This is a genomic window from Haloarcula sp. MBLA0163 (genome assembly GCF_055632435.1).
On record NZ_CM145745.1, the window covers coordinates 1091455 to 1149125 of the forward strand.

Annotated in this window: 55 protein-coding genes (2 of these 55 only partly in view); 32 read left to right on the forward strand and 23 right to left on the reverse strand. The window is 61.7% G+C overall.

Annotated elements, in window-relative coordinates; genetic code table 11:
• The 6 genes from ACV7GQ_RS05825 to ACV7GQ_RS05850 form a co-directional block, all read left to right on the forward strand.
• On the forward strand, positions 1–502 hold the 3' portion of the coding sequence (locus tag ACV7GQ_RS05825; protein ID WP_470312588.1) for an isopentenyl phosphate kinase. 239 nt of this gene lie to the left of the window's left edge; the window shows 502 of its 741 coding nt (coding positions 240–741); the start codon falls outside the window, past its left edge; the stop codon is at positions 500–502.
• 49 nt (positions 503–551) lie between these two features.
• A complete protein-coding gene (locus ACV7GQ_RS05830) occupies positions 552–2153 on the forward strand; it encodes a hypothetical protein (protein WP_470312589.1) in 1602 nt (533 codons plus the stop codon).
• Positions 2154–2418: 265 nt separating this feature from the next.
• On the forward strand, positions 2419–3765 hold the full coding sequence (locus tag ACV7GQ_RS05835) for an RNase J family beta-CASP ribonuclease (RefSeq protein WP_470312590.1): 1347 nt from the start codon (positions 2419–2421) through the stop codon (positions 3763–3765).
• Positions 3766–3769: 4 nt separating this feature from the next.
• Positions 3770–4810: a geranylfarnesyl diphosphate synthase gene (gene idsA3 / locus ACV7GQ_RS05840; RefSeq protein WP_470312591.1), complete on the forward strand. Its 1041-nt coding sequence runs from the start codon at positions 3770–3772 to the stop codon at positions 4808–4810.
• Between the two features lie 62 nt (positions 4811–4872).
• Positions 4873–5802, forward strand: a complete 930-nt coding sequence (locus tag ACV7GQ_RS05845) for an ArsA family ATPase (protein WP_470312592.1) — start codon at positions 4873–4875, stop codon at positions 5800–5802.
• 45 nt (positions 5803–5847) lie between these two features.
• Positions 5848–7581, forward strand: a complete 1734-nt coding sequence (locus ACV7GQ_RS05850) for a glutamate--tRNA ligase (RefSeq protein ID WP_470312593.1) — start codon at positions 5848–5850, stop codon at positions 7579–7581.
• On the opposite strand, the gene ACV7GQ_RS05855 is transcribed toward ACV7GQ_RS05850, so the two are convergent.
• Complete coding sequence (locus ACV7GQ_RS05855) at positions 7578–9953, reverse strand: PAS domain S-box protein (protein ID WP_470312594.1); 2376 nt, start codon at positions 9951–9953, stop codon at positions 7578–7580. The genes ACV7GQ_RS05850 and ACV7GQ_RS05855 overlap by 4 nt on opposite strands.
• Before the next feature lie 404 nt (positions 9954–10357).
• Here ACV7GQ_RS05855 and ACV7GQ_RS05860 point away from each other — a divergent pair, with 404 nt between their 5' ends.
• The 7 genes from ACV7GQ_RS05860 to ACV7GQ_RS05890 all read left to right on the forward strand — a co-directional run bounded on the left by ACV7GQ_RS05860 (position 10358) and on the right by ACV7GQ_RS05890 (position 17129).
• The gene (locus tag ACV7GQ_RS05860; protein WP_470312595.1) at positions 10358–11275 is read left to right on the forward strand and encodes an alpha/beta fold hydrolase; all 918 of its coding nucleotides are present in this window, start codon (positions 10358–10360) and stop codon (positions 11273–11275) included.
• Positions 11276–11325: 50 nt separating this feature from the next.
• A complete protein-coding gene (locus tag ACV7GQ_RS05865; RefSeq protein WP_220618549.1) occupies positions 11326–11655 on the forward strand; it encodes a 4Fe-4S dicluster domain-containing protein in 330 nt (109 codons plus the stop codon).
• 145 nt (positions 11656–11800) lie between these two features.
• Entirely contained in the window at positions 11801–12655 is an 855-nt protein-coding gene (locus tag ACV7GQ_RS05870) for an electron transfer flavoprotein subunit beta/FixA family protein (RefSeq protein WP_470312596.1), read from the forward strand.
• A gap of 2 nt (positions 12656–12657) precedes the next feature.
• Positions 12658–14310 carry an electron transfer flavoprotein subunit alpha/FixB family protein gene (locus ACV7GQ_RS05875; protein ID WP_470312597.1) on the forward strand — a complete coding sequence of 551 codons (1653 nt, stop codon included), beginning with the start codon at positions 12658–12660 and terminating at the stop codon, positions 14308–14310.
• Positions 14303–15961 carry an FAD-dependent monooxygenase gene (locus ACV7GQ_RS05880; RefSeq protein WP_470312598.1) on the forward strand — a complete coding sequence of 553 codons (1659 nt, stop codon included), beginning with the start codon at positions 14303–14305 and terminating at the stop codon, positions 15959–15961. The genes ACV7GQ_RS05875 and ACV7GQ_RS05880 overlap by 8 nt, the downstream gene beginning before the upstream one ends.
• A complete protein-coding gene (locus ACV7GQ_RS05885; RefSeq protein WP_470312599.1) occupies positions 15961–16320 on the forward strand; it encodes a DUF8055 family protein in 360 nt (119 codons plus the stop codon). The genes ACV7GQ_RS05880 and ACV7GQ_RS05885 overlap by 1 nt, the downstream gene beginning before the upstream one ends.
• Before the next feature lie 77 nt (positions 16321–16397).
• Positions 16398–17129, forward strand: coding sequence for a GNAT family N-acetyltransferase (locus ACV7GQ_RS05890; RefSeq protein WP_470312600.1), 732 nt, complete (start codon positions 16398–16400; stop codon positions 17127–17129).
• Here the strand turns inward: ACV7GQ_RS05890 and ACV7GQ_RS05895 are convergent.
• From ACV7GQ_RS05895 to tmcA, 3 genes are read right to left on the reverse strand one after another with little or no spacing between them, the layout of a single operon-like run.
• Positions 17126–17290, reverse strand: a complete 165-nt coding sequence (locus ACV7GQ_RS05895; RefSeq protein WP_470312601.1) for a DUF8014 family protein — start codon at positions 17288–17290, stop codon at positions 17126–17128. The genes ACV7GQ_RS05890 and ACV7GQ_RS05895 overlap by 4 nt on opposite strands.
• Positions 17287–17781: a DUF456 family protein gene (locus tag ACV7GQ_RS05900; RefSeq protein ID WP_470312602.1), complete on the reverse strand. Its 495-nt coding sequence runs from the start codon at positions 17779–17781 to the stop codon at positions 17287–17289. The genes ACV7GQ_RS05895 and ACV7GQ_RS05900 overlap by 4 nt, the downstream gene beginning before the upstream one ends.
• Positions 17778–20027 (reverse strand): tRNA(Met) cytidine acetyltransferase TmcA, encoded by a 2250-nt coding sequence (tmcA, locus tag ACV7GQ_RS05905; protein WP_470312603.1) that lies wholly within the window; start codon positions 20025–20027, stop codon positions 17778–17780. Before tmcA ends, ACV7GQ_RS05900 begins: the two co-directional genes overlap by 4 nt.
• A 282-nt stretch (positions 20028–20309) precedes the next feature.
• Between tmcA and rpl7ae the strand changes: the two genes are divergently transcribed.
• The 5 genes from rpl7ae to ACV7GQ_RS05930 are packed head-to-tail and all read left to right on the forward strand — an operon-like array spanning position 20310 to position 22020.
• A complete protein-coding gene (gene rpl7ae, locus ACV7GQ_RS05910) occupies positions 20310–20672 on the forward strand; it encodes a 50S ribosomal protein L7Ae (RefSeq protein WP_220618540.1) in 363 nt (120 codons plus the stop codon).
• An 11-nt stretch (positions 20673–20683) separates the two neighbouring features.
• Positions 20684–20911 (forward strand): 30S ribosomal protein S28e, encoded by a 228-nt coding sequence (locus ACV7GQ_RS05915; protein ID WP_166970787.1) that lies wholly within the window; start codon positions 20684–20686, stop codon positions 20909–20911.
• Between the two features lie 2 nt (positions 20912–20913).
• The gene (locus ACV7GQ_RS05920) at positions 20914–21258 is read left to right on the forward strand and encodes a 50S ribosomal protein L24e (protein ID WP_470312604.1); all 345 of its coding nucleotides are present in this window, start codon (positions 20914–20916) and stop codon (positions 21256–21258) included.
• Positions 21258–21722, forward strand: a complete 465-nt coding sequence (ndk, locus tag ACV7GQ_RS05925; protein ID WP_470312605.1) for a nucleoside-diphosphate kinase — start codon at positions 21258–21260, stop codon at positions 21720–21722. The genes ACV7GQ_RS05920 and ndk overlap by 1 nt, the downstream gene beginning before the upstream one ends.
• A 58-nt stretch (positions 21723–21780) precedes the next feature.
• The gene (locus tag ACV7GQ_RS05930; RefSeq protein WP_470312606.1) at positions 21781–22020 is read left to right on the forward strand and encodes a glutaredoxin family protein; all 240 of its coding nucleotides are present in this window, start codon (positions 21781–21783) and stop codon (positions 22018–22020) included.
• Here ACV7GQ_RS05930 and ACV7GQ_RS05935 read toward each other — a convergent pair.
• Positions 22011–22151 (reverse strand): hypothetical protein, encoded by a 141-nt coding sequence (locus ACV7GQ_RS05935; RefSeq protein ID WP_470312607.1) that lies wholly within the window; start codon positions 22149–22151, stop codon positions 22011–22013. The two genes, ACV7GQ_RS05930 and ACV7GQ_RS05935, sit on opposite strands and share 10 nt — an antisense overlap.
• A 38-nt stretch (positions 22152–22189) precedes the next feature.
• Positions 22190–22600, reverse strand: a complete 411-nt coding sequence (gene msrB / locus ACV7GQ_RS05940; protein WP_470312608.1) for a peptide-methionine (R)-S-oxide reductase MsrB — start codon at positions 22598–22600, stop codon at positions 22190–22192.
• A gap of 575 nt (positions 22601–23175) precedes the next feature.
• Between msrB and ACV7GQ_RS05945 the strand changes: the two genes are divergently transcribed.
• Positions 23176–24432 carry a tyrosine-type recombinase/integrase gene (locus ACV7GQ_RS05945; RefSeq protein WP_470312609.1) on the forward strand — a complete coding sequence of 419 codons (1257 nt, stop codon included), beginning with the start codon at positions 23176–23178 and terminating at the stop codon, positions 24430–24432.
• Here ACV7GQ_RS05945 and ACV7GQ_RS05950 read toward each other — a convergent pair.
• The 6 genes from ACV7GQ_RS05950 to ACV7GQ_RS05975 all read right to left on the reverse strand — a co-directional run bounded on the left by ACV7GQ_RS05950 (position 24429) and on the right by ACV7GQ_RS05975 (position 26909).
• Complete coding sequence (locus ACV7GQ_RS05950) at positions 24429–24635, reverse strand: hypothetical protein (RefSeq protein WP_470312610.1); 207 nt, start codon at positions 24633–24635, stop codon at positions 24429–24431. The genes ACV7GQ_RS05945 and ACV7GQ_RS05950 overlap by 4 nt on opposite strands.
• Positions 24636–24707: 72 nt before the next feature.
• Positions 24708–24953 carry a hypothetical protein gene (locus tag ACV7GQ_RS05955; RefSeq protein ID WP_470312611.1) on the reverse strand — a complete coding sequence of 82 codons (246 nt, stop codon included), beginning with the start codon at positions 24951–24953 and terminating at the stop codon, positions 24708–24710.
• Between the two features lie 177 nt (positions 24954–25130).
• Entirely contained in the window at positions 25131–25712 is a 582-nt protein-coding gene (locus tag ACV7GQ_RS05960; protein ID WP_470312612.1) for a DnaJ domain-containing protein, read from the reverse strand.
• Positions 25709–25861: a hypothetical protein gene (locus ACV7GQ_RS05965; RefSeq protein ID WP_470312613.1), complete on the reverse strand. Its 153-nt coding sequence runs from the start codon at positions 25859–25861 to the stop codon at positions 25709–25711. Before ACV7GQ_RS05965 ends, ACV7GQ_RS05960 begins: the two co-directional genes overlap by 4 nt.
• Entirely contained in the window at positions 25861–26694 is an 834-nt protein-coding gene (locus tag ACV7GQ_RS05970) for a hypothetical protein (protein WP_470312614.1), read from the reverse strand. Before ACV7GQ_RS05970 ends, ACV7GQ_RS05965 begins: the two co-directional genes overlap by 1 nt.
• The gene (locus tag ACV7GQ_RS05975; protein WP_470312615.1) at positions 26691–26909 is read right to left on the reverse strand and encodes a hypothetical protein; all 219 of its coding nucleotides are present in this window, start codon (positions 26907–26909) and stop codon (positions 26691–26693) included. The genes ACV7GQ_RS05970 and ACV7GQ_RS05975 overlap by 4 nt, the downstream gene beginning before the upstream one ends.
• Before the next feature lie 870 nt (positions 26910–27779).
• Between ACV7GQ_RS05975 and ACV7GQ_RS05980 the strand changes: the two genes are divergently transcribed.
• The 4 genes from ACV7GQ_RS05980 to tcmP all read left to right on the forward strand — a co-directional run bounded on the left by ACV7GQ_RS05980 (position 27780) and on the right by tcmP (position 29953).
• Positions 27780–28010, forward strand: coding sequence for a MarR family transcriptional regulator (locus ACV7GQ_RS05980; RefSeq protein WP_470312616.1), 231 nt, complete (start codon positions 27780–27782; stop codon positions 28008–28010).
• A gap of 363 nt (positions 28011–28373) precedes the next feature.
• Positions 28374–28664 (forward strand): hypothetical protein, encoded by a 291-nt coding sequence (locus tag ACV7GQ_RS05985; RefSeq protein WP_470312617.1) that lies wholly within the window; start codon positions 28374–28376, stop codon positions 28662–28664.
• Positions 28661–28834 carry a hypothetical protein gene (locus ACV7GQ_RS05990; RefSeq protein WP_470313184.1) on the forward strand — a complete coding sequence of 58 codons (174 nt, stop codon included), beginning with the start codon at positions 28661–28663 and terminating at the stop codon, positions 28832–28834. The genes ACV7GQ_RS05985 and ACV7GQ_RS05990 overlap by 4 nt, the downstream gene beginning before the upstream one ends.
• A gap of 174 nt (positions 28835–29008) precedes the next feature.
• A complete protein-coding gene (gene tcmP, locus ACV7GQ_RS05995) occupies positions 29009–29953 on the forward strand; it encodes a three-Cys-motif partner protein TcmP (RefSeq protein WP_470312618.1) in 945 nt (314 codons plus the stop codon).
• Positions 29954–30040: 87 nt separating this feature from the next.
• Here tcmP and ACV7GQ_RS06000 read toward each other — a convergent pair whose 3' ends face one another.
• Entirely contained in the window at positions 30041–31102 is a 1062-nt protein-coding gene (locus ACV7GQ_RS06000) for a radical SAM protein (protein WP_470312619.1), read from the reverse strand.
• 136 nt (positions 31103–31238) lie between these two features.
• On the opposite strand from ACV7GQ_RS06000, the gene ACV7GQ_RS06005 reads away from it, so the two are divergent.
• Positions 31239–32582: a radical SAM protein gene (locus ACV7GQ_RS06005; RefSeq protein ID WP_470313141.1), complete on the forward strand. Its 1344-nt coding sequence runs from the start codon at positions 31239–31241 to the stop codon at positions 32580–32582.
• A gap of 148 nt (positions 32583–32730) precedes the next feature.
• Complete coding sequence (locus ACV7GQ_RS06010; RefSeq protein WP_470312620.1) at positions 32731–33258, forward strand: hypothetical protein; 528 nt, start codon at positions 32731–32733, stop codon at positions 33256–33258.
• Positions 33259–33415: 157 nt separating this feature from the next.
• On the opposite strand, the gene ACV7GQ_RS06015 is transcribed toward ACV7GQ_RS06010, so the two are convergent.
• The 3 genes from ACV7GQ_RS06015 to ACV7GQ_RS06025 all read right to left on the reverse strand — a co-directional run bounded on the left by ACV7GQ_RS06015 (position 33416) and on the right by ACV7GQ_RS06025 (position 38550).
• Positions 33416–37561, reverse strand: coding sequence for an Eco57I restriction-modification methylase domain-containing protein (locus ACV7GQ_RS06015; RefSeq protein ID WP_470312621.1), 4146 nt, complete (start codon positions 37559–37561; stop codon positions 33416–33418).
• Between the two features lie 150 nt (positions 37562–37711).
• Entirely contained in the window at positions 37712–38218 is a 507-nt protein-coding gene (locus tag ACV7GQ_RS06020) for an OsmC family protein (protein WP_470312622.1), read from the reverse strand.
• Positions 38219–38376: 158 nt separating this feature from the next.
• Positions 38377–38550 carry a hypothetical protein gene (locus ACV7GQ_RS06025; protein WP_470312623.1) on the reverse strand — a complete coding sequence of 58 codons (174 nt, stop codon included), beginning with the start codon at positions 38548–38550 and terminating at the stop codon, positions 38377–38379.
• 505 nt (positions 38551–39055) lie between these two features.
• On the opposite strand from ACV7GQ_RS06025, the gene ACV7GQ_RS06030 reads away from it, so the two are divergent.
• Positions 39056–39682 carry a plastocyanin/azurin family copper-binding protein gene (locus tag ACV7GQ_RS06030; protein ID WP_470312624.1) on the forward strand — a complete coding sequence of 209 codons (627 nt, stop codon included), beginning with the start codon at positions 39056–39058 and terminating at the stop codon, positions 39680–39682.
• Positions 39683–39799: 117 nt separating this feature from the next.
• Here ACV7GQ_RS06030 and ACV7GQ_RS06035 read toward each other — a convergent pair whose 3' ends face one another.
• Positions 39800–40966, reverse strand: a complete 1167-nt coding sequence (locus ACV7GQ_RS06035; protein ID WP_470312625.1) for a right-handed parallel beta-helix repeat-containing protein — start codon at positions 40964–40966, stop codon at positions 39800–39802.
• A 365-nt stretch (positions 40967–41331) separates the two neighbouring features.
• Here ACV7GQ_RS06035 and ACV7GQ_RS06040 point away from each other — a divergent pair, with 365 nt between their 5' ends.
• From ACV7GQ_RS06040 to ACV7GQ_RS06050, 3 genes are all read left to right on the forward strand, one after another.
• Positions 41332–42933 carry an HD domain-containing protein gene (locus ACV7GQ_RS06040; RefSeq protein ID WP_470312626.1) on the forward strand — a complete coding sequence of 534 codons (1602 nt, stop codon included), beginning with the start codon at positions 41332–41334 and terminating at the stop codon, positions 42931–42933.
• 220 nt (positions 42934–43153) lie between these two features.
• On the forward strand, positions 43154–46342 hold the full coding sequence (locus ACV7GQ_RS06045; RefSeq protein WP_470312627.1) for an AAA family ATPase: 3189 nt from the start codon (positions 43154–43156) through the stop codon (positions 46340–46342).
• Entirely contained in the window at positions 46342–47712 is a 1371-nt protein-coding gene (locus ACV7GQ_RS06050; protein ID WP_470312628.1) for a hypothetical protein, read from the forward strand. Before ACV7GQ_RS06045 ends, ACV7GQ_RS06050 begins: the two co-directional genes overlap by 1 nt.
• A gap of 604 nt (positions 47713–48316) precedes the next feature.
• Here the strand turns inward: ACV7GQ_RS06050 and ACV7GQ_RS06055 are convergent.
• The 4 genes from ACV7GQ_RS06055 to ACV7GQ_RS06070 all read right to left on the reverse strand — a co-directional run bounded on the left by ACV7GQ_RS06055 (position 48317) and on the right by ACV7GQ_RS06070 (position 51041).
• Positions 48317–49138, reverse strand: coding sequence for an IS5 family transposase (locus ACV7GQ_RS06055; protein WP_470310795.1), 822 nt, complete (start codon positions 49136–49138; stop codon positions 48317–48319).
• 21 nt (positions 49139–49159) lie between these two features.
• Complete coding sequence (locus ACV7GQ_RS06060; protein WP_470312629.1) at positions 49160–49699, reverse strand: DNA adenine methylase; 540 nt, start codon at positions 49697–49699, stop codon at positions 49160–49162.
• Entirely contained in the window at positions 49700–49963 is a 264-nt protein-coding gene (locus tag ACV7GQ_RS06065) for a hypothetical protein (RefSeq protein ID WP_470312630.1), read from the reverse strand.
• Positions 49964–50435: 472 nt separating this feature from the next.
• A complete protein-coding gene (locus ACV7GQ_RS06070) occupies positions 50436–51041 on the reverse strand; it encodes a hypothetical protein (protein WP_470312631.1) in 606 nt (201 codons plus the stop codon).
• 41 nt (positions 51042–51082) lie between these two features.
• Here ACV7GQ_RS06070 and ACV7GQ_RS06075 point away from each other — a divergent pair, with 41 nt between their 5' ends.
• Positions 51083–53680 (forward strand): hypothetical protein, encoded by a 2598-nt coding sequence (locus ACV7GQ_RS06075; protein WP_470312632.1) that lies wholly within the window; start codon positions 51083–51085, stop codon positions 53678–53680.
• A 559-nt stretch (positions 53681–54239) separates the two neighbouring features.
• On the opposite strand, the gene ACV7GQ_RS06080 is transcribed toward ACV7GQ_RS06075, so the two are convergent.
• Both ACV7GQ_RS06080 and ACV7GQ_RS06085 read right to left on the reverse strand, forming a co-directional pair.
• Positions 54240–55124 carry an IS1595 family transposase gene (locus ACV7GQ_RS06080; RefSeq protein ID WP_470312633.1) on the reverse strand — a complete coding sequence of 295 codons (885 nt, stop codon included), beginning with the start codon at positions 55122–55124 and terminating at the stop codon, positions 54240–54242.
• Between the two features lie 66 nt (positions 55125–55190).
• Positions 55191–55907, reverse strand: coding sequence for a hypothetical protein (locus tag ACV7GQ_RS06085; protein WP_470312634.1), 717 nt, complete (start codon positions 55905–55907; stop codon positions 55191–55193).
• Positions 55908–56030: 123 nt separating this feature from the next.
• Between ACV7GQ_RS06085 and ACV7GQ_RS06090 the strand changes: the two genes are divergently transcribed.
• Positions 56031–56930 carry a DpnII family type II restriction endonuclease gene (locus ACV7GQ_RS06090; protein WP_470312635.1) on the forward strand — a complete coding sequence of 300 codons (900 nt, stop codon included), beginning with the start codon at positions 56031–56033 and terminating at the stop codon, positions 56928–56930.
• 73 nt (positions 56931–57003) lie between these two features.
• Positions 57004–57671, forward strand: partial view of a DNA adenine methylase gene (locus tag ACV7GQ_RS06095; RefSeq protein WP_470312636.1) — the 5' portion only. Its footprint extends 253 nt past the window's final position; only the first 668 of its 921 coding nucleotides appear in the window; its start codon is at positions 57004–57006; its stop codon lies off the right edge, out of view.

A 57671-nucleotide genomic window follows, 5' to 3' on the forward strand; every position in this document is an offset into this window, starting at 1 on the left:
ACTGAACGACGCCGTCGTCGCGGCGCTGACCGAGCGCGGCGTCCCCGCGGTCCCGGTCCACCCCTTCTCGGCGGCACACCGCGACGGCGACGGTGCGCTCACGCTCCCGACCGGCCAGGTCCGGACGCTCCTTGCAGAGGGGTTCGTGCCGGTGTTGCACGGTGACCTCGTCGCCCACGCGGGCGAAGGAGCGACGGTCCTCAGCGGCGACGAGCTGGTGGTCGAACTGGCGCCGGCCGTCGACGCCCACCGGGTCGGCGTCTGCTCGACGGTCCCCGGCGTGCTCGACGAGGACGGCGCGGTGATCGACCGCATCGAGGCCTTCGGGGACGTCGCGGCGGCGCTGGGCGGGAGCGACGCCACGGACGTCTCGGGCGGGATGGCCGCGAAGGTGCGCGCTCTCCTCGAGCTCGACAGCCCCGCCTCGGTGTTCGGGCCCGACGCCCTGTCTGCGTTCCTCGACGGCGAGGCGCCGGGGACGACTATCGGGCCCGAACAGTGAGTGTACCCCCGTCGTAACCTATTTCACCGCCGTTGCTGATTGTAAATTCATGTCTGCTGTTAGCTTGCCAGACGTCTACCGCTACGGCGCTCGGTACGTGGGGTACGTCCTCGTCGTCGCTATCGTCGGTGGGTTGTTCGTCGGTGTCGGCGTCGTCCTCGGAGCCTCGCCCAGCACGTCGCCCTCCGTCACGACGAACCGGGCCCTGCTCGGCGTCGCCGTCGCCGCCATCGGGGTCCTGCTCACGCTCTCGGGCGTGTTCGGGCTTCTGCACAAGCTCGTCGCCGACGCGACGATGGTCGGGACGGCCGCTGCCGTCGCGAAGACGGACGGGGAGACGGCGCCGGCCGGCCCCGAGACGTCCGACAGCGAGTCCCGCGGAGCGGGCGAGGCATCGACGGCCGCAGGCGCAGCGGCCGCCGGTGCGACAGCGGGTTCGGCGGCGGACTCGCGTGAGGACGACCCGGAGGAGGTGACCGACGGCGAGGCCGACGAGACGACGGACGACGACCCGCTCGAACCGGCGTCTACCGAGGAAGAACCGCCGGAACCGACGGCAGAGACGGCGACCCAGCCCGAGACGACGGACCGCGACCAAGGCGGTGCTGGGGTCGAGGCCGACGCGGTCGCCGAGGCGTCGCCCTCCGGGGACGTGGCGGAGACGGCGACGTCCGCCGACGACGCCTCGGAGCCAGACCCGACGGCGGACCAGCCAGCGGCGGCGGCCGGAGACGAGACGGCCCCAGACGACGGCGACCTGATCACGACCGACGACCCGTCGGCGGACGAGGACGCAGCGAGCGAAGGCGAGTCCGGACCCGAACCGGCCCCGGACCCAGCTTCCAGTTCGGAGCCCGACGGGGACGTCTTCGGGGGCCCGGCAGAGGGCCCAGCGGACCAGCCTGGGGCCGCCGAGGCCGGTGATTCCCGACAGACGGCCGACGAGCAGGGGTCCGCATCGGACGCGGAGTCGTCTCCGGACGAGATATTCGGTGGGCCGGCGGACGAGGCAGCGGCCCAGCCACCGTCGGAGGCCGCGGCGGACTCGACGGAGGCGGTGACCGAACCCGAGTCGACGGAGCACAGTCCACCGACGGAGGACACGTCGCCGGACGGGGCGGACATCTTCGGCGGTCCGGCCGACGACCAGCCCGACGACGCCGGGCCCGGGGCCTCGGCGGCGTCGGACCGACAGAGCGACGACGAGACACCGGCGACCGAACCGCAGGAGTGGTCGCCCCCGGACCCGTCTGAGTTCCAGGGCCCGGAGCCCGCCTCGTCGGAGGACGACCGGTCGGAGGCGGACGAGTCGACGACGGCCGACGAGCAGTCCACGACCGAGCCGCGGACCGACTGGGACGCGGCGTCCGAGGGGTCGGGCGGCGGCGACGACCGGGACGACGCCCCCGGACCGCGGACCGCCGACGACCTCTTCGGCGACGCGGGTGACGAGCAGAGCGACGAGGACCTGTTCGGGAGCATCGAGTCCCGGGAGACGCGTGTCGTCGACGAGGACGCCGACGAGACGGCGGCGTCCGGCACCGACGAGCTACAGGACGAGGACGACGCGACGCTGGCCGACGAGGGCGTCACCGGGTTCGACGTCGATTCGGACAGCGACCCCCTCTCGGACGCGCTCGACGACGAGTGAGCGCCACGGAACCCACATCGTTTTAAGAAGCGGGGTTGTAACTCAGCGTAACCGAGCGCACGGCCGCCCGCGGACCGCGGTTCGGCGGCCGGCAGACGACGGCCAGAGTCGTCGGGACGCGAGTCCCTTCCACTTCGGGCAGCGAGGCTACGGGTCACCCGGCCGGCCTCGCCGCCCACGGGAATCGAGACGCTGCTTCGGCAGTTACCGTCGTCGCCAGCACCGACCGCGGGCCAGCGGACGGCTTTCACTCGGACCTACAACCATGGAAGTCGAAATCGCAACAATCGGCGGATACGAGGCAGTTGGCCGACAGATGACGGCCGTCCGTGCAGGTGACGACGTCGTCATCTTCGACATGGGCCTGAACCTCTCGAAGGTACTGATTCACGACAACGTCGAGACCGAGCGCATGCACTCGCTCGACCTCATCGACATGGGCGCCATCCCGGACGACCGGGTCATGTCCGACCTCGAAGGTGACGTGAAGGCCATCGTGCCGACCCACGGCCACCTCGACCACATCGGCGCCATCTCGAAGCTCGCCCACCGCTACGACGCCCCCATCGTCGCGACGCCGTTCACCATCGAACTCGTCAAACAGCAAATAAAGGGCGAGGAGAAGTTCGGGGTCCAGAACGACCTCGTCAAGATGGAGGCCGGCGAGACGATGGACATCGGCGAGCGCAACGAGCTTGAGTTCGTCAACGTCACCCACTCCATCATCGACGCCATCAACCCGGTCCTCCACACGCCGGAGGGGTCGGTCGTCTACGGCCTCGACAAGCGGATGGACCACACGCCGGTCATCGGCGACCCCATCGACATGGAGCGGTTCCGCGAGATCGGCCGCGAGGGTAACGGCGTCCTCTGTTACATCGAGGACTGTACGAACGCCGGCCGGAAGGGCCGCACGCCCTCCGAGTCCGTCGCCCGCCGCCACCTCAAGGACGTCATGTACAGCGTCGAGGACTACGACGGCGGCATCGTCGCCACCACCTTCTCCTCGCACATCGCCCGCGTGAAGTCGCTGGTGGAGTTCGCCGACGACATCGGTCGCCAGCCGGTCCTGCTGGGCCGCTCGATGGAGAAGTACTCGGGCACCGCGGAACGGCTGGACTTCGTGGACTTCCCGGAGGACCTCGGGATGTACGGCCACCGCAAGTCCGTCGACCGCACGTTCAAGCGCATCATGAACGAGGGCAAGGAGAACTTCCTGCCCATCGTCACCGGCCACCAGGGCGAACCGCGCGCGATGCTCACCCGTATGGGCCGCGGCGAGACGCCCTACGAGCTGGACAACGGCGACAAGGTCATCTTCTCGGCCCGGGTCATCCCGGAGCCGACCAACGAGGGCCAGCGCTACCAGTCCGAGAAGCTGCTGGGCATGCAGGGCGCCCGCATCTACGACGATATCCACGTCTCCGGCCACCTGCGTCAGGAGGGCCACTACGAGATGCTCGACGCCCTCCAACCCCAGCACGTCATCCCGGCCCACCAGAGCCTCGAAGGGTTCGCGCCGTACGTGGACCTCGCCGAGGACATGGGCTACAAGGTCGGCCGCGACCTGCACGTCACGCGTAACGGCAACATGATCCAGCTCACGGAATAACCACATGTCCGAAGGTTATCAGCAGGTCGAAGAAGCCATCCTCGCCCGCCGGGAGCGGGTCAACGAGGCCCTCCCCGAGGAGCTTCCAGTGACGCGGCCCGAGCATCTCTACGAGGCGACCCGCTACCTGCTGGACGCCGGCGGCAAGCGACTCCGCCCGACCGTGCTGTTGCTGGTCGCGGAGTCCCTGCTGGACGTCGACCCGCTCTCGGCCGACTACCGCGACTTCCCGAGGCTCGACGGCGGGCGGGTCGACGTGCTCTCGGCGGCGCTGGCCATCGAGGTCATCCAGACGTTCACGCTCATCCACGACGACATCATGGACGACGACGACCTCCGCCGCGGGGTCCCGGCCGTCCACAAGGAGTACGACCTCTCGACGGCGATCCTCGCCGGCGACACGCTGTACTCGAAGGCCTTCGAGTTCCTGCTCGAAACCGGCGCCGCCCACGACCGGAGCGTCGCCGCCAACAAGCGGCTGGCGAAGACGTGTACGCGCATCTGCGAGGGGCAGTCCCTCGACATCGAGTTCGAACAGCGCGACGCGGTCACGCCCGACGAGTATCTGGAGATGGTCGAACTGAAGACGGCGGTGCTGTACGGCGCCGCCGCAGCCATCCCGGCGACGCTGCTGGGGGCCGACGAGGAGACGGTCGAGGCCCTCTACAACCACGGCCTGGACGTGGGCCGGGCCTTCCAGATTCAGGACGACCTGCTGGACCTGACGACGCCCTCGGAGAAACTGGGCAAGCAGCGCGGCTCGGACCTCGTCGAGAACAAGCAGACCCTCGTGACGCTGCACGCCCGCCAGCAGGGCGTCGACGTCGAGAACCTCGTCGACACCGACTCCGTCGACGAGGTGTCCGAGGCCGAGATAGACGAGGCGGTCGCGACGCTCCGCGAGGCGGGCTCCATCGAGTACGCCCGTGACCGAGCACAGGAGCTCGTCACGAGCGGGAAGCAGAACCTCGAGGTCCTCCCGGACAACGAGGCCCGCGACCTGCTGGACGGCATCGCGAACTACCTCGTCGAGCGCGAGTACTGAGCCCGCCGCGCTTTCCTCACCGGTACCCGAGCGTTAAGCCTGCCTGACGCCTACGTGGAGTCGTGACTGCGTTCGTCCTCTACGGCGGCAAAGGCGGGGTCGGCAAGACGACCATCGCGGCGGCGACGGGGCTCTCGCTCGCCGAGCGAGGTCATCGAACGTTCGTCGTCTCGACGGACCCGGCCCACTCGCTCGGCGACGCCGTCGAGACGAACGTGGGCGGGACCCCGGTCGAGATACGCGAGAACCTCTGGGGCGTCGAGGTCGACCCGCAGGCGGGCGTCGACCGCTACCGGGCGCTGTTCGAGGCGCTGGCCGAGGAGTTCGCGAGCGCAGGTATCCGCCTCGACGAAGACGAGATAACCGACCTCTTCACGTCGGGCGTGATGCCCGGGAGCGACGAACTGGCCGCGCTGGAGGGGTTGGCGACCTACGTCGACAGCGACCGGTGGGACCGCGTGGTGTTCGACACCGCGCCGACCGGCCACACGCTCAGACTGCTGGACCTCCCGAAGGTCATGGACCGGGGGATGCGGACGGCACTGGACCTGCGCGACCAGGTCCGACGCAAGGTGAACACGACGCGGACGATGCTGTTCGGGCCGATGGCGAGCCGTCGGGACGACGGGCGCGAGGCGTTCTCGACGATGCGCGACCGGATGGAACGGGTCGGAAGCGTCCTCAGGGACCCCGAGCGGACCGAGTTCCGTGTCGTCACGATACCGGAGACGATGGCGGTCCGCGAGAGCGAGCGACTGGTCGACCAGCTGCGGGAGTTCGAGGTGCCGGTGACGACGCTCGTGGTGAACAAACTCATCGAGGACGCGGGCGACTGCGAGCGCTGTCGTGGGAAACGGGCGGTCCAGCAGGAGTCACTCGCCGCGCTTCGGGAGTCGCTGCCGGCCCTCGACCTCTGGACCGTCCCGGACGAATCCGGCGAGGTGACCGGGCTGGACGCGCTGAGTCGGGTCGGCGCCCGTCTCGACGCCTGACGGAACCCGACGCCGTTTTGGGGCCTCCCGCCGGACGGTTCGACCATGGACGACGCGTTGCGCCAGCGTATCGAGGAGGCCGCCGAGACGAACGCCCTCCTCAACGCGGTCAAACACGACAGCGAGGCACAGGTCGGGGCCATCATGGGGCCGCTCATGGGCGAGAACCCGGAGTTCCGCGAGCACGGCGACGAGATTCCGGGCGTCATCGCGCCGGTCGTCGACCGGGTCAACGGGATGGACGCCGCGGAGCGCCGCGCCCGACTCGAGGAACTCGCGCCCGAGAAACTCGAAGAACTGGAGGCCGAAGACGAGGGCGAAGACCACCCGCTCCCCGACCTGCCGAACGTCGAGGACTACGACACCGTCCGGATGCGCGTCGCGCCGAACCCCAACGGCCCCTGGCACATCGGGCACTCGCGGATGGCCGCGGTCATCGGCACGTACAAGGAGCGCTACGACGGCGAGTTCGTCTGCCGGTTCGACGACACCGACCCCGAGACGAAGCGGCCCGACCTCGACGCCTACGACCAGATTCTGGACGCCATCGACTATCTGGGCTTCGAGCCGGACGACGTGTGCAAGGCGAGCGACCGGGTCGAGACCTACTACGAGTACGCCCGGAAACTCATCGACGCCGAGGGCGCCTACACCTGCTCGTGCCCGCAGGGCGAGTTCTCCGACATGAAGAACAGCGGCGAGGCCTGTCCCCACCGCGAGAAGGACGTAGAGACGGTCCACGAGGAGTTCGACGCGATGGTCGACGGCGAGTACGACAGCGGCGAGATGGTCCTCCGGGTCCGGACCGACATCACGCACAAGAACCCGGCTCTGCGTGACTTCGTCGCCTTCCGGATGATAGACACGCCCCACCCGCGCGAGGCGGCCGCGGACTACCGCTGCTGGCCCATGCTGGACTTCCAGAGCGGCGTCGACGACCACCTGCTGGGCATCACCCACATCATCCGCGGCATCGACCTGCAGGACTCCGCGAAGCGCCAGCAGTTCGTCTACGACTACTTCGACTGGGAGTACCCGGAGGTCATCCACTGGGGCCACGTGCAGGTCGACGCCTACGACGTCAAGATGTCGACCTCGACCATCGCCGAGCTGATAGCCGAGGGCGAACTCGACGGCTGGGACGACCCGCGCGCGCCGACGGTCGCCAGCCTGCAGCGGCGGGGCATCCGCGGGGAGGCACTCGTGGACGCGATGGTCGAACTCGGCACCTCCACGTCGAACGTCGACCTCGCGATGTCGTCCGTGTACGCGAACAACCGCGACCTGATAGACGACGACACGGACCGGGCGTTCTTCGTCCGGGACAGCGACGACCACGGCGGACTGGTCGGGCGTCAGGTCGTCGGCGGCCCGGACACCGGCGAACCCCCCTACCACCCGGACCACGAGGACCGGGGCCGCCGCGAGATTCCGGTCGCGGGCGGCGTCGTCGTCGAGGGCGACGACCTGCCCGGCCACGGCGAGCGCGTCTGGCTGAAGGGGTACGGGTGCGTTCGCCACACCCGCGACGCCTTCGAGTACGTCGGCGACGACATCTCGGCAGTCCGCGAGGAGGGCGTCGACGTGGTCCACTGGGCGCCGGCCGACGGCCACGACCTCCGACTGCGGACGATGGACGGCGACGTGACCGGTGTAGCGGAACCGGGCGTGCTCGACTACGAGGCCGACGAGATGCTCCAGTTCGAGCGTATCGGGTTCGCACGCGTCGATGCGGTCGACCCCGACGGCGAGTCCGTCGCGTACTTCGCACACCCCTAGCTCGATTCGACGTCGGAGAACTCGAAGCGGGCACCGCCGTGTTCGCCGTCGGTCACGGTGACCGACCACCCGTGGGCGTCGGCGATGGTCTCCACGATGGCGAGGCCGAACCCGGTCCCGTCCGCCGACTTGGTGTACCCCGACTCGAACACGCGGTCACGGACGTCGGCCGGGACGCCCACGCCGTCGTCGGCGACGTAGAACCCGTCCGGCACCCCGCCGACGGTGACGTTGACCGGTTCGTCCGACCCCTCGCGGCCGTGTTCGACGGCGTTCCGGAACAGGTTCTCGAACAGTTCCGCGACCCGGTCCGGGTCGCACTCGACCGTCGGGGGCGTGTCCACGGAGAGCGAGTGGCCGTCGGTCCTGACCGCTCGCCAGGCTCGCTCTGCGAGGGGGCCGAGGGCCGTGCGTTCTGTCGCGCCGATGTCGCGGCCCTCCCGAGCGAGCGACAGCGTGTTGTCGACGAGCGCCTCCATCCGTTCGAGCGCGTCCTCGGCGGCGTCGATGCGTTCGCGGACCGTCCCCGTCGCGTCGTCGCGGGCCAGTTCGAGGTTGCCAGTCGCGACCTGTAGCGGGTTCCGGAGGTCGTGGCTCACGAGGCTCGCGAACTCGTCGAGACGCTCGTTCTGACGCTCGAGCAGCCGCTGCTGGGCCTTCCGCTCGCTGATGTCCGCGATGATGGAGACGGTGCCGACGACGGTACCGTTCATGTCGGTGATGGGGGCCGCCGAAACCGCGGCACTGACCAGGCTCCCGTCCTCGCGCTCGAGTTCGGTCTCGTAGCCGGTGAGCCGGGCGCCGGACTGGACCTCCCGGTGGCGCTCCAGCAGCTCTTCCTGCCTGTCGTCGGGCACTATCGGGAGCTGTTCGCCCCGGACTGCCTCGGCGCTCCACCCGAACAGCGCCTCCGCCGCGGGGTTCCAGACGTCGACGACGCCATCGGTGTCGTGAGCGACGATGGCCAGCGGCGACGCCTCGACCAGCGTCTCCAGGCGCTCGGTCGTCTGTGCCAGTTCCGACTCCATGGCCTTCCGCTGGGAGATGTCGCGGATGATGCCGACCCGACCGGTCGCACCGCTGGCCAGCTCCACCGCCGCGAGGTCTGCCTCGCAGGGCACCTCTTCGCCCGACGCCGTGGTGATACTGACCTCCGTCACCCCGTCGGCGTCGGTGGCCGTCTGACCACCGGCGAGGACGGCGGCGAACGGACTGCCGACGAGGGCCGACTCGTCGTACCCCACGAGGTCGGCGAAGGGCGCGTTGTAGCGGACGAAGTGGTCGTCCTCGTCGAGGACGTATACGGGTTCGTTGACGGCGTCGAAGATGGTCTTGTACTGTGCGAGGCGCTGTTCGCGGCGCTTTCGCTCCGTGACGTCCCTGATGACGACGAGTCGCCCGACGACGTCGTCGAACCGGTCGGTGAACGGCGACACCTCGACCTCGACGAAACGGGGGTCGCCGTCGCCCGGGAGGGAGAGTTCCTGCCAGTCGGCGGCGTCGGAGTCGTCCCAGTCGAGACCGTCCCAGCCGTCGACCACGTCGCTGATGTGCCGGCCCACGAGCGACTCGCCTTCGAACCCGAGCAGGCGCCGTGCGGCGGGGTTCGCGTCGCCGACGACCCCGTCCACGTCGAGAACGACCGCGCCGTCGCCCATGTTCTCGACGATGGCCGCCTGCGCCGCCGGCACCGGGTCGAGTTTCTTGAACGTGTACAGCCCGGCGGTGAGGGCCATCCCGGAGAGGCCCCACGCGAGGATGCTCGCGTCCTCCGGGAAGTCGATGAAGAAGTTCTGCGTCAGTCCGACCGTCCACGGGGTCAGCGCGGCGACGAGGACGGCGGCGGACTGGGTCCGGTAGAGGTGCCGCGAGCGGACGAACAGCCCGATCAGCAGGACCGTCCCGACCAGCGCGGCGAGGAGTATCGTCGCGGAGTGGACGACGAACAACGGCGTCAGGGTCGTCTCGCTGGCCTGCAGGAGCGACCCGGTCAGCCCTGATTCGGGCCAGTCGACGATAGTCACCTGTGGCGTGAGAAACCCGACCGTGAGCAACACCGGTTCGACCGACAGCAGACCGACGACACGACGCGTCGGCGTCCGGTCGACCCCCGAGTACTGGAGCGCGGCGTACAACCACGCGATGGCGGTGACGCTCTGTGCGACCGCCGAGAGCATCGCCCACGGCAGCTGCACCGAGACGGTCGTGGCCGTGATGTCCTGCGCGTACGCCGCCGACCCCACCGCCAGCGCGAGGTGGAAGACGACCATCGGCGTCCCACCGGGGTCGGTCCGCTTGCGCCACGCGACCCCGGCGAAGAGGAGCGAGATGACGGCTGTGGCGTACAGTGACGCGACGAAGAAGCCGTACATACTGGCGTACCTATTTCAGAACAGCCGCCTTTGTTCTATCGGTCAGAATCCGCTCTCCGTGTCCCGTTGACCGGGCTCCGGGCAGCCCAATTTAAATATAAAATGACACTTTGACACATGATAAACAGACCGACACTTCCGACGAACCGTGAACGTTCTCCTCGTGGAGCGAGGTGAACATCGCCACGGAACACGATGACGACTGGTGGAACCGGCGACGGGCCGACACCGCCGGTTCCGCTTCCCGAAGCGAGTCGACGACTGGAACATCGCCGCGGGCTACAGGAACGGCATCCTGAAGGCCCGCCTGCCGGTCTCAGCGGGCGCCGCCGTCTACGGCAGGAGCGTCGCGGTCGCGGGCCGACCCCGACGCGTTTTTACTCGGCCCGACCGCACTACGGGACGTGACAGAGCGCGCACCGACGACGGTCACCGTAGAACGAGACGTGCCCTTCCACGAGGCGGGCGGCGAGACGTTACTGCTCGACGTCTACGAGTCGACGGCCAGCAGCGGGCCGAAACCGGTCGCCGTCCTCGTCCGCGGTGGCGGGTTCACGGTCGGTGACAAGGGCGAGTTCGCCCGCCACGCCATCGACCTCGCCGAGGACGGCTACCTCGTCGTCGAACCGCAGTACCGCCTCGCGCCGGAACACACCTTCCCGGCCGCACTCGTCGACGTGAAGGCCGCGATAGAGTGGTGCCGGGCGGAGGCGGACGCCTACGGGGCGGACCCGCAGCGAGTCGTCGCCGTCGGCCACTCGGCCGGCGCGAACCTCGTGGTCCTCGCCGCTGCGACGGCCGACGACCCCGCCCTCGAACCGGACCTCTACCCCGGCGCGTCCTCCGACCTGTCGGCCGTCGCCGGCTACGCGGGCGTCTACGACTTCCGGGCGATGGCGGAGACGGCGGCGGGCGATGAGGACATCGACAGGCAGTACCTCGGCGGCGGCCCCGAGGAGGTGCCCGAGGCCTACGAACTCGCCTCACCGGTCGCACAGGCCACCGTCTCCATGCCCCCGACGCTGCTGCTCCACGGCAAGGACGACGAGGTGCTCCCGCCGGCCCAGTCGGAGCTCTTGGCCCGGACCCTCGACCCGCTGACGACGGTGACCTACGACCCCGTCCCCGGCGGCCACGCGTTCCCGTTCAACGGCGCCTTCTACGACGACGTCTACGACCGGACCGTCGACTTCCTCGGGCGACACGTCGGGACGACCGCCGACCCGGACGGGCCGGGGGACCCCCCGCTCGGCGAGGGTCCGGGCGGGGGCAAACCACCCGGCGGTGGCCCGACCGGCGGGCCGGACGACCCTCGTTTCTGACGCCTTCGGTCGAAAGTTTAAGTATCACCGCCGAGTGGTGTTAGATACCAATGGCCATAGACCCCGAGTTCGAGGACAACCGCGACGTGGTCGAACAACACGACGGCCACAACGTCTGGGGCCCCGTCGAGGAGCCCGACACGCTGGGCATCCACGGCACGCACGTCGCCGTCGACTTCGACATCTGTATCGCCGACGGCGCCTGTCTGGAGGACTGCCCCGTCGACGTGTTCGAGTGGGTCGACACCCCCGACCACCCCGAGAGCGAGATCAAGGCCGACCCCGCACACGAGGACCAGTGTATCGACTGTATGCTCTGTGTCGACGTCTGTCCGGTCGACGCCATCGACGTCGACCCGGGCCGCGCAGGCCGTATATAACGCCCGTCCGGCGCTGTTCTCACCGCCTATCGCTCGCATCACGTGAGCGGTCGCTCTGCGTGTCGCCGCACCTGTCAACCGTTATTGTGAACATACATTTATGTTCGGCCCGGAATGAGGTACGTTGACGAGGGTCGTGACAAGTATGCACACTGTAGTTCTGACAAAGGGCGTCCCCGACTTCCGCGAGGGGCAGGTGTCCTTCGACGAGGACGGCCACCTCGAGCGGGGGAAGACGCCGACGGTGATGAACCCGAACGACAAGCACGCGCTCAGGGCGGCGTTCCAGACCCGGGTGCGAAACGGTGGCCACGTCTCGCTGATGAGCATGGGGCCGCCGGGGTATCAGGAGGTGTTACAGGAGGGGATGCGCGACGTGTACGCCGACGACCTCTACCTCCTCTCGGACCGGGAGATGGGCGCGGCCGACACCTGGGCGACGGCGATGACCGTCGCCACCGGCATCCAGAACCTCGAGACGCAGCCCGACCTCGTGTTCGCGGGGTTCAAGACCGCCGACGGGGAGACGGGCCACACCGGCCCGCAGACGGCCTACTGTCTGGACTGGCCGATGGTCACCCACGTCGTCTCGCTGGACATCGACGAGGACGAAGGGGTGTTGCGGGCGAAGCGACTGGTCGACGGCGACGTCACCGAGATCGAGACCGTCGAGGCCCCGATGCCGTGTTTCGTCGTCGCCGACCCGGAGTTCGAGCCGACCTACCGGAAGGCCAGCCACCGCCTCGAACACAAGCAGCTGCGCGAGGAGACCCAGACGCGGGCCGAGGACTACGAGGACGTCCTGACGGTCTGGGACCACGAGGACCTGAACCTGGACCCGGACTACATCGGCCTCGACGGGTCGCCGACCATCGTCGCCGGCGTCGACCCCATCCCGAAGGCCCCGTCCGAGCGCGAGGCGACCGTGGTAGACGGCGACGACACGGCGGCGATGGAACCGGTGCTCGACGAACTCACGCCGTACGCGGCAGGTGACTGACAATGCCAGATATCGACCCGACGGAGTACGAGATAGCCGACCTCGGACCGAAGATAAAGGACGTCGACGACGCCGACGAACTGCGCGAGATGCTGGCCCTGGAGGAGGAGAGCGAGGACCGCGTCCCGGTGAAGACGCTCATCGAGGACCGCATCGAGAAGATCGAGGCCGAGGACGAGGGGGAACTCGACCCGGCGACGGTGGACCTCACCGAGATGACCGTCGCGGACATCGCGAACATGGTCCGGGACGTCGACGACGCCGACGTGTTGCGGGACGTCCTCGAACGCGAACGCGGGGGCAAGGACCGCTCGTCGGCCATCACGCAGATAGAGAACCGCATCGAGTCCGTCGAGGGGAGCGACGACGAGGACGAGGCGGTCGAGTACGTCCCGCCCGAGGAGAAGTACCCCGACCTCGACCACCCGACCAACGACAAGCAGTGGGTCGAGGGGACCGTCGGCGCCGAGTACCGAGACATGTGGGTGTTCTGCGAGACGCAGGCCGGCGAACTGGTCGACGTCTCGAAGGAGATGCTCGGGAAGGCCCGCGAGCTGATGGACCAGTACAACGAGGACTACGACGCCGACGAACGGGTCGTGGCCGTCCTCCTCGGCGACGCGGCCAGCGACCACGTCGAGGACGTCACCGCCTACGGCGCCGACCTCGTCCTCTACCACGAGGACGACCGCCTCGAGCGGTTCCGTCACAAGCCCTACACCGAGATAGTCACGGACATGTCGCGGGCCGGCGGCGACCTCGCCAGCGAGGGCCACGAGGACGTCGACTGGAAGGACTACCACGAACCGCGCTACACCCTCTTCCCGGCGACGAACAACGGGCGGGACCTCTCGGCGCTCGTCCAGGGGGCGCTGGACTCGGGGCTCGCCTCCGACTGCTCGGGGCTGTACATCGAGGAGGCGATGATTTCGAACCCCGCGAAGGTCGGTACCGCGGGCGACAAGAAGGAGTTCGAGCGCGTCCTGCACATGAAGCGGCCGGACTTCTCCGGGTTCGAGTACTCGACCATCCTCTGTATCGACAAGCCCAACCGGGACTTCCACCCGCAGGGGGCGTCCGTGATTCCGGGCAGCTTCGAGATTCCGGACCCGGACTACGACCGCGAGGCCGAGGTCGTCGAGTACGAGATGGACCTCGACGACGCGTGGTTCGAGGTGGACGTCACGGAGTTCGACCGCCTCTCGGGCGGCGTCGACCTGACCGGCAACGACGTGGTGGTCGCGGTCGGTCGGGGCATCGGCGACGACCCCACGACGGGCATCGAACTCGCGCTCGACCTCGTGGACGCCTTCGAGGACGCCGACCTCGGCCTCTCGCGTGGGGTCATCACCTCCTCGTACGCCTTCGACGGCCACGTCGAGCAGTACGTCACGGAGGAGCGACAGATCGGCGAGTCGGGACAGGTCGTCGAACCCGACGTCTACATCGCCGCGGGCATCTCCGGGGCCATCCAGCACAAGGTCGGCTGCGACGAGTCCGACACCATCATCGCCGTCAACACCGACCCCGACGCTGACATCAGGGACTTCTCGGACTACGTCATCGAGGGCGACCTCTTCGAGGTGCTCCCGCGACTGACCGAGGCCGTCGAGCGGGGCGAACTGGCCGCGGCCGTGGAGGCGAGCGATGACTGAGCACGAACACTACGAGGCCGTCGTCGTCGGGTGCGGCCCGGGCGGGGCCGCGGCGGCGGCGAACCTCGCCCGTAACGGCGTCGAGACGCTCGTCCTCGAACGCGGCGTCGACGCCGGGTCGAAGAACGTCTCCGGCGGACTCATCTACGCCGAGGAGTCGGCACCGTACACCATCGACGGGCTGTTCCCGGACTTCCGCGCGGAGGCCAGCGAGCGCCCGGTCACCGAGAACTACATCCACAACGTGGCCGGCGACAGGGTGAAGACGTTCGACATCGGCGACCTGCACCACCACGACACGGCGTGGGCCGACTCGGTCCTGCGCAGACGGATGGACTCGTGGCTCGCCGACCGCGTCCACGAACGCACCCGCGAGACCGGCGGCGGGCTGTTGACCGAGGTCCACGTCACAGGCCTCCTCCGGGAGAAGGGGGAGATCGTGGGCGTCACCTGCGAGGAACTGGACCCCATCGAGGCCGACCTCGTCGTCGCCGCGGACGGCGTCAACTCCGAACTGGCCCGCGACGCCGGCCTGATGGACTGGGAGGACCCCGACGAGTGGTTCCAGGGGGTCAAGGCCGTCGCGCAGATGGACCCCGACGTCGTCGACGAGCGGTTCGACATCGACGAGGACGAGGGCGAGGCCCACCTGTTCTCGGGGGACCTGTTCGACGGCGTGCGGGGCGGCGGGTTCCTCTACACGAACGAGGCGTCGCTGTCCATCGGGACGGTGTTCCACCTGGACTCCATCGCCGAGGAACGGGCCGAACCGCAGGAGCTGCTCGACAGTCTGCTGACCCACCCGCTCATGGCCCAGTGGCTGGGCGAGGACTACCACGAACTGGAGTACAGCGCGAAGCTCGTGCCGGACTCGAAGAAGGCGGCGCTGACCGCCCCGCACGAGGACCGCCTCGTCGTCGTCGGCGACGCCGCGGGACAGATGCAGGCTCAGGGCCCCATCATCAAGGGGATGAACCACGCCGTCACGGCCGGGGCGCTGGCCGCCGAGGCGTTCGCCGACGCCCGCTCCCGGGGCGACCCGCACCGCGCCGGCGAGTTCTACGAGAAGAAGCTCCACGACGAGGGCGTGATGGACAAACTCAGGCCGACCAGCTACCGGACGGTCGGGAAACTCGGGGAGATAGGGCCGATAGACGGAATCACGAACGCCGTCGCGGAGTCGGCCGTCGGCCGCTTCGGCGTCCGCGCGGCGGAGGGTCTGGTCGAGCGGGCCTACAACTCGCCGACGCTCGTCTCGATGATTCCCGACACGAAACTCCCCTACGTCACGCTCCCGACGATACTCGGCGAGGAACTGGGCGAGCGCGTGACCGACGAGAACCACGTCCAGCCGCCGGAACTCGACGACCGCATCGGCGACCTGACCTACGACGTGGGCGACCCGCACATCGAACTCGTCGACAACTCCTTCGAGGCGTCCGGCACCGCCGTGACCGCGTGCCCGGTCAGCGCGAAGGACTTCGGCGGCGGGTGCTACCGCGACGAGATGGTCAAGACGAACGGCCACGAGGAACACCTGGTCAGCCTCGACACGCAACCGTGCGTCGAGTGTGGCACCTGCGCCGTCGTCGCCGACACCGACTGGGAACACCCCGCCGGGGGGAAGGGCGTCGAGTTCCGACAGGGCTGATGAGCCACCAGTACCGCGACCGGATTCGGGCGCTGGAACGGCGGGCCGACGAGGCCGCCGCCGACCTCGACCCGGACCCGCCGGACGAGGAGCGGGCGATGGCCCTCCTCAGGGAGGGCGTCGGCCCGACGGTGTCGCTGTACTGCGAGGCCCGGACCGGCGGCCAGTGGGTCCGCTTCGACGAGGCGACCTTCGACCGGCTCGAGGCGACGCTGAACCAGTGGCTCGGGCTGTACGCGGCCTGCTACGGGGTCGACCTCGACGGGACCTACTCCGTCCGCACGGCCGCCGAACTGCTCGTGGACACCCACGACGTCCGCGACGTCGCGACGGTGCTGACCGGCGTCCCCGAGCGGTAGGCGACGATTTCTCCGAAATTGAGTTATCACGTACCACGTGACAAACAATTAAATACTGGTGTGTGGTAACAGAACTCATGGAGCTCACAGAGCCACTGCAGTTCGACCACGTAGACCGGCAGGACATCTACGAGTACGTCGAGTCTCACGGCCGCGTCGACGCTGAGAAGGTGCGCAACGCCCTGCAGATGGAGCCGCGCCCGTTCGGTCACCACGTCGCCATCCTCCAGCGACAGGGGATGCTGGAGCGGGACGACGGGCAGCTCCGCGTCGCCTACGAGGACGCCGACACTGAGGAGTTCGAGACGGAGGAGGTGGAGTACACCATCCGCCAGGCCCGACAGGAGGACCTGAAAGGGCTCGTGGGGGCCATCCGCGCGGCCATCGGGAGCGGTGCCTACGTCGACGCGGAGACGCTCGCCGACATCATCGACAGCGAGGGGGTCCTCCTCCGGCACAACGAACTGGAGTCGCGCATCTTCTTCGTCGCCTGCGTCGACGACGACGTCGTGGGCTGGGTCCACCTCAAGCACCCGGAGATAGCGAAGCTGAGCCACACGGCCGAGCTCACGCTGGGCGTCCTCGTCCAGTACCGCGGGCAGGGCATCGGCGCCCAGCTCCTCGAACGCGGCACCGAGTGGGCGAGCGACAACGGGTACGAGAAACTGTACAACTCCGTCCCCTCGATGAACGAGGACGCCATCGACTTCCTCCACGACCACGGCTGGGAGACCGAGGCCGTCCGGGAGGACCACTACAAGTTCGGCGACGACTACGCCGACGAGGTGATGCTGGCGAAGGCCCTCTAGCGCCAGTCGTCCGCCGCCCCGTCGAGCGGCTCCGGGACGACGCCGTCCTTCTGTGCCCAGACGCGGGCGTGGGCGGTACAGACGAGCATGTCCTCGGTCCACGGTACGTGTAGCTCCACCGCGGCCTCGTTCTCGCAGTCCGTCTCCTCGCAGGTGGTCATACGAGCGCGACCACCAGCATCGTCACCAGAATCGACCCGGTGAGCAGTGCCTGTACGACGCCGGAGGCGAGCATCCCGGCCGTCGTCACCAGTGCGGCTTTCAGCCCCTTCCGGGCGTCCTCCTGTCGGTAGAACTCGACGGCGAACACCGTCGCGGCGACGCCCAGAATGATACCCAGTGGCCCCGTCACGAAGAAGAGGACGAGGCCGACCAGTCCGGCGACGACGGCCGTGGCGTTCGAGGCGCCGCCCACGCGGGCCGCGACGGCCCCGCCGACGAAGTCGACGACCCACGTCAGCACGCCCACGACGGTCAGCGCCGCCAGCAACAGCGTCCCGGGTTCGGTCATGCCGGTGGCGACCCAGTACAGATACACGCCGGCGAGCGACACCGGTGCACCGGGCGCCTGTGGGACCAGACTGCCGACGACGCCACCGACCAGTAGGGCGAAGGCGAGAACGACCAACAGCAGCTCCAGTCCCGGCGTCATGTGTGGCGGTCCAGTTCCTCCTGTACCCACTCCTCGCCGTAAAGCCGTGTCAATCTTTCGACGGCATCGCCGAGGGCGCGCATGCACTGCCGGCGAGAGACGAACTCGAGGACCGCGGTCACCTCGTCCCACGGTCGGGCCTGCAACACCTTCCGGACGAGCAGTCGCTCCGCTCGGTCGTCGAGAGCGTCCTCGTCGTCCGGGGCGACCAGGTGGCGCACCGTCAGCGCGCGGAACGGCGCCGGGTTCGTGTCGAGGATGGCGGCCCCGCCCGGGACGCCGGCGACCAGTCGCCACTCCCAGTCCGAGAGGTCCGGGTCCGGCGTGGCGTCGACGGCCCGGAGCACCGCCCGAACCACGTCCGGGTCGCAGTCGTCGAGCGTGTCCGAGAGCACCGCGGCGGCGCGGTCACAGAACCAGCCCGCGTGCCGGGCCGACAGTTCCGCCCCGGCCTCGGAGCAGGGGTCGACCATCACGGCCGAGTACTCCCCGCTGGTGTCGTTCCGCGAGGTGGAGAGGTGGACGGTGCGGTACCCGTTCTCGCGCCAGAAGCGGACGAGCTCCGGCGTCGCGCCGTAGCCCACGCCGACCCAGTCCACCTCGTCGCCGACCTCCGCACGCACGTCCCCGAGCAACCGCGACCCGAGGCCACGCGACCGGACGGCGGCGTGGGTGGCGATGCGGAGGACGCGCTGTCCGACCGGGACGCCAGCGTCCTCGTCGCGCAGCTGCGTCGTCAGCACGTCGGGCACCATGTTCCCGCGGATGCGCCCGCCCTCGTACATGGTCGCACGCGTCTCGGGCGGGAGGCCGCCCTCCCGTGCGAGCAGTGCGACGGCGACGACGTGACCGTCGCGGGTCAGCGCCCGCACCGAGAGGTTCGGCGCGTCGAGCAGGCGCGCGAGGTCGGCCGGTTCGGTGCGGTAGTGGGCCAGCACCAACAGTCCGAACACCTCCCGCAGCAGGTGCTCGTCGGCCAGCAGGTCCGCCGTCGAGAGGCGGCGGTACTCCACCGTCTCCGGCGTGGCGTCGGCGACCAGCTGCTCGACGGGCGGGCGGGCGTCGAGCAGTAGCGCCCGGAACGCCCACACCTCGACGGGGTCGGCCTCGGCGTAGCGGATGGGCGCCGTCATCGACACGTCCGTCACCGCGAGGTCGCGCTCGGCCAGTCGGTCGCGGAACCGCACGGAGAAGCCGCGCCCGGCCCCTTCGTAGCCGTGGACCGTCGTCGTGAACGCGACGGCCGGCGCGTCGAGGAGCGCCTCGAGGCGGCGGACGGGGAGCGCGGCGGCCTCGTCCACGACGACCACGTCCGGGTCCCCGGGCAGTTCGACGGCGGCGCCGGGCTTCGCGAACCGTATCCGCCCGCCGTCGTCGCCATCGACGGCGAGTTCGTGGGGCGTCTCCGATTTATCCGGCGTCACGGCAGCGCCGAGCGTCTCGAACAGCGCCGCCGCACGGACGAACACCTCGGCGGCGCTGCGGTACTGCGGCGCGGTCACGAGGACGTCCCGCCCGTCGAGTGCGAGGTCGGCCGCGGCCAGCCCCGCGGCGCTTGACTTCCCGCGGCCCCGGTCGGCCTCAACGACGACGGCGTGGCCGGGCTCTCGCAGTGACTCGAACGCGTGGACGGCGTCCACCTGGTCCTCGGTGAGGCAGGCCTCGTAGGTCTCCGTGCGGAAGACGGTCTCGGCCGGCGGGGCCGGCGGGTCGGCCGGGCGTCGCGGCGGTGGGTCCGTCAGCCCGTCCGCTTCGACTGTCTCGCCGTCCGCTTCGACGTGGACGATAGCCACGCCGCGGTGGGCCCGGAGCGTCTCGACCAGTCGCCGCCGGAAGCGGCCGGTCACGTCGGCCACGTCGAACGGCGGCACCGCCAGCGTCTCGTCGAAGGCGTCCCGGCGGTCCGCCCACTCGTCCAGCGGCGGCGATAGGAGGACGAGGAGGCCGCCCCCGTCGACGGCCCCGACGGCGGTGCCGAGCGCGTTCGGTCGGAGTTCGCCGTGGGCGTCGAGGACGACGGCGGTCCGGGTCCGGCCGAGCAGTTCGCCGGCGCGTGACTGTTCGTGGCGCTCGCAGTCGAGGAACGCGTCGGGACCGAGGAGCGTGGTCTCGGCACGCGGGATTCCGGCGGCGTCGAGGGCGTCGGCGGCACGGTCGCGGGTCCGTTCGCGGTCGCCGGCCAGCACGAGCAGTCGGCGCTCGTTCGACCGACGGGCTTCCGCGCGGAGCGACCGTGCGAGGTCCATACTGACGAAAGGCACCGGCGGAGGCATGGGCGTGACGGTTCCGCGGGGACCCCTCGCGACGGGCGTCGTGCGGTCGGACGGAGGGCGGCTATGCACCGCGTTCGCACGCCGTTTCGGCTTCGAAAGCGCTTTTAGGGCCGGTGGCACAGAATGGGGTACAGCCTGCGCCGGGTTGATGATGCTCCCAGCCATTTTAGGACTACGCGCACCGCCGCGGTGCGCCGCGGGAACGCCCGCGACGGCGGGGGAGCCTGAGCCCGCGCGCAGGAGGTGACCATACAAATGCCAGTATACGTAGATTTCGACGTTCCGGCCGACCTCGAGGACGACGCCCTCGAGGCGCTGGAAGTCGCACGAGACACAGGCAGCGTCAAGAAGGGAACCAACGAGACGACCAAGGCCGTCGAGCGCGGCTCCGCGGAGCTCGTCTACGTCGCCGAGGACGTCCAGCCCGAGGAGATCGTCATGCACATCCCCGAGCTGGCCGACGAGAAGGGCGTCCCCTTCATCTTCGTCGAGCAGCAGGACGACCTGGGCCACGCCGCGGGCCTCGAAGTCGGCTCGGCCGCCGCCGCCATCGTCGATTCGGGCGAGGCCGAGGGCGACGTCGAGGACATCGCCGCGAAGGTCGAGGAGCTTCGGTGAGGTGACGACGGATGAGTGCTGAGGAATCCGAAGGCAACGGCGCCACGCCCGCCGAGGTCATCGAGATCGTCGGCAAAACGGGGATGCACGGCGAGGCCATGCAGGTCAAGTGCCGCATCCGCGAGGGCGAGAACCAGGGGCGTATCATCACGCGGAACGTCCTGGGCCCCGTCCGAGAGGGCGACGTGCTCCAGCTCCGCGAGACGGCCCGCGAAGCCGACTCCATCGGGGGGCAGTAACGATGCCACAGACGCGCGAATGTGACTACTGCGGCGCGGACATCGAGCCCGGGACCGGGACGATGCTCGTCCGCAACGACGGCACGACCATCCACTTCTGCTCCTCGAAGTGCGAGAACAACGCCGACCTCGGTCGCGAAGCTCGCAACCTCGGCTGGACGGAGTCCGGCTACAACGCGAGCGGCGAGAAGCAGACCGACGAGGAGGCCGACGCCGCACCCGACCTCGAGGACGCGGAGGAGGACGTCGAGGGCGACGAGGACGCCGACGCCGACGAGGCTGACGAGTCCGAGGCGGACGACGAGAGCGAGGACGACGAGGAAGCGCCCGAGGAGGCCGAGGCCTGATGGCCGACGCCGAGCGCACCTTCGTGATGGTCAAGCCGGACGGCGTCCAGCGCGGCCTCATCGGGGACATCGTCTCCCGCTTCGAGGACCGCGGCCTGAAGATGGTCGCCGGCAAGTTCATGCAGATCGACCAGGAGCTCGCCGAGGAACACTACGGCGAACACGAGGACAAACCGTTCTTCGACGGCCTCGTGGACTTCATCACCTCCGGGCCGGTCTTCGCGATGGTCTGGGAGGGACAGGACGCGACCCGACAGGTCCGGAACATGATGGGCGAGACGGACCCCGCCGAGTCCGCACCCGGCACCATCCGCGGTGACTACGGGCTGGACCTCGGTCGGAACGTCATCCACGGCTCCGACCACGAGGACGAGGGCGCCAACGAGCGCGAGATCGCCCTCTTCTTCGACGAGTCGGAGCTCGTCGACTGGGAACAGGTCGACGAGACCTGGCTGTACGAGTAGCTGGGTCGTCGGTCGTCGGACCACACGTTCTTTGCGTCTCGCTCCGTTAGAGCCGTCCGTGAGCCGAACGCTCTACCAACTGGACGGCTGTCCCTACTGTGAGAAAGTCGCCGACCGACTGGACGAACTCGGTGTCGAGTACGAGAGCATCTGGGTCGACGCGCTCCACTCGGACCGGGACGAGGTCAAACGCGTCTCGGGCCAGCGCGGCGTCCCGGTCCTCGTCGACGACGAGTACGGCGTCACGATGGCCGAATCCGACCGCATCCTGGAGTTCGCCGAGCAGAGCTACGCCTGAGCGTCCCGCCCGTACACCATCGCCGCGCCGATGGGGGCAAACGCCATCGGGAACGTCTCGAGGGCCGGAGAGAACACTCGGCTATCCGGTTCGCCGGTGTCGGCGACGCCGGCGTCGGTGTCGGTTGCCACTGCCGACCGCCCGGGTGTCCGGCAGATGAGTTTAGTAGTTAGGCCTCGTCGGGTTCGAAGTCCAGCGCGGCGCCGTTGATACAGTAGCGCTTGCCGGTGGGCTCGGGGCCGTCGTCGAAGACGTGACCGAGGTGCCCCTCACAGCTGGCGCAGACGACTTCGGTACGGCGCATGCCGTGACTCTCGTCCAGCCGCGTCTCGATGGTCCCCTCGTCGTAGACGTCCCAGAAACTCGGCCAGCCGGTCTCGGAGTCGAACTTCTCGTCGCTGTCGAACAGCTCGGCGCCACACCCGGCGCAGGTGAACACACCCGACTCCTTGACGTCCAGCAGGTCGCTGCTGAACCGTGGTTCCGTGCCGGCCTCGCGGAGGATACGGTACTCTTCCTCTGTCAACAGCTCGCGCCACTCCTCGTCGTTGTCCGGCAGCTCGCTCTCGTGTTCGCTCATGGGGGTTGCTATGGGCTGGAGCGTCATAAGCCCACGTTAGCCGCCGGGACTCGGTCGCCAGCCGCCCCGTATCAATCCGGTCCCGTCGCCGGGGCACGGCGTTCGTCGGGCGGCTGACCGACCCCGTCACCACGCTTTTTGCCACGGCGACGGACGGTCCGAACGGTTCGTGTCTGGACCCAACCTACTGCAGTGTGCGATGTGCGGCTGGACGGGAGCACAGTCAGACCTCGACAGTACCAACTCCGGCGGTGCCTGTCCTGCGTGCGGTGAGACGTTGCTCGACGAGTGAGGCCAGTTCACGCCGTGGTCGCCGGGGCCACACCTTCGCCCCATCCGTGCGTGGTACCGTCAGTCGGCCGAGTGTACGCGACAGGACCAGTCGGGACGTACGCATCGTAGTTGTCACACTGTGGACACAGGTCTCGGCCCTTGCAGAGATATCTGCGACAGCAGTCGGTAATTACCGGGGTTTCTCCGGTGTAGCCACGAACTGAGCCAACAAGCCAGGGGTGGGATATTTGCAAATACTTTGAAGCCATGAATTTATAATATATGAATAGAAAGATAGTAGTATGGCGGGGCCAAAAGAAGCGATTGAGCACCTTCGCGACCGCATCCAAGAGAGCGACGAGATCACCGACGCCGACGCGACGGCGCTGCTGGACTTTTCCGACGAGCTGTTCCTCCGCAAGACCGAAACCGGCTATCACCGGCACGAGAAGTTGTTGCGTCATTGTGTGCGGATGGCTGAGAACGTTGGCGGACTGCACGATGCACTGACCGACAAAGAGCCAGCCGAGGACATCCTCAACTGGATCCATCGGACCTATGACAACGAGGAAACGAACCGGGACTACCGGGTTGCGTTCCGGATGTTCGGCCGGCGCGCGACCGACGACAGCGGCGAGGACCCACCCGAATCCATCGCATGGGTGCCATCGGGCACGTCCTCGAGCTACAACCCCAAACCCGACCCCGCCGAGATGCTCGGCTGGGAGGACCACGTCAAGCCGATGCTTGATGCGGCGTACAACAATCGCGACGCCGCCATGATCGCCCTGCAGTGGGACGCCGGTCTGCGCGGCGGGGAGTTTCACGACCTGCGTGTCGGCGATCTCTCGGACCACGACTACGGGATGCAAGTCACCGTCGACGGGAAACGCGGTCAGCGAACGGTCACCCTCATCCCGTCCGTGCCGTACGTCCAGAAATGGCTTGCCGACCACCCCGGTCAGAACGATCCGACGGCGCCGCTGTGGTCGAAGCTCAACCGGAACGAAGGTGTCTCGAAACAACTGGTGTTCGGGACTCTCCGGAAGATCGCCGACCGAGCCGACGTAACGCTGCCGGTCACACTGACGAACTTCCGGAAATCCTCGGCGTCCTACGCCGCCAGCGAGGGGATGTCCCAGGCCCATCTCGAGTCCCGCTATGGCTGGGTGCGTGGCTCTGATGCAGCCTCCCGCTATGTCGCTGTCTTCGGCGAGGCCGGCGACCGCGAACTCGCTCGCATCCACGGGAAAGACGTCGAGGAGGTCGACGAGGAGTCCGGCCCCGACAGCCCGATCACCTGCCCGCGGTGTAGCAAGGAGACGCCAGCCGACGAGGACTTCTGTGTCTGGTGTAATCAGGCGCTGGAACACGGCGCCGTCGAACGCATGGAAAAGAACCTCTCGGCGGTCCAGCGGGACTTCCTGCAGTTCGCGAAGGAGAACCCCGACATTCTGGATGAGGCCGACCGGCGCGAAGAGTTGATCACTGAGCTGGCCGCCCAGGGGGAGTTCCTCGAACGCGCTCAGGAGTTCGTCGACGCGTTGGAGTCCCATTAGGACATCCCCCGGTCGCGTTTGAGTTGCTCGAACTCCGCTTCTAACTGTTCGAACTCTGGGTCCGAGAGGCCGCGATCGAGGATGGTCCAGGCCATCGCCCGTCCCATCGTGTCCGAGGAATGTCGGAGAATCTCGATGAGCTCCTCTTTGTTCTCCCGGGCGTACTCCTCGATGGACTGCTCGGATGGGCCGCCGGAGATCATTGCTCTCCACCTCGACTCTGGCTGTGAGTACACGCCATCGGCCAGGCACTGACTGCACGAGCTCTCCCCGGCCTATCTGGTCGCATAGTAGTGTGCCCCGAGTTCGTTCGCCAGGAGTTGTCGTAGATAGGCGTTGCCCGCGGCATCGGCCGCATCGATGGCGGCACATAGCCTCCGGTCAAGTGTTGCGTTAACCTCATCAGTGTAGGTTCGCTCGTCTGGGATATCGAGCGGGACCGCGTTTGAGACGGGCGGCTCATTTGGAGTCGCTGCTGAGTGCTGTACATCGGCGTCGTTGGTGTAGGTATGCTCTGACATGCTAACAGACGGGAACCGCTATTCGAGTAGGTGACTTGCGTAGCGAACTGGACACTGACCGGGCCAACGCTGCTCATTGGGTCACACCACCCCCGGTCGCCGGCAGCCGGTGCACCGCGGCGACGATGGCTTGCCTGACCTGGACCGTCTCCGGCCGGGTTCTCAACCTCAAAACGATCACTCATCGAGCAACACCTCCCGGGCCCGCTGCACATCACGTAGACGTTTTTGACTCCCTCCCTGGTCGGGGTGGGCCTCCTTGACCGTCTCCCGGTAGGCGCGTTCGATCTCCTGGTCGGATGCATCCCGGTCGACACCCAACACGGCGTGAGCGGGTTCGGCCGCAACCACAGCGTCCTCGCCCTCGCCACTGGGCAAGCGGGCGGCCGCGAACTCACTCTCGCCTGTGACGACCGCCCGATTCCCGCGCAACCGCGTCTCACGCACCCACAGATACACCTCCCGGACGTTATCGCGCAGTCGGGAATACGCATCACACGCGACGGCGAATTGCTCGCCATCCATGGTCCATCGGAGCACAAACCCTGGATCCTCGGGATTGGCATTGTGCAACGGCAGCGAGTTCGATTTGGTGTGACTGTTGGCGATGGATGCACGCCAGTCGTCGGGATCCAACCGATCGAGTTCCGTCGCCAGATCCTGGGTCGTCTGGCCGAGTGTGGCCTCGAAGGTCCGGTTGGGTTCCCGGGCCAGCCTCGACGTCCGGTCGAAGCCAGCCGGCCAGTCAAGTCCGGTCATGCTGACCCTCCGTCACAGCTCGGCAGGTGGTTGGGTAGGTTCCCGAACTCCTCGCCGCAGCGCGGGCACTCGATGCGTTTGGTCTCGTAGCCGGCCTCAGGATGGCAGGTTTTGAGGCCGCTGTGTTCTGGGTCGTGGATGTGGGTCATTAGTCGTCCTCCTCGAAGCGGTCACTACAACACTGCAGGGCTGCCTGCCGTGAGCGGTAGCGGGCGCCACAGATGCAGTCGTGCCAGTCCTCCTCCTCACGTCGGCGGCCCGCGACTGCGGCCCAGGATTCACCCTCGGCTTTGGGGACGCCGATCTCCTCTACGGGCCGGGGGTGGCCGCCGTCGGTCCGAATCGATTCGTCACCGACGTCGTCGGGATCGAGGTTGGTGAGATGACCCGGCAGTCCTGGCAGGCCTGAGGAAGCGTACCGCTCGCGTTCTGTGGGCTCATCGAACGTCGCCCCGCAGTGCCGACACGCGTACTCGTGGTCGGTACTGTCCCGGACTGTCCTCCGGATACCCGTGCTGTCACACTCAGGGCAGGCGGTGACGAGATCGCGGCCGCCGTCGGTGACGAGGTTATCCCGGCTCACATCGTCGGGATCAGCCTGCAGTAACTGCCCGGCCAGGTAGCCGGGATGGGACCGATGTTCGGGCTCGCGTTCGGCGGGTTCGTCGAAGGTGGCCCCACACTCCCGACACCGATAGGCGTGATCGACGCCGTCGGCACAGATGTCCGACCCGACGACACTCTGAATACGGGCGGTGTCACACTCGGGACAGACGGTGATCAACTCCTGCCCACCGTCGGTGACAAGTCGGTCCTCAGCAATCGATTGCGTAGAACGAATCGTGGTAGGGCGCCCGGTTTCTGGCCACTTATGACGGTTGGCCTCCGAACTGCTGATCGGTCGCCCGACGAGTACTTTGTCACCCCCCATAACTCGCTGGCGACCGATTCCCCATTTCGTCTCTTTCCCATCTCCGGTCATCGACACACCTCCCGGCGTTCGAGCGTGAGGTCCGTGGCGTGGGTACTCCGCTGGTACTGTTCATAGAGGTTCTCCACAGTGGGGAAGGCGGTGGTCCACTCAGTGTAATGGATGAGCTCACTCACGCGGTAGCGCAGCCGCCACTGGGTGTGTGTGGTGGTGGATTCGATGTCGTCGGCGCTGTGTGGCTCGACACGCGCGTTGGCGTCGCCCATCAGGCACACCCCTTAGTTGGTGGTCGGAAGCGACCAGCGGGCGTGTGTGGCCGTTGGGTGGCTGCTGGTGTCGGATGTGCTGCGCCAGTGTGTTCGGACCAAGCCTTTTCCGCATCAATTACTGACATGATTGTTGGGTCCCGGTGTAGTCGTTCTCTCCCCAGTGTACCCGCCCGAAGCCCATCTGCCGGGACCCGCTCCTGACTTGGGTTCGTGGTTCGTGCTCTATCGTCGGTGGGCGATTGGGAGCCGGTTGTGTGCGCAACTCTCTGTCTGTTCAGGTGAGTTCGACTGGGCTTGGTGATCGTGGTCGGCGCAGGGTTGTGTTGGCACCCGGTCCAACGGATGGTCTGCCTCAGTGTTGGCATAGTTTGAGAGTGGACCAATTTTGTAGAAAGGCTGGTGAGGGGTGGTGCACGAAAGTCGATTTTCGCGACCCGATTTTTGTCTGTGAGCCTTTCGGAGTCGAATTTGGCCGTTTCAGCCGGTAATCGAATGATGCACGAAAGTGGGCGAAAATGCCGCAGTCTGGTGGTTCGAGAATCGGTGATTCGTGACCGAAAGTGCTGGTGCTGGTCGGGCATGGTGGCGTGGTGGGTAGTCGGCGGGCGATGCGGCGCGGCCGGTGGCGAGGTTTCAAGCCTCCCCGTCTCGAGAGCGTTCATGCGGTGCGTGACCGACGCGGCGCCCGTGGTGTGACACGGCGTCGCACTCGGTTTTCCAGCGACGCCCGAGGAGCGACGCGTCGGCCTCGCTCGTGTCGTTAATTCCGTTCGCACTTAGTTTTTCCGCACGTGCCGATATATGTCTTCGAGACGAGATAGATTTTGAACGGTGATATTTTGGTCCGGCAGTGGGAAATCCGACTAAATGGGGCGCTCACGACGTGTTGAAGACATAGATATACTTCGCGAGATAGCAGTCTATCCTGATCCAGTCGTTACTGCCCCAGAGCTTGCGGAGCGACTCGAATATTCTGCTGACGGTATAAGAAATCGGCTCCGCGACCTCGAAGGTGAGGGTCTCGTGAAGTCAAGAGAGGTCGGTGCACGAGCTACGGTATGGTGGATAACTACCAGTGGCAGAGAAAAGTTACCTTAGTCAGGGCGCCACCAGACTACTGACCTTGCACCAACTTGTTTAGAAGCTACTGTTCCTTGCTCTTCTAAGCTCTTTAGACGACGTCGAAGAGCATCGCGACCGAGGCAGAGGTTTTCTGCCATATCTGGAACAGTACAAATAGGCTCGTCCGTTTCGTCGAATAGCGACAGTATACGATTGTCGTCAACCGTTACAGTTCGGGGCATCTCTGCATAGCACAATTTATCGTCTTGTGCCGAAAAGCTTTTGTTTAATCTGTACGTGCCTACTAATGAGAACACACGCGTCGCTGGCCGATTTCCACCGTTCAGGAAATCGCCCCGGTGTTCCAGCACCGAGGCGCGTGGGTTCTATGCCAAACCCATGTCGAAATCCGAAGTCAACCCTCAAGAACGTACCGCACGCGAACTACTCACCCAACGCCCGATGTTTCTCGGCATCGACGGTGTCGGAGCCGCCCACTACTGGGACAGCTACGAGCAAGCTGTAGTCGTCGTCGAGGGCGACGACGCCGAGAAAATCGAGCTGGCCGAGACGCCCTTCTGGACGCTCGGCGAATGGTGTGAATACACTCGTGAGGAGCGCGGGTGGGACGAAGGCCCACACGTCGGCGGGTCGCTCGTTGGCGATCTCGTGCGAGGTGTCGACGCGTGACCGACGCCGCCGCCGACGGCTTCGTCTACGAGCCGATGCGTGGGCCGAAGAGAAAGGTCGAGTTCGAGCCGCGGCGTGACGGCGGCTTCGAGCGCGTGGAGGCCGTGTGGACCGGGTGTGGATGGCGCGTGACCGGCCGGGAGGTCGTGACGACGATGCGGCGGATTTGATGACAAGTCGGTCTTTGATTACGTCTTAAGTCGCAGTCTAATCTATTGTTCGAAAAATATTGGTTTCCGTACTGAAATATGGGTCCGAGGATTGGAAACCGGTGTTGCGTAATGGTAATTACTCAGAAGTCTCTCTACACACTACATTTATCATGCAAGCTACCGACATAGCCAATGCCACACGTGACGAATAGCTATTCGGGCGATAAGAGTATCGCAAAACTTGTCATTCTTGAGAAATATCTGAACGCATATATAACTATCATGGAGAAGAACTGGAGCTCGGATCTCTGGTATGTGGATACCCACGCAGGAACTGGTGTTACCGAGCTACCAGATTACCGTCTGAACATAAAAGGGTCACCAATCCGTGCGCTTGATTTCGATTTTGACGCTTACTACCTATACGAACTTGAGGAAAACCACTGGGAATCTCTATGTGGTGCGATAGAAGACCATCTTGATATCTCGCTAAATTATAGCTCACTTGATACTGGCCAGGAGTATGCAATAAGGGATTCTGATCCCCGGATTCTTGTATTTAATATGGATAGTAATAGTGGAGTGGATTGGCTAATCAACCAGGGTGACAAATCTAAACATTGGTTTACATTCGTGGATCCGGAAGGATTGTCAGTCGAATGGGAGTTATTAAAGAAGCTCATTACCCGAGGACACACGGATATATTGTATAATTTCCAAACCGAAGGTGTCGTCAGAAACAGCTCTGAAGGAGCCAAACATGCTCATGACGCACTCGAAGAGGCATTAGGAGAACAAGTCCCAAAGGGAAAATCCCAGGATTTCTATGTGGAATGGTTTCGAAAGAACCAGATAGAGCCGCTCAACTACTATACCGCTTCTCGACGGATGACCTCCAGAGGTAGTAGTGAGTGGCGTTATGATCTTATTTTTGCCTCCGGAAACGAAACTGCGGTAAATAGCGTAATGGATGATATCATGCGCAATGAGGATACACTCCGTAAGAGCATCGTTGATGAAATAGAATCCACGCGAGAGCGAGCAAACAATCCTCAAGAAGCATTTGATAGCAGACTCTCTTTTGACGATCACGGCGATGATTCTGAGGACGTTCAGAGTGGTCTCTTCGAATTTTGAACTGAAACGGATTCAGAAGACCGTGTCATTCGCTGCTAGAGAGTGCTTCATCTATACGGAACTTCTATCGTAGACTCATTTTTCAGATTACGAGACTGTCTTTGTAAACTGTGGTGGGAATGTTGGCATCCCGCCAGACGGGACCTCCCGCTCCGCGAACTCCTCGGGCGACTGTCGATCCCGCCAAGACTGCAGCCATACTGCCGTCTCTTCGTCAACGTGCTTGATCAGTTGCTTGTCGGGCCACAGATGCACGGGCAGGTCCAACTCCCGCCCGATCTCCTGAACCCAGCGCAGATGGTTCGTCGCGTATTCGACCCACCGCTCCCGCGTCCGCAGCGCGTCCAGTTCCTCGGCCAATTCCGCTTCCCCGGCATCCCGGGCCGCCTCGACGGTCATCTCGAAGTTCCCACCACGGGGATTGATCGGCTCGTGGAAGACCACCGCGGGATCACACTCGGCGACGCGCTCTAACTGCTCGCGGAGGTCGGCCTTGTCCTGGGTGGGATAGGTCGGGCTCATACTGACGAACGTCTGGACACCGTGGTCGTTGAACTCCTTCAGCCCTTTCAGCCGCAGCTCTGGGGCTGGCGCACTTGGCTCGATAGCGCCGACCTGATCAGAGTCCATACAGGGAATCGAAGAGCCAATCGTCGCGTACTTGCCGGCCTCCTGGAACACGTCGAGGTCCTGTAACGCCAGAATCGGGTTTCGTGTCAGCACCCGCACGTACTCCTCGTGGCTGGCGATGGCGTCGACAACGTTCCGAGTAATCTCACCGGCCCGACCATCCATGTAACAGTCCGTCGAGAACGAGACGCCGACGACACCCTGCCCGCGCTCTGTCTCCCGCCACGTTCGCTTGCGGTCTAGATGCTCGTCCAGTCGCTCACCCAGGCCGTCCCGATACAACACGTAGTTCCCCCATTCTTTCTGTCCGTTGTCGACGTCAGCTTCCTCTTTGAGCATATCCGGCCGCGTCCGGATATTCGGCGTCGAGGGTACGTAACAGAATTTGCACCCATGCCGACACCCGGTGGCGACGTTAACGACGTAGTCACACAGGTGCTTACTGTTGAGCCCTGACTCACTGAGAATCGCTTTCGTCGGGTCCTCACCAGTTCGAACCCCGTCGGAAGCGTCTGTCATTGTGGTTCTTATCCCGCTAATTCCTTTCTAGGTGTAAATACGTTGGCACCGAGTGAAGTGGTTCTACTTTCACTTTCGCTCCGGTAGGATGGCATCTTTTGGGATCCAGTATAAATACTGCTGCAAGGAGCACAGTATGGAACTCACATGGGATACCGGCCAGAGCTGGTTCGAGCGAACCTATGCCGTCGACCACGAAGGTCGGACGGTAGCAACGTTCGACGAGCAACCAACGCTCGACGAGCTTCGCGAGCTCGACCGCCAGCACGGTCGCCCCACTGAGCGACTGGACCTCTGGCAGGCTGGCCTCCTCTGTGCCGAGTGCGACGAGGAAATCAACGACCGATTCGCCGCCAACCCACAGGGTGAGCTCCTCTGCTGGAACTGTGCGATGGCGACCGATAGCCACGACAAGCAGGCGATTACGGTCAACACCGACCCGACGAAGTCGGTGATGAGCGAGTCACATCTCCACACCAAGAGTCTCTGTGACCACGTAATCAACGTCGCAACCGGTTGCCGGCACGGGTGTGAGTTCTGCTACGTCCCGACGACGCCGGCCATCGACAGCCGTGACGAGATGCTGGCCGACCAAGCCGACGTCGACGACCCACAGAGCGACTGGGGCAGTTATCTGCTGTATCGGGACGACCTCCCGGAGCGCCTGGGGAATATCCTCGCCGACCGTGACCCGAATGACCGCAAGCAGACCGACCGGGGCCGTGGCGTCGTGATGCTCTCCAGCGGAACCGATTGCTACCAAGACCGACGCGCCGCCCAGATCACACGCGGCGCCGTCGCCGAGCTCATCCGTCACGACATACCCGTCCGCATCCTCACTCGCAGTCCGGCCGTCGTTCAGGACATCGATCTGTTCCGTGCCGCCGGCGACCGCATCACTGTCGGCTCGTCGATTCCTTCGTTCGAGACACCGCTGGTGAAGGCCATGGAGCCGAATGCTCCGCCGCCTATGCAACGCTGGGAGGCGCTGGACCGTCTCCAGCAGGCCGGCATTTCGGTGTTCGTTTCGATGTCGCCGACGTATCCCACCATGGACGAAGACAACTTTCACGAACTGCTCAGCTACTTCAGGGCACTCGGCGAGGTCGTCGTCTTCCACGAACCGATTAATCCCCGCGGTCAGAATTTCAAGCAGTGTCTCGATGCCGCCGACCGCGCGGGGTACGATGCCGTCGTCGATGAACTGCAACGGATCCAGGACAGCCACCAGTACTGGGTCGAGTACGCGCTGGAGCAGTTGAACACGGTCCAGCAGGTAGCGACCCGCTTCGACGGCCTCCAGGTTCATTCCTGGCCCGACGACGAGTTGGTCCGGGCGACAAGTGGCCGGCTCCGGTCGAAGCTCAAAGCGATGCAGCAGGCCGTTTCGCCGGAGTCGTTCTCGAAGTCGGAACCGGATACATCCCCGGAACAATCCGAGTTAGCTCGGGAGAACGAATCCATTCAGCAGCTTATTTGATCCGCGATAGAACGTCTGGTCGACCTGACCGGAGAACTGTACGAAATGCGCTGACAGACAGAACCGGTTGGAACCCCAATCCACGGCATCTGGTGCGCTTGCTGACAAGTTTGAAGTATCCACTCCAGAATATGTCGTACCAAGGCACATGATGGGCGGTGACCAGCAGACATTCAACGATGTCCTCGATCTCGTCGAGGCCTGGATTCCCGAAGAAGCGTACGGGCACGAGCGGGAGTTCCAGAGTGAACTGCAAGACTATCTGGACTACCAACTCAACGAAGCCCAGAGTGACGGGATGGGTATCGGTGGGATGGGTGAACAGCGTGAGCTGCCAGTATCGACCGAGCGAGGCAAGGCACGGGCTGATGTCGTCGTCGATGACGTCGTCGGCATCGAACTGAAGCGAGACTTGACGAACAGTCAGCGAAAGAAACTCGACGGCCAGATTAAGGACTATCTCCGGGAGTACCCCTACGTCATCGTCTGTGCATGTGGCATACAGGACCTGGACGGCTGGCGTCGGCTAAAGAACGAATACGAGGGGTCGTCCGGCTTCGGGATGGACCAGCAAGAGGTCGCGTTCGTACATAAACAAACGGAACACTTCGGGAAGGACCCGTCCGAACTTAGTGGAAACGATGATGGGTTTTTGGGTGGTGGAGGACTTTTCTAGTGCCTGCTCTAGCTGAGTAACAGACTAACTCGTGGCCGGCCACGCCAGGACAAGCGGATTTCCAGCGTCTGGCGGCAACGGTGTAGGTTAACGCAAGCTAACCAACGATAAGCGCGAAACCGGCCGGGTGTTGGTTAGACGGTATCCAACGACCCACTCACTCCCCGACCGCCTCTTCCACAATCTCGATTTCCTCGTCGGTCAGCCCGTACAGCTCGTAGACGATCTCGTCGATGAGGTCGTCGGTCCGCTCGATCTTCGCCTCCAGTTCTTCGGCCCGCTCCTTCGTCTCCACGTAACTCGCCAGCCCGTCCCGGACGTCGTCAACGGCGGGCAGCGTCAACTTCCGAAGCCGGTCGACCAGTGAATTCGTCTTCGTCGCCGTCTCGCGGAAGCCCGCAAAGCCGCCAGCTTCGTCAACGGCGACCGGGACGAACGCCTCAATCAGGTCGGCCTCGATCTCGGTGAGGTCCGTGATCCGAAGCGCCGGCAGGGGCTCGGTCTCTGTGTAGCCCCACTGGTCAGTCTCGTAAGCATCCTCGTCGTCGGGCTTGTACCGTGCTGTGAGTTGGACCTCGACCGTGTTGTCGGATTCGCGAACAACGGTGGCATCGCCGACGCGGAGATTCGGTTTCTGCTCGGTTGTCTCCTGGAGGATGGAGTCTGCAGATCCGGTTGGTGGCTGGGTTAACCCAATATCAGCTATCGTCATTGCTTCGTTGTACGAGCCGAGATAGTCCGGTAGCGAAAGATTCAGACTTTCGTGAGTGCTATGAAGCTCAGAGTTCATTTTAGCCAATTCAGATAGAATATCGTGGACGACCCTTTCGTTGCCTGAGTCTAATGCATCTTTGACTTCTGAGACGACAGAGCTACCCGATACAGGTTCGTTAATGACAGTCTTGGCACTATCCAGTAAAGAATTCAACAGTTGCCGATCCGGGTCTGAATCTATATCTTCTATTTCCGCTATCGGAAGCTCGTTGATATGGCCGGGAACCACACTCAGTTCATCTGAAAGGTTAACCCCATAGAACCACTCCAAGAGTGATGAATTGACGATCGCTAACGCGTAATAGATGTCCCCGTAGGCTTGCGATTCTGGTGTTACATCTGGAATCCCAGTCCGATCTACATCTGCTACTCGCTGAATGTTTACACACGGAATCAGCGTCGAGAAACAATAGTACTCTTTTTCATCAGCAACGGCCATAAGACCCGCTCCACTTATTTTTCGGAAAATAAGCTTCTCGTTCTCAAAGAGTTCCTCAAACATCGGATTATAGAGATCGTCTTTTCTGTAAATGATGTACTCAGATGGTTCTCGGAGTCGATACGGTTCAACAACATCCTGGCCACGAACCATCGGATAGGTTTCTGGGCCATCACCATCTTCGACAACATATTTTTCCGTCTTTTCAGCGGTTCCAGTTCGGAGGCCCCAATTTGTATAATAAATGTCGTCAAATCGGATGGATCTCTCACGCACTTTCGAAGTTAACTCCATGTCCTCTACCGTCCGGGAGAGCCGAAACGAGTGATCGTCATCGGAGACAACTGCACTACGGGGAATCTCGCTACTAACAATCGCGTTGTTGGCATTCAATGAACGGATTTCGAGTGAATCCGAACTCTTGTTGGATTTCCGCAGAACTGGAATGAGATTTGAAACAGTAGCATCAGCGAACACTTGTCTCTCTCTGAGATCGAGAACAGATAGCAGATTAGTCTGCTCGAGAATCTTGTCGCGAAGTGGCTCTCCGTAGGGAGTTGAACTAAACTTGTCTGGGATAATGTACGAAAATGTCCCACCAGTTCGTGTGAGATCTATGCCTAGTTCGGAGAAGACAACATACAGATCGAATTTCATGTGGGCAGTACCGTACGTTCCTCGAAGATATTCCACGTAGGCCTCAGGCAACGTATCGCCATAGATGCGTACGTACGGCGGGTTCCCTATCACCGCGTCGAATCCGGCTCCTTCTAACTTCTCACCATCCTCGCCGAAGAACACCTCTGGGAACTCCAGTTCCCAATGGAAGAAGTCCTCATCGTCAGCCATTGACTGCGAGGTGCGGAACCAATCTTCTTCCTGGATCTCCGACCAGTCGTCGCTATCGTCGATAGCGCCGGCCATCGTCTCGTACACACCTTCGGGCACATCCAGCCCGAACTGCTCGGCCGTGTGGACGTTCGCCACCTCGAAGAGCCGCTGGTACAGCGGGTCGGCCCGGATCTCGTCGTAGAGTTCCTCCATCGACTTGATGTCGGCCAATTCCTCGTTGTCGATGGCCAGCAGGTCCTGCATGAGCCCCATGACATGCTGCAGGGTCTGCTGTCGAGCGCGAGCAAACACCTGGGTCAGCGTAATCTGCCCTTCTAGTCTCTCCTCGTCACTCAGCACGTCCGTAATATCGGACCCGACCAACGAGTTGCCCGCCTTCAAGTGGTGGTCCAGAAACGCCAGCGGCTTATCAGCAGCAAGCGTCTCGAGCCACATCGACAGCTTCCCCAGCTCGACGGCCATCCCGTTGATGTCAACGCCGTAGATACACTCTTTCGCGATGGTCCGGCGGATCTCTTGCTCGTCACGACCCTGTTCTTCTTGCTCGCGGACGACCTCCATGACCTGCTCAGTGAGATACGCCGTCGCACTCGTCAGGAAGTGGGCTGACCCCATCGCCGGGTCGAGTATCTTGAGGTCCTGCACCTGCCCGTAGAAGCGCCCGAAGTATGCCTGATCACTCGGCTCCAACCCGTCGGCTTCCAGTTCTTCTTTGATATCGTCCAGCAGCGGGTCGACCGTCTCCTCGACGATGTAGCTCACCACGTAGTCGGGCGTGTAGTACGCCCCCGTAGCCTTCCGCTCGCCGTCGTCGTTGACGACGTACAGCTCACCCGGTTCGACCAGTTCGACGAATTCGGCAGCACTCACCTCGGTGGCGGGCTTCCACACCTGTCCGCCGTCCTCGCTCACGGCTGCGTACTGTTCGTCGGCGATACGGAACTCGTGCTCCAACAACCCCTCGTAGATGCTCCCGAGGTGGCGCGTGTCGAGGTCGGCGTAGTCCGCCAGGACGAACTCGCCGTCGTCGTTCTCGGTGGTCCCGAGCCGGTAGATGACCTCAGCGATGTGCCGATCGGAGACTTCGTTCTCGGCGAGGAACTCGTGGCTGTCTGAGTCGAACAGGCCACCGTTGTACGGCGGGATACCCAGCGAGTCCTCGCCCTCGTCGACGAGCGAGAAGAGGTCGTCGAGCCGTCCCCACATCGACGTCGAAAAGCCACTGTAGTCCTCGAACGTATCGCCCGACTGGATGTCCTCGTGAATCTCCTGGCGGAGCTCGTCGAGACTGAAGTTCTCCTCGTACTCCGCTTCGGAACTGGGGTCGTCCGGGTGAATCAACCCACGCGACTCGGCGTAGAGGACGAACATGAGCCGGTAGAGCAACACCAGCGACTGCTCTTTCAGTTCTTCGCGGGCTGCCGCGTCGTCGGGGTCGATATCCAAATCGTTCGTGTGGATGAACCCCTCGCCCAACACTCGTAGCGCCGTGAAGACGTTGTCCTGTAAGTCCTCGCCCAGTTCTTGGGCGGCCGTCTCGGATTCGTTCCAGACCTGATCGAGGAACGAGGTCCCGGCCGTCTCCCGGAACGCCTCGGGCCGGAAGAACGCGTAAAAGTACTTGAACTGTTCCAGGTTGTTGGCCTCCAGCAGCTCCGGCAGGTCCACCTCGTAGTAAATCTCCGTAGCGTAGTCTTTCGTCCCATAGAGCCGCCACTTCCGACCGTCCGTGAGAACGCCCCAGCGCAACTGTTCAGGCGTGTGTTCGAGGTAGTACTTGATCTGATGGGAGGCGTCGCGATATTGACGCTGTTCGTTGAACTGTTTAGTGAAGTCTGCGTCCCACTGTTTGGCCTCCAGCACGGCGGCCGCCTTTCCGTACAGGGCCTCCGAATTGCCGTCGAGGGCCTGTTTGGCCGCCTCCCGGCGGACCGCTTCGGAGTCAAAGAGGAGGCGATCGTTGTACCCGCCGCCACCGGGCACCGTTGTCTCCGATTGGGTCCCGAACCCGAGGATATCAAGCACCTCGTCGATCCATGAATCAAGTAGTTCGTCCTCCTTGTAGCCCGGAGCAAGCTCGCCCTCAAGCTCCCAGAGTTGCTGCAGTTCCTCGTAGGCCGCACGGGCCTCCTCGTCACATTCCCACTCTTCGAGGTCGTCAATCCGTTCGTCGAGATAGTACCCAGAGAAGAGACTCGAATTCCGGTAAGGCGCAGAGCCGAGTGTCGCCTGACTCATAGTAATTGGATACGACCTAGGCAACTGCCCGCGATAAAGAATCTAGGGGATATGTCGGTGAGAGAAACGAGACGACGACGGGACCTGCCCACCCTCAACCTGCCCGAACATCCCGACTTCAACCGACACCCCTCCGGACCTGCTCACTCACTACTCGAACGACCAGGCCGTCTCGATCGCTGGTGGCTCGGCCAGCGTCTGATACACGACACAGTATCGTTCCGTGTACTTCTGGAGCGCGGCCCGAGTATCTTCGTCGAGGTCACCCGCAACAGTCACATCGAGACGAAGATCCTCGAACCCGATCGGGGCGTCCTTGTCGATACCCAGCGTCCCACGCAGATCGAGCTCGCCACTGGCTTCGACACTGATGTCGGCGTCGACGCCGAAGTTCGCCGCCACGGCCTGAGCAGTCAGTTGCGAACAGGCCGCCAACGCCCCCAACAACAGATCCCCCGAGCACGCTGCAGCACCGGGCCCACCCGCCCCTTCGTGGAGTTCGGCCTCGTATATCGCCCGCCCGATATCCACACTACAGGCCCGCACGTCGTCCTGTTCCTTCCCGGTCGCGGTCAGCGTGATCTGTGCCGCATCCGGATTCTTCTCGTACTCGTCTTTCAACGGCGCCTGTTCTTCTTGCAAGTCAATGTCTGGCATACCCAGTAGAAGTTGTTAGTACATCAAGATGATTCTTCCGCTCCGCCATCGACACGGACTGATTCCTCACGACCGACAGGCCGACGCCTGGGCACCGTCCGACGTGAAATTCACCGGCAATGTATCCGAACTAACCCCAATATACCTGGCCCCAGCGCCTACTCGAGTACGTCCTCGTCGACGTCGACGGCTGCCTCGCTCTCGGAGATCTGAATCGCTTCTCGGATGTGGTACAGCGCCTGATCGGACTCGGCGTGGTCGTGAGCAGAAGCTAGATGATCGACGATCGACTCGGGAATCGCATGTTTCAGTTCAGTATCAGGGTCCGACATGCGTGACTCCGAGGTTCCACTTCACTCAAAAGTTACGAAATTCGACATTACCATTCATGATAGCAGGTATAAAAGTCGGCCAGCAGCTTTAAATACCAAATGCCTGAGAACGATTTACAGACCATATTTCGGGCACAACGGCATCGATGGTGTTTGCCAGCTGGACGGCTACGCGTCAAGGGTATCGTCACCGCCGACACCACCACGGAGAAGACCACGCTACAGAGCTGGAGAGGCCGTTGCAATCCGCTGCGAGCAGGTCGACGAGTATCGATCGGTGCGTCTGTACCGATTCTGCAACGGGATGCTAATCAGGCCCCCGGGTCGATGCTGCGGCCGTTAGTGGGCCTTGCCGTCGATCTCCCTCGCTCGAGGACATTGCAGTACAACCAGCAATTACACACCGGATGGGATAGCGAAGCCACCGACTACTATCCAAGCAACTCCAAGAAAACAACTGTATAACTATTAGTCATTTTCGCGAATTCAGCGGTGTATCGCCCATATGAAAGACGTACACAGAAGCAGACGGTCAGTGCTCAAAACGATCGGCGTCGGTGCAGTGGGGAGTGTGGCCTGGACGGCTACCGCGAGTGCTCGCAACGACAAAGATAGAGGCAACGGATACGGCCAGGGTAACGGCATTGGGGCGTTCCTGAACGAGGATGCGGAGTGGAACGACCAGCCATGGGATGGCGGTATCGTCAATCGAACTGGCGAATCCGAGGTGGAGATCGCGGTCGGTGCCTTCACCAGTATCGATCCGCCGTTTCCCGGTGATCAGGGCCCCTTCGCGTTCGTTCCCCAGGCTGTCAAGGTGTCGCCCGGAACCGACGTGACCTGGCGGTGGGTCGCAGCACACCACTCCGTGACGTCCTACAACGACACTGCCGGTGATCCGTCGGATCCGGAGACCACTGGTGACCACGGGATGCTCTTCGACGAGCACGGAGAAGCGTCACACTCGTTTACCTACACCTTTGAGGAGCGGGGCACGTATCTCTACTTCTGCCACCCCCATGGCACGCCGTATCCGGCATACGATGGGTTCCTCGAAACAATGGGTCTGGACCCGGTTCGGGAGAACCTCCTCGGAATGCGAGGGGCGGTCCTCGTCGCAGGGAGTGACTAACCGGATATCGACGCCGCGTTGTAAAATTCGACTCCGCTCAACCCTCTCCCTTCCTTTGTGGTTCGAGTAGAGACAGCTACCTACGATTTCATCGAGAGTATTCCAAACCCGAGCTGCTCAACGCGAGGCGTTCTCGATCGACCGTCGGAGCCACGGTTCGAACGCGATGTCACCCTCGATATCGTCACCCTGCCCGACTTCGTTCCCGGCAGGATTGCGCCGACCATCGGGCCCGCCTGGCCCGCTGGCATGGCCCCACCAGTTGTCCGTCGCATCAAGCGTAGTGTCGTCGCGGTTGAACGCTCCCAGACGCGTGTTCCCCACAATATCGTTGAAGTCGACGGTCGTCTCGTCGGCCGCCACCTTGATTTCGATTCCCAGGTTGTTCTCTTCGATTACGTTCTCGGTGGCCAGATACCCACTTCCGTCGGCCTCCACTTCGAAGCCGACGCCGTCGAACTGAGAATTCGGATCTGACAACACGTTCGTCAGCTCGTTGCCGACGACCTCGACGTCTTCGGGCACTTCATCATGATTCCCAGTCCCCCGAATCACGACCCCGAACCCGTATGCAGTCACCTCCTCGGCAATGTCCGTCGCAACGTTATCCTCAACAACGGCGCCGGTGACATTCCCCTGGATACTGATGCCGGCAGCACCACCGACGTCCTCGTTGCGCAGATTCTGCACCAGATTCTGCTCTACCGTCGGATCCTCAATGGCCTCATCCGCCACTCCACCGAAGATGTTGATCCCGTCGACACCGTAGAACCCACCACCAGGATCATCCCGCTCGAAGTCCCGGACGACGTTGTTCGCGATAACGACGTCGTTAGGCGTGTTGCTGGCCCTGACTGCCTCGGAAGTCTGGTTGGCCTCAGCCGCCGGTGGCGTGACCTCGAAGCCGTCCAACACCGTTGCATCGGCAGTGAGGATCACCCGCCCTTCGACGGTGGCCTCATCCTCACGGTCGCCATCGCCGGGTGTCCCGCTGTTAGGCCCGTCGAGTGTGAGCCCGTCGACGTCGACCGTGACGTCTTCGTCATAGGTGCCCGCTTCGACACAGATCGTGTCGTCGGGATCCGCGTTGCCGATAGCCGCCTGAATCGAGTCACCATCACTTACCGTCGCGTCACAGTGTTGATTCGCGCCTGCGAGGCCGGCGTATGCTGTACTCGCTACGACGGCGCCGCCGAGTGATTGCAGTACTGTCCGTCGTCGGAACTGATGGGTGTCACGGGTCATGGGTGGTTGGGGCCGCCCGCAGTCGGGCGGACCGTACATATCGGAGACACGACTGGGGTATAAATAACTGTAGGCAGGCTAACTATTAAGTAGCCGTGTCTGAAGACGGAACACAGACTCGTGACGAATTATACGGGAAGCGAATGCTTCAGCTCGGTACCGGTGCCTGATATGCGTCTTTCCATGTTCTCAACCCACACAAAAGTGAGACACCGAATCTGCCTGTCGTGACACTATTACAACACGGCCTGCGGTCTAAACACCCGTTGCATATGACCACTTAAGAGGCCCCACCCAGCGATGGCCATATCGTACACTAAGCGAGAACAGGTCCCACAAAGCTGACACAGTAATTCGTGTGATTGTGGATAGCAATTAAATACTCAGCGCCAAAGCTAAACCCAATGACCACTGGACGCTATATTGATAAAATAGCGCCGCATTTCGGCGTGGAAAACGTCTCCGAGAGGGTTGCGGAGTTCCATGCCGACTTCGCCGAACAGTACGGCAGCAACTATCATATCCTTGTCAAAGAGGTTAAACCAGCACTCGAAGAGGTCCCCACTCATAACCCGTTTTTCGACGATCATGGTCCCAGGCATAGCTACCGGATCATCAACAACATCTGCATTCTCGTCTCGGAATCTGGATACGAACTGACACCGTTCGAAAAGTATGTGCTAGCGAGTTGTGCCTGGTTGCACGATATCGGGATGAGCATCAACCGGAAGATCGACTCCGATGATATCCTCTCAAACGCCCTGAATGATTTCCCCGAATGGTTCGCCGACGTTGGCACGACGTCGGACGACGATACCAGGATAGACGACGGCGACCTGATCCGAGAGTGGCACCATATCCTCTCTTGGCACTTCATTAGACAACACGAGGACGAGCTCGGCTTCCCCAATTTCAGAGTTGCAGATACCGTCGCAAGTATATGTAAGGTCCACCGTGAGGGCGTCGATATCGACCACCTGCGGGACCATGATGTTATCCGCGCGGAAGCATACAGAGGAGAGATCCACACCGAGGCTATGGCAGCGTTGTTCCAGTTTGCCGATGCACTGGACGTCACCTACGAACGAGCACCCCAGATTAGTACCGAGACACAGGAACTCCCTGAGGAGAGCGAACCACACTGGCGGGTAAAACAACTCATCAACGACTTCTCGTACGACACGGGCGACAAGACGGTCTCCCTCAGCGCGTACCACGAGAACGAACATGACAAAGAATTACTGGAAGATATCGCTGCCGACCTATACAGCGAATATTACGACGTCAAATCTACATTGGCCTCGGACCCCTATCCAATTCCATTGATCGATATCTATTGTGAAACGAAACACCGAGAGTCAACAGAGGGTGGAAGGGTTATGCTCAGCGGCGAGGAGGCCTACATAGTCCAACTTAAAAAGGAAGGCAAAAAACAGAAGCAAAAACAGTCCTCGAAGTTCGAAGAACTCGACAACGTCTGGCAGTTCTACATCCTCAATGAAGAAGGCGACACACGGATCACACGGCACGTAAAAATCAGGAAAACCGATGAGAGCCTCGAAAAGCGAACGCACTTCGTCCGCTGTTACGATTCGACGAGCGGGGAAGGGTGGGAATCAGCGGTCAGCGCCCGTGACACAGACGGGAACGAATTGGACATCGAGATCGAGATCAATCGGCCGAAACACAAACGGTTCAGTATCGATCTCCCGACCGATACCTCCGATGGCGACGTCATCGAATACACGTACACGTACGAGTGGGACGAGTTCTTCCCAAAACAAAACGAAGAGTTCGAAATAAAGGGGAATGCACCCGAACCGAACTTCGAACTGAACGTGACTGACGAACTCTCTGTTGAGAGTCTGTGGTGGGTCGAACTAAGTCCAGACGATAACAGCGTTCAACGCCGTGAAGAAGTCCAGAAAGGGGCGAATTCCGTGACTATCGAACTGGATAAGGGACACAAAAGTAATAACGTATGCGTACATTGGGTTCAATCATGAACGGCGGCGGCTCCGGACCTTAGTCGGCCCTCCTGACGATTTGAAGGTGAGGCGACCCCGATTGTACTGCCTCACTGTGTAGCGGGCAGCAGGCCATCCCGGCTCGAATTTCATGCTAGCGGAGCAATTGTAGTCCTCCTCACGAGCTCCGCATTCGGAGTGTACTCGGTAGTCTCGAGTACCCTGTACACTTACATGCTGGTCGGAAAATTGTCAGGCAATGGTCCGCCACTCGGATACATGGGTGTTCAATATCTCTCCATTGAACTGGGAGTTCTGTGCACGAGGCCCCTCTGATGCCGATATCCATGGTGCCGATAATGTTGGAAACCCGTGGCATGGCTCACGGAACGCATCACGCCCAGACCTGGAACCTGGTGACCTGGTCATTGCTCGCGAAACCAGCGCCGATGGAACCAATGACGAGTTCGGCGTCAAAGGTCTCTGGGTCTTCGAGGAGGCCAAACCGATCAATGACCAGTCTGACGTCCCCTGGCCGGACGCACCCTACGAATGGGCGTTGTACTGCCGGCCACTAGTCCGAGAGTTCGACTCTGTCTTTACTGAGGACTTCGGCACATCCCCTGCAATCAACAGCAGCACGCTCCAGGGATCGGTCAAGAGTCTCGAACCTGCCGACAAAGCCGAGTATTTGTCGACGATCGCTGAAGAGGTCGACCTTCCGCCGGATGTCGCCAACCGGATCGAAGAAGCAGCAGACACCGCTGAGATCGAAATCGAAGCTCAAGCGCTGCTGGTCGAGATGGCAGACTCACCGTCCGTGTGGATCGAGAAAACGGACGTTGCGGGCAAGCCCTACAAGCAGCAAGGCGAATACGCCCTGGGGAAGGTCATCATATCGCCGCCGTTCTCGAAAAACGGCAGTGACGTCTACTCGACGATGCGGGAATGTCAGGTCGGGGATATAGTGCTCCATCTCGTCCAGGATGACGGTGAAATCGTTGGTGCATCTCGAATTCAAGAGAAGCGATCGGATTTCGAGGGCTTCCCGGAGTTAGAGTGGACCGAGGACCAAACCGAGGAGGGGGGCTTCCTACACTCTCTTACCGACTATACTGAGTTCGAGGAGCCCCTCGACTTCTATAGGGTGCTGGATATTCCGGGGTATGAAGATACCCTCCACGAGCTCCGTGCGGAGTACAAATACCTCCCCTATACGAAGCGGTTGGCACTCACCCAAGGCAACTACCTCTCCCGATGCCCGCCAAAATTTGCGGCTATGCTGGCCAACGAGCATGAGGGGCTAAAGGAGTATTTCGACGAGACTGAGATCGACCTCCCGTCACCACCAGAGCGTGAACTAGGGGACAGTGATCCGTCCACAGAGATCGATTCGATCAGCGTGGCGACGGAGTACATCCTCGAGAAGCTACCTGCATCGCCGTACAACAACATCGTCGCCGACACAGTCTCTGAATCGACCCTCATCGATTGGAGTGCGGCATTAGCCGGGCTCGAGCCCGATACGTTCGTGACCCCAGAAGCAGAAGAGCATCTGCTTGATCTGGACCGGACGCTCAGTGAGCTTCGACCTCAGCTCACCGAAATAGCGACGGGGTTAGATATCCCTGCACTATCGGAGGCAGCCCCCTGGACAGTTGTTTTCGTAGCACTCCTACGTGACTGTCAGCAAACCATCCACCGCCGCGCAGAGGTTCAATGGGAGCCGAACGCAACGGTCGCCAAGCTTCGCATCATCCAGAATCAGGAGTATACCGCATTCGAACATCCGGAGCATCCGCTCGTCGAGCGTGCTCGTGAGCAAGATACCAGCGTACATGAACTCACGGCTCCGGTCGATTATTGGCTTACAACCCTTCGATATCGAGCGATTGGGTTCGATACTGGCGATATAATGAACGCTGAAGAAATCTCGCCAGGAGACATCTTGCTGCTCCATGCCGGCGGTAGCCCAATGCGCGATGATCTGCCACATCCGCCTGGCTATCTTTTCGGCGTGGCTGTGGCTGGGCAACAGTTTGCGAATGACGGAGAGTGGTGGTATGATGCACGCGTTGGCAAAGAAGAATATCCGCAGCGACTCTCGTTCGAGCGGCTGTTCGTCACACCAGGAGCGAGCGAGCTTGGTGACCCACCAGCTGTGACACCCGAGGCTGACCAGGGGCCGTTAGCGGAGGCAGTGGATGGGCTCGGGAGTGATGCGTTCCTGATGAGCGAGGTCAATGAACGGTGTGTCGCCGCCACTGGGACACAGTTCCCTGCACAAGGGGCCTGGACTGAATTAGACGACGATGGGCCCTATGGTAGGGGTGAGGCGATAGTTGATCTCATGGCTGGTCGGATAACGGAAATCGCACCCGTCGCGATCCATCGTGATTTTGACGGCCGCGTCCCGCCAGAGGCATTCGAGGGGCTGCACTTCCCGACTGACCGTGGCGTCATCTCGTCCGAGGATTTGGCCGCTCAGATCACAGCAGCGCTCCGGACCGGCAAGCATATCATTTTCACTGGGCCGCCGGGAACGGGCAAAACGAAGATCGCGGAAGCAGTCATAGACTATCTCACTGAGGCATATCCGTATCTATACAGCGGCAGCAAACTCACAACGGCGACTGCGGACTGGTCGACGTTCGATACGGTCGGTGGCTACATGCCGGATCCAGACGCCGACCGAGACGCGCTCGATTTCCACCCTGGTGTCGTCCTCAATCGGTTCAGACACCTGCAGTCAACCACACAGGCTAACGAGCCCATGGTGATCGACGAACTCAATCGCGCGAACATCGACAAGGCGTTCGGGCAACTGTTCTCGACGCTCTCGGGCCAGTCTGTCTCACTCCCGTATCGAACCAGCGAAGCACCCGAGTCAGAGATCGAGCTCGTTACCCACACTGAAGCCACGACGCCTTCACATCCCAGCGAGTTCGTCATCCCCAACTCGTGGTGCCTGTTCGGAACGATGAACACGTTCGATAAAACGTCGCTTTACGAACTCAGTTACGCCTTCATGCGTCGGTTCTCGTTCATCCGCATCGGCGTTCCCGATATCCCAAGCGATGGGCAAGCGCAGGAGGAACTCTTGCAGGGCTACACTGCCAAATCGGTCTGGGATATCGACACGAAGGGGCGTGCTCTCCGGGAAGTAGCGACTATCTGGCGAGCGACAAACGAGGCTGTGGAAAACCGTGCCATCGGCCCGGCGATAACAGAGGATATTCTCCGGTACATCGCCGCGCATGAACACAGCGAGCAACTCGAAGCGCGACTCACGGAAGCAGTATTGAGCTATATCTTTCCGCAGTTGGAGGGTGTCCCTGAACGAGAAACAATCGTCCAAGAGATTGCGGATAACGGTACCGTCACCGTTGCAAAACTCGAACAGGCAGCGGCTGATATGCTGAATCTCCCATCGCTTGAGTTAGACTAATGGACCGTTCGGCACTCCTTGAAGCAGTCGCGGGGGATCTGTTCACATACGTCCTCAACGGGCGCTTCCCGGAGGACGACCTCTCTGGACTCATCAAACCTGCCACACTCCCTGACGCATACGAAGACTACGACCGGCTGGTTACACTCCATTTCCTCCTGGAGGACGGTATTGACGAGTTCGTCGACGAGTTGCCCGGCATGCTCCGGACAATCAAGACAGAGACGACGACAGAGTCGACGGTCCAGCGTGGCGGGATTGACGGCCGCATCGACTGGGAGGGCACATATCAGACACGCGCGAGCAGTAGTCCTGGCGACCGGAGTGTCTATGTCGTCAAATCACAGGCTGAACAGTACGCGATTCCAGAGAACATCGTCCTCAAAGCCCTCGTTGAAACGATCAACCGAGGGATTAGCGAGGTCGATCAGTATCTCAACCCAAACCGTTCCTGGGTCGCGGAATCGTGGTTGGGTGACGCTGAGCGCAGAGAGCGGTTCCAAACGACGCTCGAACGGAACGTCCACCTCCAGCGGATTCCGGACCTGGAACCTGTCGAGCCGACTGCACGCATGGTGGCCAGAACCACCCAGTCGCGAAAACGACTCTATCAGCGAGCCGGCAACTTGTACTCGGAGTACCAGTCGTATCATGAATCGCCAGACGCCGTTCAGTCGCTGCTCGAACGGACGACAATCACGCCTGCCGACGAACAGAAACTGTTCGAGCTGTTCGTACTCTTTAGTGTCATCAGTTCGCTCCGTGGTTTGGAGTCGCCGTCGGTCGGGACACCAACCTATCACACGCTCCGCTCTGGCCGAGAAGCAGCGGCGACGTTCGATGGCGACCGACAGCTGCGCGTATTCTACGATAGTGTCCCGGACGACCCTGAGATCGACTTCCGGAACATCCCTGGTGAGCAGCCGTCCCGGGCAGATATCGTCCATGAGACCAGCCGTGAGGTCATTGACGCGTTCTTCACTGAGACGGACACACGAGAGCACACTAAGCGCCCCGACGTACTGGTCATCGCAGACGATGACCGAGACGCTACACAACGGTACCTGCTCGTGGAGGTCAAACACTCCACCAATAGCAAGACGATTCGGCAGGGTATCACCGAGCTACTCGAGTATCTCGCATTCTTGCGTAAGGGAACGGATTACGAGTTCGCAAAGGGTGATTTTGGGACGGGCTTGAACGGATTGCTCGTCATTCAGGACATCGAGGGCGACGAGATAGTGCCAGCGTCTCCGGACACACAGAGCCAGCAAGACCTCCCGATTCGGATTGTGCAGGCGAGTGACCTACAGACATATCTACCGAGGCTCATTCAAAACGGCATCTGTGGCTCCATTGCAGCAGCATGAAATTGATTACAGAATTGATTGCAGGCTGAGTTACAGCACTCGATGTTCACCGGGAGCCACTCCGTCGACGAATTCTAACAGCTGCAGGATAGCCGCCAATACTGGACTGAGAGTGACATCAAACAGCTGAATATTGTGCTGCAGGTACGGTGCGGTCACTCATCGGTAACAGTGACAACCGTGGCGAGGTCGGTGAAAGAATCGTGTAAACTGGAGGATCGGACGAACGTGGGGCTGGCGGCCAGTCCTCAATCAATCAGGTTTAGCTTCTTCGTTGGCATTGACGTTTAGTAACAGATGCTCTTGAGTTTCGTTCGCTGACCCGCTGGTGCCATTGTTGATATAATTGCGACCATCTCGACAGCGAATTTGATAGTCGTCGGCGCCCTCGGGAAGTTCTTGGTACGAGCAAAGCCATTGCCCATCCAGTGAACCAAGGGTCTCGAGCAATGCCGAGTGGTTTATTTCGCTGGTCGGATAGTAGTCCTCGACTCCTACGTAGGGTGGGTCGAAGTAGAATACCGTATCCTCACCGTCATACTTCGAGACCAACTCCTGCCAATGAAGATTTTGGCTCTGTAGTTTCGGTACACGGCGGTTGATTTCACGGATATCGAACGCTCCGGCGAAGGTTGTAGACGGTGGCTTTCAGCAGCATCTCACGGAACTCCAGCCACCAGCTTCGCGCACGCACGGCAGCGCCGAGCGTGCGCTTGATCGACGAGAAGACGGTTTCTGACATGGATCGCTGGTGGTACCGATCACCGTCTATGCGGGCGTTATGGGCGTGATCGAGCGGGTTCATGATCCTGTGCTTGATCAGCGGTCTGATGCCGTTGTCGCGGAGTTCGTCGCGGAAGGCTTTGGCGTCGTAGCCTCGGTCGGCGGCGAGGCTCCGCAGGTCGCCGGCGTTGCGCCGGGCGACCTGCGGGCCGATCTTCGCATCGTGTTTCTTGCTCGTTGTGGAGTGGATGTCGGTGATGTACAGCGTTTCGACATCCACCAAGGCAGTGACTTTCAGCGCTCGGACGCGGTAGTTCGTGCGGTTAGCGTAGTGGCGGCTGGGCTGATCACGGTCGAAGCCGGTCGAATCGATAGCAGCGTGGCCAGTGCGTTTCTCGGCTGATGCGCCGAGAAACGCACGCCACGTCTTGGTCGGAATACGCTCAAACCACGTGCGGAGAACGGTGTAGTGTGGAAGTCTGGTGAGCCCAATCTCGTCGAGAACGCCGGGCATTTCGGAGAGCAAATCCACGGCGACGCGGTAGGATTTGCCCAGCTCGATACGGAGTGCATGCACGGTGAGCATCGCCCATTCAGCGAACCCGCCACCCCCTTCGGGGTCGGCGGGTTCGTCCGGATTAGCGACAACTGATTTAGCCTTCGCCACCGTAACACGCGTGAAGAGACGGAATTCCGAAGTCACAACACTCCGTCTCTTCGCTTTCTACCGAGATAACGCAGTCGTAGCCCTCGCGTCTAGCGAAACTACAGAGCCAAGATTTTCAATCACGACATCGTCAAACCGCTGTGCAAATTCATGGAGTCGCTTGATCTTGTTCGAGAAACTCTGTGCACGACTGGATACCTTACTCGTCGCGAACCCGTTATAGGAGTCATATCCACTCCCCCACTGTGAATACCGCAAGTAGAAGAACCGACCAGCACGTTCGACGTCGTCGACCGGCCGATACCCACGATAGAACGATTCAGCCCAGTCCGAATGGACAGCTCTGGAATACGGGACATCCGACAACCACTCGACCAATGTCTCGCAGTCCTCCCGCAACACATCGAAAAAGTGCACAAGGTCCTCATCAAGGTCGTTGTACACCTCCACTGTACTCGTCTCGGGATCCTTGTTCGCCAACACACCGGCGGCGCCGCCAAACACTTCCACGAAACATCGATGCTCGGGCACATGTTCCAGGATCCAGGAGGCATGCCGACTCTTCCCGCCTGGGAACGGAAACACGGCGTCGGCCACTCAGGCCACCTCCCCGACGCCGTCGACGGCGAGAATGCCCACGCCATGCAGGGTATCCATGACCCACCCAGGAACCTCCCGGTCGGCAGGCGACAGCACGTCAGCGACACCCGCCTCGTCTACACCGAACGTCCAACACACCGCACCGTCGATTTCGATACGGCCAGCATAGACTGGGTCGGACCGGTAAATTCGGAGCTCGTACTCCTCATCCTCACCCAGCGCTCGCGTCGCAGTTTTGTCCGGCACCTTGCTTCGTGACATACACCGGAACGACTAGACCCCGAACAAAAGCGCTGGTGAGGGGTGGTACACGAAAGTCGAATAGACGCCCCTATCGAGATGGAAATCGGATGCTCAGCGTGGCCAACGCCAGGTAGACGCCATGGCCGAAAGATGCACGAAAGTGAATGAAAGCACCGCTATCTGGCGATGCCGGGAGTGCACGAAAAGCCCGATCTTACACCGTCCCGGCCAATGACCAAAGACTGTATCCAACACACTCGATGTCCGGTAGCAATGACAATCTAAAGACAGTGGGCCCCAGTCAACCAGGATTGCCGTGACCGGTCATGGAACTCGCACGAGAGGTGCACGGACCTGAAACGACGCGCGAATATTGCAAGTATGTTCGAACGGTTCTGTTGACCCCATTCGAAGCTGACAGAATCGCCATGCTGGATCCAGAGGTTCGATTCATCACTTGACATCCGGTTCTAGACGGACAGACAACATGTTACCCAATGATTGTCCCAAGCATCTGAATCACGAACCCAGTAGCGAGCGTGGTGATACCCGTGAGTCGCCAGCGCCGCTCCCACTGCTCAATCGTGGTGTCGAGCGCCCGTTGGACGGCCGTGTAGTCGTAGAAGATAGTCTCGTGCCAGCTGGCCGCCTCGTCATGCTGCACTTCGACATACTCCTGGCGCCAGTCCAGCCGATCTTCATCAGCCCCTTCAGGTGGCTCACCTCTTCGATTGGCGACGATTTTGATCCCTTCTGTCGGATCGCCACCAGGATAGTTGTGTTCAGGCTCGATGTCGGTGAGGAGGTCGGTAAACTCCTGGAAGCCGCTATCGGACCGGCGGAGTGAACCTGACCGGAGATGACTCCGTGCCTCGACGAGGCGACCCGACCTCGGCCAGGGCCAAGAGCAGCGAATATCCGGAACCCAGATTCGGAAGAGACGCACGTCGGGGATGACCAAGTATAGTGCTGCGGCGAGGTCGGTCGTCAGCCCGACGAGTCCGAGCCAAGCCTGCGGTCGGGAGAACGCGATCGATACAAGTTGCATCGGTAAGAGAAGGAGTTCAGACACGACAGCCGAAATTGTGACCATCATCGGAATTTATATTCACCCGATAGGATAAGTGGCACAAAGATATGTCTACCGAGTGGGTCGTTCGGCACGGGAGTCTCCTCGACCCCCCTGCGAAACTCATCGAGAACTTACGAACTAACGGGAACAAAACGGATGTCGCCGACGTGGCCGGCATTCCGATCAAGATTCAGACAATCGATATCACCTACTGTCGTGGGGCGCCACCTGGGAGTAAGCCACCAGAGTGCTACTGTGTGCTGGCTCGTGACGAGTTCGAAGAGTTCCTTGAGCGTTATCCGAATGGAGTGGACGAAAACGATGATGAGGCACTCAAGACCTTACTAACCCGACTCAGAGCATGGAAGCGTGGCCACGCTGCCTCCAAAGCTGGGAGGCAGTACGAACAGCTCTACTCGATGGAGTTCGGATCGTCCTGTCTGCCGCGAAACCCAGACGACGAGCGATCGCAGGAGTTACTCACCGAACTGGAGGAGGAGACACGAGAGCTGGTTACTCGGTCCCCAGATAACTCTGGAGAAGGCAATGCACTGCGCCAGCTTCGAAACCTATCACACCACCTAGTCCGCGAGCACTTTGGCGATGAAATCACGGTATATCGTGGGATGGGATACGATCTCGGGAACATCGCGAACCAGATACTCTCGAATCGGGACCCCAAAGAGTATCGCGTCGACACGCCGGTACTTCTAACGACGTCACTCCACGAGCGAACTGCGAAGGAACACTCGCCGCTGCTGATGAGGGTGAACGTCCAACTCGACGATGTCGCGATGGCTCCCGACCTCTTCACGATCGTCGAGAAAGACGGTGAGTATCGGACCGAGGCGGAAATACAAGTCGAAGGGGACGCCATCTGGAGCGTCGACAGCGATCAGATCGAAGCACATGAAGTCGGCCTCCCGATGCATCAAGTGATCGAGAGCGCCTTCGGTGACGCGGAGAATCCCAAGATCCACGTCGCGATGGCGGGAATCGTAGAGTCGTTGGTGGAGAATCAATCGGGTGACCTCATCGCCAGAGAGGAAGTCAACCTGAACCAGCGTACGAAGCAGCAGCTCCGAGAGTGGGTCGGATACTGTCCAACTCGACTAGAGGGGTATGACACAAACACAAACCGATACTTCGAGAAGGACGTTGTCGACTTCGTCGAGCAAGCCGTCACAGCAGTGTGTGGCGATCACCGCACACGTGCTGTCGCTGACGGTGGTTCGGATTCGACTGACGAGTCGGTACAGCTTGATCTGACTCACCCCGGAGAACTCGAGCAAGAACGAGAGGGCCGCGGAGACAGTTCAATCCGCCTCACTGAACGCGTCGAAAGACATGAGATCCAACGCGTAGCACGGCGTGCGTTCCAGCGTGAGGTAGCCGCCGCGATCAAACAGTGGAACGAGGTCGATGGGATACCTGACGACCGGTATCTGTATCGAAATATCGCCGAGCGTCTACTCGACGGTGATGCCGAGATGGCGTGGCAGAAAGCACGGGCCGAAGCGACGAGTCAAATTGTGGATAACGCGGGCATCGATGCAATCCGAAAATCTCGTGAACGGGCGGCGAAGTCGGTCGCGAATGACAATCAAGAAATCGTCGAACGGGTGCTCGGCGTGGATCATGTTGAACTCCTCGAAGACTATGCTAGAGAATTAGCTGAAGTGACGGCCGAACACCCCAGAGAGTGGATTCCCAGTCCGTCGACTCCAGAGCCGGCTGTAGACCGTAAGAGAATACTGTTCGAGACGCTCAGTGAGCAGTCTCTCCCGTGGCGCGACGTTCACTTAGATGAGACTATCGGTCTACTAGAGAGCGAAACTCCACTGGAGGATATTTACGATTCGCGAGTCTACCGTGTGAGCCGCCGGTTGATGTTTGATGTGGGTATCGAAGTGTTCCGAAACAGTATACCAGGGGATGAATCTGGTCTGGGTGATACCGAGACAACGTCAGCAGACATGGCTTACGCGTCGTCTTCGAACGAGTCGACTGTTCGAGGGAGGAATACCTACCCGGGTGATTCGTCCAACAGGTTACAAGAGTTGATTGATATCGATGAGATTGATCCATTGGACGAGCCGCCCCATCATGGCCCAGAGAGTCGGCACTTAGTGCTATTCTCGGCACGACCTCCATGGAAACACGAGGCGCTGACTGACGTAGTGGCCGATCGAGAGAAACTGACAGAACGCCTGGACTCAGTGGAGTCGGTACCCGGTGCCGCAACCGCTCTCTGGGGCCTCTCAGAGCACAAACGGAAGATTGCGGCCAAACTTCGCCCCGGAGACCTCGCGTTGTTCTATACGGACGAGCACACCTACACGTACTCTGCGGAGGTACTCGGCGTCGAAGTGAATCCAGATCTCCTGGATACTGCCGGCCTCTGTGACATCCAAACTGTGACTGGGGACTCAGAGAATCGAGGCGAGTATCGAGGAGTCCCTAAGAACCACTGTGTCTACGCCGTCTACTTAACTGATGTACGTCAGGTGGCGATCCGGAGTGCAGAACTGCACCGGCGACTCGGCGACAGGATCGACTATCTCAACCACAGTGCTCGACTGATCGAGACGGATCTGCTCCACCCACTCACCGAGCTCTACGGTGACTTACCGACCGTGATTGACGCACTCGACAATCCATGACGGGCTGCCGTCGGTCCCAAAGTGGCATGACAGGTTCGCCGAACATTTCCGTAATGCTGACCCAGCTGAAACGGAACGCACACTCTTCGAGCGAGCGCGCTTGCTCGGCTACCGCGATCTAACCGTACGAACCTATTGTGACTATCTAAGATCTCAATGGAGCACACTAACTAAGGAATCATCGCTGCTGCATCCAGGATTGTATCTGTGAGCTGAGCGCACCAAAGGACTACTTAGTCGACACCTGGTCGAATTGCCGATGATTCACAGGCTAAATTGGTCTTTCTGCAGTGTTTCGTTTGAGACTAATTTTGAACTATGCTCAGGGATATCGTCGACAATGTCGTGATATCTTGAATACACAGATGCATCGACATAGTTCGAAGAAGAGAGAGCAAATGCCGAATCAGGTAGGTTCATGAGTTCCACAAGCGCATTGAACGGTTGCGAACGGCCGTCGAAACCAGGACGTGGATAATTCAGATCTTCCTCGAAGAATATCCAGTACGCAGACGAGAAGATACTTGCTGCATCGCTCATCCGTAGCACATTGTTGATTTCACAGTGTCGCTCGAACAGCGTGCTTGAGAGCATCTCGGCCGGGTTTCCGAAACAGCTCTCGGCGCAGCTGAAACGCTCTGAGATACTGTGTTAGCTTGTCTTTGGAGATTCCTCGGTGGGGCGAGAGCCACCGTCGCACCTGCGACGCGTGGCTCTCGCAGGTGTTGACGTGGACCTCGTCGTCGGCGTATTCGCCGTCGCCGTGGACGACGTATTCGCGGTCGAATGCGTCGTCGTCTTCGAGCGGTTCGTACGCTCGAAAGCCGTCGGTATAGACGGTGAGCGACTCCTGCTGGCGGTCGGCCAGCAGGAGTCGAATCGTCGATTCGTCCGCGGCTTTCGACGGGATCACGTACCGCTGTCCGGTGCCGCGGTCAGCGAGAATGAACACCGGTGGCTTGTCGCCGCTATACGAACCACGCCCGCGCGTGGACAGGCCACGCGAGCGCGACTCCCGGTCGCGCTCGCGGCCTTTCTTCCCCGCAGAAACGTACACTTCGTCGATTTCGACGGGTCCGACAAGATCGAGAGAAGGCGCATCGAGCGCTCTGGCGAAGCGCTCGATGCGCCGGTGCATCGTTTTGTGTGTTACTCCGATTTCGCACTGTAGTTGGCGGAGACTCGTGTTAAACCGGAGGAACGCGTAAATTGAGAACAACCACCGACGGAGCGCAATCTTCGAATGAGCGAAGATTGTGCCGGTCTTGTCGTTGAACGTTCGGTCGCAATTCTTACAGAGATACCGTTGAAACTCTCTGTAGCTGCCGTTTCTGACCGTCCGGTCAGAACGGCAGCGAGGACAGGTAACACCGTCACGCCAGCGAACCTGTTCCAGCAGGTCCGCTGCGACCGATTCCGACCCAAACACATCTAGCGGAATCATTCGTGTCGGGCACCGCTGACGCGGTGCCCTTGTCCTCTTCGACTCCGCAGCTACCGCTCTGCAGTATCAACAATCTTCTACGCAAGAGCGTGCTGCATTTCTACCAGTGGAAGCAGTGCCGATGCTCGGATTCCCGCGGTGTACTTTTTGTGGGTCTGTACCGGTATACACACTTCTCAATCCGCGTTCCAATTGGTCAGCCACTTCGGAGCTACCACTGGCACGTGCTTCCTTGAGTTTCCAAAAGACATCACTGAATAGCTCGTTGTGATTCGGCATATCCTCCTTTCGTCCTATCCCTTGATAGCCCTCTAAGTGAACCTCGAAGTCAAATGGGTGCGGGTACTTCGTGGACCAGATAGCTTTGTCGCCGGGATATAACAGATACAGCTGTTGCCCTCCGCTGAGCGTTGTTATATTGAAGCGTATCTTCTTACCCCCCTCACTGAGTTCAGATAACGGTGGTAGATCTGCTAACTCCCGCTGATACAGGAACGTACAGAGGATACCCAATAGCTGCCTGCTGACTTTAGCAGCGAACTGAGAGTCTGCCTGAATATCATTCTGGGCCATTCTGACAATCTTTCCGACCTGAGAACTCTCTTGCTCAGAGTCGTCAAACCCTGACTCGACAAATTCATTCGTAATTTTTGTCTTGAGTGTAGAGTCTGTCAGCGATGTTGTCCGAAGGAAACGAGCAACCGGCTCCGGAAATTGGTTAACAGACAGTTCCTCAGTTGAATCAACGACGTCTACCATCTCATCTAGCGAAGTGATATTCATACAATATATAAGCTACACTTTCCCGTATGTGCCTGCTACTCCTTCGTAGAAAGACTATGGTGCAAAGCGGGGAATTCTAGCCATGGCCAAAGTGTTATCTGAGTACTTATTTTCTAGCGCTGTGTGTCGATTCGACAACACCAGCCGTCCACCGACGAGTTTGTTGAAGAGTTCCTCCAGAGCACGGTCCCATCGGCTATTCCCAATGACCGGTTCATCGATTGGGAAGGTATCAACGAGGACATCGAGAAGTATGCTGAGCAGATAGAGGCAATCACGCAGCTCGAAGATACTGATAAAGAGACGTTCGTTGCTGGCGTCGCTGACGCATTGATGGCTGCCGATGATACCCGTGAGTGGATCGACTTCTACTTCGAGCTGGTCGGTGAGCGAGGCAATAAATACAGCTCACTGGAGGGGCTCTGGAAATTCTATCCGATTCAGCGGGCAATTGATGACGGAGACCGCCAGAAGGCTGTCGACCTCGCTGGAGTTCTCCACGACGTTGGTCTCCAGTATATTGTTGATCAGGGCAATGTCCGAGACCACTACCGAGGGATGCTCGTCGGAATGGAATCACACGCTCGCAAGAACCGCCAGGGTACCTGTTTCGAGGATCAAGTCGAGAAACGAGTCGCAGCTATTACTGATCAACTGGGCGAGCACGGATTTGACGTAACCTACGACGAAGAATACACGACGGCTTACGACGATGATACCGGTCAGGAGAAGACTGTCGATTTCGCCATCTTCGTCGACGGAGAACTTACCGTTGCGTTCGAGGCGAACTGTTACAAGGTCCAGGGCAGCAAACCATCTGAGATCCGGCGGTCGTATAATCACGTCGCCCAGCGGATGCGTGACGACGACGTCATATTCATTTGGATTACTGACGGGCAGGGATGGTCGTCCATGGAGAACGTCCTTCGTGAATCGTACAACGATATCACGGACGTCTACAACCTCCAGCAGGCCGACGACCAACTTGGCGACGACGTGCTGAACGCTGTCAAGAATCTATAAGCAGACAGCCACACAACACCATCCTTGAACTGTTCGAGACGTTTATCAGGCACGCCGTGGGAAGACTGTAGTAATGGCAGAACCGGTATTAAAATGGGCTGGAGGGAAGCGTCAACTACTCGACGAACTGCACGCACGCTTTCCCGAGGACTATGCCAATTTTCACGAACCATTTTTTGGCGGCGGAGCGCTGTTTTTCGATTTAGAACCCGCTGATGGGAGCATCAACGACACTAACGACCGGCTGATTAATTTCTATCGTCAAGTTCGAGATAACCCCGGTGAATTAATTGACACCCTCGAATCCTTCGAGAGCCCGGAGTCGGACCCGAACCCAAACCTCGATTATCCGGAGACGAGCCATACTGGGCGTGAAATCAAGAACTACTACTACCAACAGCGGGCCCGCTTCAATAAGCGCCCGTATGGTGACGACTTCGATCCGGTCACCGAAGCCGCGTTGCTGATGTATCTAAACAGGACGTGCTACAACGGACTGTACCGTGAGAACAATAGCGGGGGGTACAACGTACCCATCGGGGACATGTCTGACCCTGATTGGGTACAGGCCGACCGAATCTACGCTGCCAGTGAAGTGCTTGATGAGACTGAGATATACAATGAGGATTTCACATATATTGTGGATGTGGCAGAAGCTGGCGACCTCGTGTATTTTGACCCGCCGTACAAACCAATGAGCTCGACGGCGTACTTTACAGACTACAGTGCGGATGGGTTCGA

Coding starts and splice junctions, on each gene's coding strand:
- ACV7GQ_RS06020 (WP_470312622.1), bottom strand. CDS start 38,218: ATGCCAGACATTGACTTGCAAGAAGAACAGGCGCCGTTGAAAGACGAG.
- tmcA (WP_470312603.1), bottom strand. CDS start 20,027: ATGGACCTCGCACGGTCGCTCCGCGCGGAAGCCCGTCGGTCGAACGAG.
- ACV7GQ_RS05945 (WP_470312609.1), top strand. CDS start 23,176: ATGGCGGGGCCAAAAGAAGCGATTGAGCACCTTCGCGACCGCATCCAA.
- ACV7GQ_RS05895 (WP_470312601.1), bottom strand. CDS start 17,290: ATGACCACCTGCGAGGAGACGGACTGCGAGAACGAGGCCGCGGTGGAG.
- ACV7GQ_RS05915 (WP_166970787.1), top strand. CDS start 20,684: ATGAGTGCTGAGGAATCCGAAGGCAACGGCGCCACGCCCGCCGAGGTC.
- ACV7GQ_RS05855 (WP_470312594.1), bottom strand. CDS start 9,953: ATGTACGGCTTCTTCGTCGCGTCACTGTACGCCACAGCCGTCATCTCG.
- ndk (WP_470312605.1), top strand. CDS start 21,258: ATGGCCGACGCCGAGCGCACCTTCGTGATGGTCAAGCCGGACGGCGTC.
- ACV7GQ_RS05965 (WP_470312613.1), bottom strand. CDS start 25,861: ATGACCCACATCCACGACCCAGAACACAGCGGCCTCAAAACCTGCCAT.
- ACV7GQ_RS05900 (WP_470312602.1), bottom strand. CDS start 17,781: ATGACGCCGGGACTGGAGCTGCTGTTGGTCGTTCTCGCCTTCGCCCTA.
- ACV7GQ_RS05835 (WP_470312590.1), top strand. CDS start 2,419: ATGGAAGTCGAAATCGCAACAATCGGCGGATACGAGGCAGTTGGCCGA.
- ACV7GQ_RS05885 (WP_470312599.1), top strand. CDS start 15,961: ATGAGCCACCAGTACCGCGACCGGATTCGGGCGCTGGAACGGCGGGCC.
- ACV7GQ_RS06065 (WP_470312630.1), bottom strand. CDS start 49,963: ATGTCACGAAGCAAGGTGCCGGACAAAACTGCGACGCGAGCGCTGGGT.
- ACV7GQ_RS06050 (WP_470312628.1), top strand. CDS start 46,342: ATGGACCGTTCGGCACTCCTTGAAGCAGTCGCGGGGGATCTGTTCACA.
- ACV7GQ_RS06070 (WP_470312631.1), bottom strand. CDS start 51,041: ATGATGGTCACAATTTCGGCTGTCGTGTCTGAACTCCTTCTCTTACCG.
- ACV7GQ_RS05960 (WP_470312612.1), bottom strand. CDS start 25,712: ATGACCGGACTTGACTGGCCGGCTGGCTTCGACCGGACGTCGAGGCTG.
- idsA3 (WP_470312591.1), top strand. CDS start 3,770: ATGTCCGAAGGTTATCAGCAGGTCGAAGAAGCCATCCTCGCCCGCCGG.
- ACV7GQ_RS06005 (WP_470313141.1), top strand. CDS start 31,239: ATGGAACTCACATGGGATACCGGCCAGAGCTGGTTCGAGCGAACCTAT.
- ACV7GQ_RS06025 (WP_470312623.1), bottom strand. CDS start 38,550: ATGTCGGACCCTGATACTGAACTGAAACATGCGATTCCCGAGTCGATC.
- ACV7GQ_RS05955 (WP_470312611.1), bottom strand. CDS start 24,953: ATGTCAGAGCATACCTACACCAACGACGCCGATGTACAGCACTCAGCA.
- ACV7GQ_RS05870 (WP_470312596.1), top strand. CDS start 11,801: ATGCACACTGTAGTTCTGACAAAGGGCGTCCCCGACTTCCGCGAGGGG.
- ACV7GQ_RS06080 (WP_470312633.1), bottom strand. CDS start 55,124: ATGATTCCGCTAGATGTGTTTGGGTCGGAATCGGTCGCAGCGGACCTG.
- ACV7GQ_RS05920 (WP_470312604.1), top strand. CDS start 20,914: ATGCCACAGACGCGCGAATGTGACTACTGCGGCGCGGACATCGAGCCC.
- ACV7GQ_RS06030 (WP_470312624.1), top strand. CDS start 39,056: ATGAAAGACGTACACAGAAGCAGACGGTCAGTGCTCAAAACGATCGGC.
- ACV7GQ_RS05975 (WP_470312615.1), bottom strand. CDS start 26,909: ATGGGCGACGCCAACGCGCGTGTCGAGCCACACAGCGCCGACGACATC.
- msrB (WP_470312608.1), bottom strand. CDS start 22,600: ATGAGCGAACACGAGAGCGAGCTGCCGGACAACGACGAGGAGTGGCGC.
- ACV7GQ_RS05950 (WP_470312610.1), bottom strand. CDS start 24,635: ATGATCTCCGGCGGCCCATCCGAGCAGTCCATCGAGGAGTACGCCCGG.
- ACV7GQ_RS05985 (WP_470312617.1), top strand. CDS start 28,374: ATGTCGAAATCCGAAGTCAACCCTCAAGAACGTACCGCACGCGAACTA.
- ACV7GQ_RS05970 (WP_470312614.1), bottom strand. CDS start 26,694: ATGACCGGAGATGGGAAAGAGACGAAATGGGGAATCGGTCGCCAGCGA.
- ACV7GQ_RS05980 (WP_470312616.1), top strand. CDS start 27,780: ATGGGGCGCTCACGACGTGTTGAAGACATAGATATACTTCGCGAGATA.
- ACV7GQ_RS06010 (WP_470312620.1), top strand. CDS start 32,731: ATGATGGGCGGTGACCAGCAGACATTCAACGATGTCCTCGATCTCGTC.
- ACV7GQ_RS06085 (WP_470312634.1), bottom strand. CDS start 55,907: ATGAATATCACTTCGCTAGATGAGATGGTAGACGTCGTTGATTCAACT.
- ACV7GQ_RS06000 (WP_470312619.1), bottom strand. CDS start 31,102: ATGACAGACGCTTCCGACGGGGTTCGAACTGGTGAGGACCCGACGAAA.
- ACV7GQ_RS06040 (WP_470312626.1), top strand. CDS start 41,332: ATGACCACTGGACGCTATATTGATAAAATAGCGCCGCATTTCGGCGTG.
- ACV7GQ_RS06015 (WP_470312621.1), bottom strand. CDS start 37,561: ATGAGTCAGGCGACACTCGGCTCTGCGCCTTACCGGAATTCGAGTCTC.
- ACV7GQ_RS05850 (WP_470312593.1), top strand. CDS start 5,848: ATGGACGACGCGTTGCGCCAGCGTATCGAGGAGGCCGCCGAGACGAAC.
- ACV7GQ_RS05830 (WP_470312589.1), top strand. CDS start 552: ATGTCTGCTGTTAGCTTGCCAGACGTCTACCGCTACGGCGCTCGGTAC.
- ACV7GQ_RS06075 (WP_470312632.1), top strand. CDS start 51,083: ATGTCTACCGAGTGGGTCGTTCGGCACGGGAGTCTCCTCGACCCCCCT.
- ACV7GQ_RS05890 (WP_470312600.1), top strand. CDS start 16,398: ATGGAGCTCACAGAGCCACTGCAGTTCGACCACGTAGACCGGCAGGAC.
- ACV7GQ_RS06035 (WP_470312625.1), bottom strand. CDS start 40,966: ATGTACGGTCCGCCCGACTGCGGGCGGCCCCAACCACCCATGACCCGT.
- ACV7GQ_RS06045 (WP_470312627.1), top strand. CDS start 43,154: ATGGTCCGCCACTCGGATACATGGGTGTTCAATATCTCTCCATTGAAC.
- ACV7GQ_RS05880 (WP_470312598.1), top strand. CDS start 14,303: ATGACTGAGCACGAACACTACGAGGCCGTCGTCGTCGGGTGCGGCCCG.
- tcmP (WP_470312618.1), top strand. CDS start 29,009: ATGCCACACGTGACGAATAGCTATTCGGGCGATAAGAGTATCGCAAAA.
- ACV7GQ_RS05875 (WP_470312597.1), top strand. CDS start 12,658: ATGCCAGATATCGACCCGACGGAGTACGAGATAGCCGACCTCGGACCG.
- ACV7GQ_RS05865 (WP_220618549.1), top strand. CDS start 11,326: ATGGCCATAGACCCCGAGTTCGAGGACAACCGCGACGTGGTCGAACAA.
- rpl7ae (WP_220618540.1), top strand. CDS start 20,310: ATGCCAGTATACGTAGATTTCGACGTTCCGGCCGACCTCGAGGACGAC.